The organism is Corynebacterium sp. zg-331 (assembly GCF_014267345.1).
Classification (GTDB): domain Bacteria; phylum Actinomycetota; class Actinomycetes; order Mycobacteriales; family Mycobacteriaceae; genus Corynebacterium.
On the sequence record NZ_JACMYD010000002.1, the window covers coordinates 169,781 to 227,451 of the forward strand.

Annotated in this window: 48 protein-coding genes and 1 pseudogene (2 of these 49 running past the window's edge); 14 read left to right on the forward strand and 35 right to left on the reverse strand. The window is 66.7% G+C overall.

The genetic code is table 11. The annotated features are described in order from the left end of the window. The 8 genes from H7347_RS04105 to H7347_RS04140 all read right to left on the reverse strand — a co-directional run. Nucleotides 1-669: the 5' portion of a hypothetical protein gene (locus tag H7347_RS04105; protein ID WP_152821594.1), read on the reverse strand. It extends 342 nt beyond the left edge of the window; the window shows 669 of its 1,011 coding nt (coding positions 1-669); its start codon is at nucleotides 667-669; its stop codon lies beyond the left edge, outside the window. A 41-nt stretch (nucleotides 670-710) separates the two neighbouring features. Continuing rightward, a complete protein-coding gene (locus H7347_RS04110) occupies nucleotides 711-1,880 on the reverse strand; it encodes a hypothetical protein (protein WP_152821596.1) in 1,170 nt (389 codons plus the stop codon). A gap of 90 nt (nucleotides 1,881-1,970) precedes the next feature. After that, entirely contained in the window at nucleotides 1,971-3,845 is a 1,875-nt protein-coding gene (locus H7347_RS04115; protein ID WP_152821598.1) for a fructose-specific PTS transporter subunit EIIC, read from the reverse strand. An 18-nt stretch (nucleotides 3,846-3,863) separates the two neighbouring features. Then, nucleotides 3,864-5,093, reverse strand: coding sequence for a formate-dependent phosphoribosylglycinamide formyltransferase (gene purT / locus H7347_RS04120; protein WP_152821600.1), 1,230 nt, complete (start codon nucleotides 5,091-5,093; stop codon nucleotides 3,864-3,866). A gap of 63 nt (nucleotides 5,094-5,156) precedes the next feature. Further along, on the reverse strand, nucleotides 5,157-6,026 hold the full coding sequence (locus H7347_RS04125; protein WP_152821602.1) for an SGNH/GDSL hydrolase family protein: 870 nt from the start codon (nucleotides 6,024-6,026) through the stop codon (nucleotides 5,157-5,159). A 222-nt stretch (nucleotides 6,027-6,248) separates the two neighbouring features. After that, the gene (locus tag H7347_RS04130; protein WP_152821604.1) at nucleotides 6,249-7,139 is read right to left on the reverse strand and encodes a GDSL-type esterase/lipase family protein; all 891 of its coding nucleotides are present in this window, start codon (nucleotides 7,137-7,139) and stop codon (nucleotides 6,249-6,251) included. Nucleotides 7,140-7,318: 179 nt separating this feature from the next. Further along, a complete protein-coding gene (locus H7347_RS04135; RefSeq protein WP_152821605.1) occupies nucleotides 7,319-8,875 on the reverse strand; it encodes an alpha/beta fold hydrolase in 1,557 nt (518 codons plus the stop codon). Between the two features lie 142 nt (nucleotides 8,876-9,017). Next, the gene (locus H7347_RS04140) at nucleotides 9,018-10,304 is read right to left on the reverse strand and encodes an adenylosuccinate synthase (RefSeq protein WP_152821607.1); all 1,287 of its coding nucleotides are present in this window, start codon (nucleotides 10,302-10,304) and stop codon (nucleotides 9,018-9,020) included. Between the two features lie 104 nt (nucleotides 10,305-10,408). Between H7347_RS04140 and H7347_RS04145 the strand changes: the two genes are divergently transcribed. Next, nucleotides 10,409-11,338, forward strand: coding sequence for a hypothetical protein (locus H7347_RS04145; RefSeq protein WP_370513907.1), 930 nt, complete (start codon nucleotides 10,409-10,411; stop codon nucleotides 11,336-11,338). 31 nt (nucleotides 11,339-11,369) lie between these two features. On the opposite strand, the gene H7347_RS04150 is transcribed toward H7347_RS04145, so the two are convergent. From H7347_RS04150 to fbaA, 3 genes are all read right to left on the reverse strand, one after another. Continuing rightward, entirely contained in the window at nucleotides 11,370-12,047 is a 678-nt protein-coding gene (locus H7347_RS04150) for a C39 family peptidase (RefSeq protein ID WP_152821612.1), read from the reverse strand. Nucleotides 12,048-12,216: 169 nt separating this feature from the next. Further along, nucleotides 12,217-13,398 (reverse strand): aromatic acid exporter family protein, encoded by a 1,182-nt coding sequence (locus H7347_RS04155; RefSeq protein ID WP_152821614.1) that lies wholly within the window; start codon nucleotides 13,396-13,398, stop codon nucleotides 12,217-12,219. A 66-nt stretch (nucleotides 13,399-13,464) separates the two neighbouring features. Continuing rightward, entirely contained in the window at nucleotides 13,465-14,499 is a 1,035-nt protein-coding gene (gene fbaA, locus H7347_RS04160; protein ID WP_152821616.1) for a class II fructose-bisphosphate aldolase, read from the reverse strand. A 204-nt stretch (nucleotides 14,500-14,703) separates the two neighbouring features. On the opposite strand from fbaA, the gene H7347_RS04165 reads away from it, so the two are divergent. After that, a complete protein-coding gene (locus H7347_RS04165; RefSeq protein ID WP_152821618.1) occupies nucleotides 14,704-15,381 on the forward strand; it encodes a VTT domain-containing protein in 678 nt (225 codons plus the stop codon). On the opposite strand, the gene H7347_RS04170 is transcribed toward H7347_RS04165, so the two are convergent. The 8 genes from H7347_RS04170 to H7347_RS04205 form a co-directional block, all read right to left on the reverse strand. Then, nucleotides 15,378-16,568 (reverse strand): glycoside hydrolase family 76 protein, encoded by a 1,191-nt coding sequence (locus H7347_RS04170; protein WP_186337220.1) that lies wholly within the window; start codon nucleotides 16,566-16,568, stop codon nucleotides 15,378-15,380. The two genes, H7347_RS04165 and H7347_RS04170, sit on opposite strands and share 4 nt — an antisense overlap. Nucleotides 16,569-16,629: 61 nt before the next feature. Next, nucleotides 16,630-17,280 (reverse strand): RNA methyltransferase, encoded by a 651-nt coding sequence (locus tag H7347_RS04175; protein WP_152821620.1) that lies wholly within the window; start codon nucleotides 17,278-17,280, stop codon nucleotides 16,630-16,632. Then, the gene (pyrE, locus tag H7347_RS04180; RefSeq protein ID WP_152821622.1) at nucleotides 17,273-17,812 is read right to left on the reverse strand and encodes an orotate phosphoribosyltransferase; all 540 of its coding nucleotides are present in this window, start codon (nucleotides 17,810-17,812) and stop codon (nucleotides 17,273-17,275) included. Before pyrE ends, H7347_RS04175 begins: the two co-directional genes overlap by 8 nt. Before the next feature lie 5 nt (nucleotides 17,813-17,817). Continuing rightward, complete coding sequence (locus H7347_RS04185) at nucleotides 17,818-18,933, reverse strand: hypothetical protein (RefSeq protein ID WP_152821624.1); 1,116 nt, start codon at nucleotides 18,931-18,933, stop codon at nucleotides 17,818-17,820. A gap of 136 nt (nucleotides 18,934-19,069) precedes the next feature. After that, on the reverse strand, nucleotides 19,070-19,405 hold the full coding sequence (locus H7347_RS04190) for a hypothetical protein (protein WP_152821626.1): 336 nt from the start codon (nucleotides 19,403-19,405) through the stop codon (nucleotides 19,070-19,072). A gap of 119 nt (nucleotides 19,406-19,524) precedes the next feature. After that, the gene (gene clpB, locus H7347_RS04195) at nucleotides 19,525-22,098 is read right to left on the reverse strand and encodes an ATP-dependent chaperone ClpB (protein WP_152821770.1); all 2,574 of its coding nucleotides are present in this window, start codon (nucleotides 22,096-22,098) and stop codon (nucleotides 19,525-19,527) included. A gap of 312 nt (nucleotides 22,099-22,410) precedes the next feature. Further along, nucleotides 22,411-24,147 carry an ATP-binding protein gene (locus tag H7347_RS04200; RefSeq protein WP_186337221.1) on the reverse strand — a complete coding sequence of 579 codons (1,737 nt, stop codon included), beginning with the start codon at nucleotides 24,145-24,147 and terminating at the stop codon, nucleotides 22,411-22,413. Nucleotides 24,148-24,355: 208 nt separating this feature from the next. Then, nucleotides 24,356-25,693: a sodium:glutamate symporter gene (locus H7347_RS04205; RefSeq protein ID WP_186337222.1), complete on the reverse strand. Its 1,338-nt coding sequence runs from the start codon at nucleotides 25,691-25,693 to the stop codon at nucleotides 24,356-24,358. Between the two features lie 648 nt (nucleotides 25,694-26,341). Here H7347_RS04205 and H7347_RS04210 point away from each other — a divergent pair. Next, complete coding sequence (locus tag H7347_RS04210; RefSeq protein WP_152821631.1) at nucleotides 26,342-27,496, forward strand: hypothetical protein; 1,155 nt, start codon at nucleotides 26,342-26,344, stop codon at nucleotides 27,494-27,496. On the opposite strand, the gene H7347_RS04215 is transcribed toward H7347_RS04210, so the two are convergent. Then, nucleotides 27,493-28,287 carry a carbon-nitrogen hydrolase family protein gene (locus H7347_RS04215; protein ID WP_152821633.1) on the reverse strand — a complete coding sequence of 265 codons (795 nt, stop codon included), beginning with the start codon at nucleotides 28,285-28,287 and terminating at the stop codon, nucleotides 27,493-27,495. The genes H7347_RS04210 and H7347_RS04215 overlap by 4 nt on opposite strands. A gap of 91 nt (nucleotides 28,288-28,378) precedes the next feature. Here H7347_RS04215 and H7347_RS04220 point away from each other — a divergent pair, with 91 nt between their 5' ends. Then, nucleotides 28,379-28,642, forward strand: a complete 264-nt coding sequence (locus tag H7347_RS04220; protein ID WP_152821634.1) for a hypothetical protein — start codon at nucleotides 28,379-28,381, stop codon at nucleotides 28,640-28,642. Next, nucleotides 28,639-29,856, forward strand: a complete 1,218-nt coding sequence (locus H7347_RS04225) for an alpha/beta hydrolase (RefSeq protein WP_186337223.1) — start codon at nucleotides 28,639-28,641, stop codon at nucleotides 29,854-29,856. Before H7347_RS04220 ends, H7347_RS04225 begins: the two co-directional genes overlap by 4 nt. Here H7347_RS04225 and H7347_RS04230 read toward each other — a convergent pair. The 4 genes from H7347_RS04230 to dnaK form a co-directional block, all read right to left on the reverse strand. Next, nucleotides 29,807-30,238 carry a heat shock protein transcriptional repressor HspR gene (locus H7347_RS04230; RefSeq protein WP_152821638.1) on the reverse strand — a complete coding sequence of 144 codons (432 nt, stop codon included), beginning with the start codon at nucleotides 30,236-30,238 and terminating at the stop codon, nucleotides 29,807-29,809. The two genes, H7347_RS04225 and H7347_RS04230, sit on opposite strands and share 50 nt — an antisense overlap. 1 nt (nucleotide 30,239) lies before the next feature. Beyond that, the gene (dnaJ, locus tag H7347_RS04235) at nucleotides 30,240-31,394 is read right to left on the reverse strand and encodes a molecular chaperone DnaJ (protein ID WP_186337224.1); all 1,155 of its coding nucleotides are present in this window, start codon (nucleotides 31,392-31,394) and stop codon (nucleotides 30,240-30,242) included. Between the two features lie 101 nt (nucleotides 31,395-31,495). Beyond that, entirely contained in the window at nucleotides 31,496-32,032 is a 537-nt protein-coding gene (gene grpE / locus H7347_RS04240; protein ID WP_186337225.1) for a nucleotide exchange factor GrpE, read from the reverse strand. After that, nucleotides 32,029-33,858 (reverse strand): molecular chaperone DnaK, encoded by a 1,830-nt coding sequence (gene dnaK, locus H7347_RS04245; RefSeq protein ID WP_152821640.1) that lies wholly within the window; start codon nucleotides 33,856-33,858, stop codon nucleotides 32,029-32,031. The genes grpE and dnaK overlap by 4 nt, the downstream gene beginning before the upstream one ends. 363 nt (nucleotides 33,859-34,221) lie before the next feature. Between dnaK and H7347_RS10880 the strand changes: the two genes are divergently transcribed. The 4 genes and pseudogenes from H7347_RS10880 to H7347_RS10705 all read left to right on the forward strand — a co-directional run bounded on the left by H7347_RS10880 (nucleotide 34,222) and on the right by H7347_RS10705 (nucleotide 37,653). Beyond that, nucleotides 34,222-34,788 (forward strand): PepSY domain-containing protein, encoded by a 567-nt coding sequence (locus H7347_RS10880; protein WP_186337226.1) that lies wholly within the window; start codon nucleotides 34,222-34,224, stop codon nucleotides 34,786-34,788. A gap of 814 nt (nucleotides 34,789-35,602) precedes the next feature. After that, a complete protein-coding gene (locus H7347_RS04255) occupies nucleotides 35,603-36,931 on the forward strand; it encodes an AI-2E family transporter (protein WP_152821643.1) in 1,329 nt (442 codons plus the stop codon). 200 nt (nucleotides 36,932-37,131) lie between these two features. Then, a pseudogene (locus tag H7347_RS10700) lies at nucleotides 37,132-37,260 on the forward strand (DUF1707 domain-containing protein); the annotation flags it as partial. Further along, nucleotides 37,246-37,653 carry a LiaF domain-containing protein gene (locus tag H7347_RS10705; protein WP_370513910.1) on the forward strand — a complete coding sequence of 136 codons (408 nt, stop codon included), beginning with the start codon at nucleotides 37,246-37,248 and terminating at the stop codon, nucleotides 37,651-37,653. The pseudogene H7347_RS10700 and the gene H7347_RS10705, both read left to right, overlap by 15 nt. Nucleotides 37,654-37,658: 5 nt before the next feature. Here the strand turns inward: H7347_RS10705 and H7347_RS04265 are convergent, their stop codons facing one another. Genes H7347_RS04265 through H7347_RS04295 form a run of 7 tightly spaced genes read right to left on the reverse strand, consistent with a single transcriptional unit; the run spans nucleotide 37,659 to nucleotide 44,189 of the window. Beyond that, nucleotides 37,659-38,567: a sulfite exporter TauE/SafE family protein gene (locus H7347_RS04265; protein ID WP_152821773.1), complete on the reverse strand. Its 909-nt coding sequence runs from the start codon at nucleotides 38,565-38,567 to the stop codon at nucleotides 37,659-37,661. Continuing rightward, nucleotides 38,567-39,292, reverse strand: a complete 726-nt coding sequence (locus H7347_RS04270; protein ID WP_152821646.1) for a sirohydrochlorin chelatase — start codon at nucleotides 39,290-39,292, stop codon at nucleotides 38,567-38,569. Before H7347_RS04270 ends, H7347_RS04265 begins: the two co-directional genes overlap by 1 nt. Beyond that, nucleotides 39,289-40,581, reverse strand: coding sequence for a sulfate adenylyltransferase subunit 1 (locus tag H7347_RS04275; protein WP_152821648.1), 1,293 nt, complete (start codon nucleotides 40,579-40,581; stop codon nucleotides 39,289-39,291). Before H7347_RS04275 ends, H7347_RS04270 begins: the two co-directional genes overlap by 4 nt. After that, on the reverse strand, nucleotides 40,581-41,477 hold the full coding sequence (gene cysD, locus H7347_RS04280) for a sulfate adenylyltransferase subunit CysD (RefSeq protein ID WP_227658998.1): 897 nt from the start codon (nucleotides 41,475-41,477) through the stop codon (nucleotides 40,581-40,583). Before cysD ends, H7347_RS04275 begins: the two co-directional genes overlap by 1 nt. Next, nucleotides 41,474-42,268: a phosphoadenylyl-sulfate reductase gene (locus tag H7347_RS04285; protein WP_186337227.1), complete on the reverse strand. Its 795-nt coding sequence runs from the start codon at nucleotides 42,266-42,268 to the stop codon at nucleotides 41,474-41,476. The genes cysD and H7347_RS04285 overlap by 4 nt, the downstream gene beginning before the upstream one ends. Continuing rightward, on the reverse strand, nucleotides 42,265-42,504 hold the full coding sequence (locus H7347_RS04290) for a hypothetical protein (protein ID WP_152821651.1): 240 nt from the start codon (nucleotides 42,502-42,504) through the stop codon (nucleotides 42,265-42,267). Before H7347_RS04290 ends, H7347_RS04285 begins: the two co-directional genes overlap by 4 nt. Beyond that, on the reverse strand, nucleotides 42,501-44,189 hold the full coding sequence (locus H7347_RS04295; RefSeq protein ID WP_152821653.1) for a nitrite/sulfite reductase: 1,689 nt from the start codon (nucleotides 44,187-44,189) through the stop codon (nucleotides 42,501-42,503). The genes H7347_RS04290 and H7347_RS04295 overlap by 4 nt, the downstream gene beginning before the upstream one ends. Nucleotides 44,190-44,569: 380 nt before the next feature. Between H7347_RS04295 and H7347_RS04300 the strand changes: the two genes are divergently transcribed. From H7347_RS04300 to H7347_RS04310, 3 genes are all read left to right on the forward strand, one after another. Beyond that, complete coding sequence (locus tag H7347_RS04300) at nucleotides 44,570-46,300, forward strand: alkaline phosphatase (RefSeq protein ID WP_152821655.1); 1,731 nt, start codon at nucleotides 44,570-44,572, stop codon at nucleotides 46,298-46,300. A gap of 184 nt (nucleotides 46,301-46,484) precedes the next feature. After that, nucleotides 46,485-49,157: a (Fe-S)-binding protein gene (locus H7347_RS04305; RefSeq protein WP_152821657.1), complete on the forward strand. Its 2,673-nt coding sequence runs from the start codon at nucleotides 46,485-46,487 to the stop codon at nucleotides 49,155-49,157. Nucleotides 49,158-49,198: 41 nt separating this feature from the next. Then, nucleotides 49,199-49,756: a DUF1707 domain-containing protein gene (locus tag H7347_RS04310; protein WP_152821659.1), complete on the forward strand. Its 558-nt coding sequence runs from the start codon at nucleotides 49,199-49,201 to the stop codon at nucleotides 49,754-49,756. A gap of 207 nt (nucleotides 49,757-49,963) precedes the next feature. On the opposite strand, the gene H7347_RS04315 is transcribed toward H7347_RS04310, so the two are convergent. Both H7347_RS04315 and H7347_RS04320 read right to left on the reverse strand, forming a co-directional pair. Then, nucleotides 49,964-50,470, reverse strand: a complete 507-nt coding sequence (locus H7347_RS04315) for a hypothetical protein (protein WP_152821661.1) — start codon at nucleotides 50,468-50,470, stop codon at nucleotides 49,964-49,966. A 120-nt stretch (nucleotides 50,471-50,590) separates the two neighbouring features. Beyond that, entirely contained in the window at nucleotides 50,591-51,427 is an 837-nt protein-coding gene (locus tag H7347_RS04320; RefSeq protein WP_370513911.1) for a helix-turn-helix domain-containing protein, read from the reverse strand. A gap of 278 nt (nucleotides 51,428-51,705) precedes the next feature. Between H7347_RS04320 and H7347_RS04325 the strand changes: the two genes are divergently transcribed. Further along, nucleotides 51,706-52,968: a pyridoxal phosphate-dependent aminotransferase gene (locus H7347_RS04325; RefSeq protein WP_152821665.1), complete on the forward strand. Its 1,263-nt coding sequence runs from the start codon at nucleotides 51,706-51,708 to the stop codon at nucleotides 52,966-52,968. A gap of 256 nt (nucleotides 52,969-53,224) precedes the next feature. After that, nucleotides 53,225-54,448, forward strand: a complete 1,224-nt coding sequence (locus H7347_RS04330; protein WP_152821667.1) for a YibE/F family protein — start codon at nucleotides 53,225-53,227, stop codon at nucleotides 54,446-54,448. A 52-nt stretch (nucleotides 54,449-54,500) separates the two neighbouring features. Here the strand turns inward: H7347_RS04330 and H7347_RS04335 are convergent, their stop codons facing one another. Together H7347_RS04335 and H7347_RS04340 are read right to left on the reverse strand one after the other, a co-directional pair. Beyond that, nucleotides 54,501-56,186, reverse strand: a complete 1,686-nt coding sequence (locus H7347_RS04335) for an AMP-binding protein (RefSeq protein WP_152821669.1) — start codon at nucleotides 56,184-56,186, stop codon at nucleotides 54,501-54,503. A 58-nt stretch (nucleotides 56,187-56,244) separates the two neighbouring features. Next, a protein-coding gene (locus H7347_RS04340; protein WP_152821670.1) for a bifunctional cytochrome P450/NADPH--P450 reductase crosses the window boundary here: on the reverse strand, nucleotides 56,245-57,671 show its final stretch. It continues 1,804 nt past the right edge of the window; the window shows 1,427 of its 3,231 coding nt (coding positions 1,805-3,231); its start codon lies off the right edge, out of view; it ends in the stop codon at nucleotides 56,245-56,247.

Consider the following 57,671-nt stretch of genomic DNA (forward strand, 5'->3'; position numbering starts at 1 on the left):
GTTCAGGCCCGCGCTCCACAGGCCATTTTGGGTGCGGAAGAGCTGCACGCCGCAGGAGCGCCCACTGGTGTTGCCATCCTTGCAGATCGGCTGGCCAAAGTTATCGGCGGAGATCTCCCAGAAGCCCAAGTCGGGGTAGTCGCGTACTCCCGTCAGCACCACCGGATCCCCGTGGGAATGGCCCTGCGCATCCACGGAATCCACCACGCGGGTGGCGCTGACCCCGGGCTCCAGCTCCACGGTGCCCCAGTCCGGGGAGTTGAACGCCTGGTTGAAGCTCGCCAGCGGGGTCGCGCCCTCCTCCTCGGCCACCAGGGGGCCGCCGGCATCGGCGTAGCCGATCACCTTGTCGCCCTCGGGAGTGGGCAGGTACACCGCGTCGCCCGCCTCGCTGATGCCCTGGATGCCGTACACGCAGTGCGCGGCGCTCACCAAGATGTCCTTCTGAGTGCCGTCGGCCAGGGTCACGGTGCCGGGCACCCCCTGGGAGCAGGTGGAGCGCTTGTACTCGTCGGGCATCGACTCCGGCAGGGAAGCCGCGATCTCGCTGTATTCGTCCATGCGCATCGGGGAACCGGGGGCCACCTCGGCGGCTCCGGCAGTGGGGGCCAGCGCGGGGGCGGCGAGGGCCGCGGCGCACAGCGCCACGGCGGAAGTACGAATCCTCATGATATTCACGTTATCCTTGGTCTTTTTGTTCTCATTACATATCACTGGCGTTCCCGGAGCGCGGCGCCAAGCCCCGCCCCCACCACGGCACCCACCGTGTCTTCGGCCAATGCCGCCAGCCTATCAGCAGTGTCGGCAGCATCGTCGGCAATTGCGCTCAGGTTGGTGGGATCCTCGCGCACCTGCGCGACGGAGGACTCCGCCAGGGCGCCGATCTCTCCCGCGGCGACCCCGACGTTGGCCTGCACGATCTCCCGCGCCTCCTGCTCGGTGGGCAGCTCCTCGGCCACGACGTCCTGGGCCCATTCCTGCACGACAGCCTGATCCTCGTCGTAGGAGCGCATGGGGGCGTGCTCCTCGGTGGAGTCCGGCAGGGCAAAGCGCTCGCTGACCTGTCCGTCCGGGATGCCGTAGGCCTTTTCTATCGCCACATCGAGGGGCTGAGCTCGGTTGATCAGCCCGTAAACACTCATGGAGTTCACGCCCAGGGCCTCCCCGGTGAGGGGGTCGAAGGACACCCCGCCGGAATCTCCCGGCAGCATGAATCCCACGGACCACAGCCCGTTGCTCGACCTGAGCACCTGCACCCCGCAGGTGCGCCCGGTGGTCTGCCCCTCCGAACAGATGGGCCGTCCGGCGTTATCGAAGGAGATCTCCCAGGGGTCCAGGTCGGGGTAGTCGCGCACCCCCGTCAGCGCCACCGGCTCCCCCAGCGGCATCAGGTCGAAACCCAGGGAGGATTCGGAGGCCGCGAGGCGGGTCATGCCGACGCCCTCGACGATGTCCGCGGTGGCCCAATCGTCGCCGTCGTACATGAGGCGGAGTTCCTCGGGATCAGTCTCATCCAGGGCCGGGTGCACCGGTCGGCCCTGATCGCGCACCGCGATGAGGCGATTGCCCTCGCGCAATGGGGCGTAGACCTCCGGCGCCATCTCCCCCATGCCGGATCCCTCGAGCCCCCACAGGCAGTGCCCCGCGGTGACCATGACGTCCTTGCGGGAACCGTCCGGCAGCGTCACCGTTCCCGGCACCCCCTGGGAACAACCCTGGGCGAACGCCTCCAGCGGAATCTCGTCCAGCGGCACGCCGTCTAGCGGCGGGAAGGTCTGCATGGCGGCCCCCGGAGCCACCTCCGCGGCCTGAGCAACCACCACGGCGGGCACGCAGACCAGGGAGGCCGCCAGGGCCCATGCTGTACGCCTTATTCTCATATGTGCGCTCTTTTCGCCTCTTCATCTTTCGGGTCACCGCTCACACTAAGTCCGCGCACCATTCTCCACAAGGGTCCTGGCACCGCTCCCCTATTCCGGGGGCAATGCCGCCGTCACCCGCTGCACCACCTCGCGCTCGCTGCCCGCCTCCAGCAGGTGCTCCCGGAAACCCGGGGTGGTCAGCGCCCGCGCGATCCTCGCCAGGATCGCCAGGTGCTGTTTGCCGGCATTCTCCGGCACCGCGATGAAAAAGACCAGACGCACCGGCTGCTCGTCCGGCCCCGTCCACCGCACGCCCTCGCGCAGCCGCGCCACCGCCAACACCGGCGCGCGCACCCCGGCGCAGCGCGCGTGCGGGATCGCCACCGCCTCGCCCACCGCCGTGGTGCCCTTCTCCTCTCGTTCCAGCGCCGCGCGCAGCACCTCCTCGGGCCGGGCTATGCGGGGCCCGGCGGCATGAATCAGTGACCGCAGCAGGTCGTCGCGATCGCGGGCCCGAACGTCCAACAGCACCGCGCGCTCGGACAGCAGGCCCGCGCGCCCCGACCGACCGAGCCCCACCGCGCACACGATGACAGTCGCGGTCACCGCCACCCCCGCCGCCAGGGCCAGGAAAAACCACCCCACGCCTTCGATGGCCCCCAGGGCGGCCACGATCGGCCCACCGTGCATCACGTGATCGGCCACGGCCCACCATCCCGCCAGCGCCCCGGCCACCGCGCCGCCCGCCACGTTGGCGGGAATCACCTGGAGCGGTCGGGCCGCCGCCAGCGGAATGGCCCCCTCGCTGATGCCAAAGAGACCCATGAGCATGGCGGCCGCGCCCGCCTCGCACTCCGCCGGGCTAAACCACCGGCGGCGCAGCATGGTGGCCACCCCCACCGCCAGCGGAGGCACGGAGATCGCCGCGGCCACCATGCCCATCGGATAGGGATTGCCCGCCGCGATCAGGCCCCCGCCAAAGAGAAACGCCGTCTTATTCAACGGCCCGCCCATGTCGAAGGCGATCATGGCACCGAGCACCGCCCCCAGGAGAACCACGGAACCACCGTCGAGGCCCTGGAGTACCCCCATGAGGCCCTCGAAGAGCGCCGCGATGGGATGCCCAATCACGTAGATGAAAAACAGGCTCACCGCGAGCGTGGTGAAAAGGGGAATAACGATGATAGGCCACAGAGGCGCCACAAATTTATTCACCGGAATACGCCTGATTCCCAGAGCCACGTACCCGGAAAGAATGCCGGTGATAATGCCGCCGATAAAGCCCGCCCCGGCCTCCGAGCCATAGAGCGACCCCGTGACCGCCACCAGACCCGTGACGAAGCCCGGCGCGAGCCCCGGCCGTTGAGCGATCCCAGCGGCAATGTAGGCGGAGAGTACCGGCACCATCAGGCTCAGGGCCAGGGAGCCGAGCTGCTCGATGGTGGCCCAGACAGATCCCTCCGGGATCGCCAAGCCCGCCGCCGTGGGCTGCCCACCCACCGAGAGCGCCACGGACAGCAGCAGCCCTCCGGTGACCACGAACGGGATCATGTGCGATACGCCGTTCATCAGCGCCTGATACAACGCGCGCAGGTGCCCCCGCACCCCCGTCGACGGACCCGCCGCGGGCGGCTCCTCCCCCGCCGGGACGCTTCCGGGCAGGACGGGTGCCCCCTGGGCGGCGGTCAGAAGCTCCCGCGGGCGCCTGATCGCTTCTTCCACCCCCGTGGTGAGCACGCGCTTACCCGCAAAGCGCTCCGGGGAGACCGCGACATCAGCGGCGATGATCACCGCGGCGGCCGCGGCGATGTCGGCGGCGCTGAAGGTGCCTTCCACGCCGATGGAGCCGTGCGTTTCCACCTTGAGGCGCACGCCGACCTCGGCGGCCGCGGCCTGCAGCTTTTCCGCGGCCATATATGTGTGCGCAATGCCGGTGGGGCAGGCGGTGATGGCCAGGAGGAGGGGAGGGCTCTGAGGATCCATGCCCCTGAGACTAGGCCACTAACGCTGCCCGCTCACGGTGATCTCCCCCGCGGCCCGGTGCACCGCGGCGCGCGCGGCCTCGGTATTCTCCCCGGTGGCCAGGGCCACGCCCACGATCTGTCCCGCCCGGGCGCGCTGCTTGCCGAAGAACTCCACGGTGGCCTCCGGTACCGCGCACGCCCGATCCAGGCCCGCGTACCGGGGCGAGTCCATTTCCTCCGGGCTCAGGATCATGGCGGCCGCGCCGGGGGAAACAAGGGTGACGTCGATGGGCAGGCCCAGCACCGCGCGGGCGTGCAGATCGAACTGAGAGAAGCGCTGGGAGCACAGGGTGACTAGACCCGTGCAGTGGGGCCGCGGCAGCACCTCCGAGAAATACACGTCCTCGCCGGAGACGAACATCTTCACGCTGAACACGCCGCGCCCGCCCAGCGCGTTCGATACGCGCGCGGCCACGGAGCGGGCGTTGTCCAGCGCGGCGGGCTCCATGTGAACCGGCTGCCAGGCCTCGGTGTATTCGCCGCTGTGGTAGGTGCAGCCGATGGGTTCGCAAAACCAGGTGGCCAGCTTGCCCGTGGCGGGGTCGATGGAGCGCACGGCCACGAGGGTGACCTCGTAGTCGAAGTCGATCACGCGCTCGACCACGATGCGCCGCCCCTCCGGAGGCGCCCCGGCGGGGAAATCGGACGTCAGGTAGCGCCAGGCGGGTTCTACCTCCTGCTCGCCGCGGATCATGCGGTGATCCTTGGCGCCGGGGCCGCCGTGATCCGGCTTGGCTACGCAGGGATACCCGAGGGACCCCACCGCCACCTCAAACTCCGTGTATTCGGAGACGAACTGGTAGTTCGTGGTGGGCAGGCCCAGCTCCTCGGCCGCCAGCTTGCGTATCCCCTCGCGGTTGAGGGCCAGCTCCGCGGCCTTGGCGTTGGGCACCACGGCGGCCCGCTCGGTGGCCTCCACGGCGGTGAGCACGTTGGCCGCGATCCGCTCCACCTCGGGCACGATAAAGTCCGGGCGCACGCTCGCGATCAGGTCGGTCACCGCCCGGGCGTCGGTGACGTCCACGGCGTGCGCGACGTGGGCCACCTGCTGGGCAGGGGCGTTGCGCACGCGATCGACGGCGTGGACTTCTACCCCTAAACGCTGAAAGGCCATGGCGAGCTCGCGGCTAAGATAGCCCGACCCCAGCAGCATGACCTTGGTGGCGCAGGAGGTATGCGGGGTTCCGATTACTTCCGGATAAACCATGCGCTCCATGATAGGGCGCGCGCGGCGACGCCACGGAATCCCCACGCCCGGCCGGGCGTCCTCCTATCCGTACAGCCCGGCGGAGATAATATCGGCCATCGCGCGCTGCCCCTGGTCGGAGGGGTGCATGGGCATGGTGTGGTTGGCGTCATCCACGAAACCCACCGTCCAGCGCTGTGCCGGATCCGGGTTGCACATGCCGTGTCCCAGGGAGGCCTGGTAGACGTCGATGAAGTTCGCACCGATGCCGCGCGCGGTATCCCGGATCTCATCCCGCATGGTGTCCTGCAGCACCTTACCCCCGGGGATCAGCATGGGGAGCTGCGCGGAACCCTGGTTGGCCGGGCAGAAGAAGTCTCCGCTAAGCAGCTCGGGATAGCTGGCCAGGGTCACCCGGGCGTGCGGGGCCACGGTGCGGATCCGCTCCTTGATAGCGCGCAGCTCCAGGCGGTACGGGGTGAAGTCCAGGCCGTGGGGGGTCACCGCCTCCACGGGAACGTCCGCCCACAGCAGGGGGGTCATCCCGCCGTACATGATGACCACGTCCTGCGTGGCCGGACCGAGATCCCCCTTGGCGATGGCCGATTCCAGGTAGGAGGCCATGTCCGCCACCGGCACCCGGCCGGTGCCGTTGCACGACCAGTCCGCCAGGCTGCGGCCGGTGCGCTCGGCGATCAGCTTGGGCCAATTCTGCTTATCGGTGGAGCAGAAAGGGATGTACGGGGCGCGGGCGGGTTCGAGATAGCGCCCACCGAGCTTGCCCGCGTGGGCGGTAAAGGAGTCTCCGAAGGCGACCAGCTGCGCTCCCTGGGGCTGACCGGAGGACAGGGGCGCCCCGGGCAGCGCACCGGCCACGGGGGCCGCCACGGACAAGGCAAGTGCCGACGCCGCCGTCACCGCCGCGGCCTTGATGATCGAGGAGATTTTCTTCATGGCGTGTACTTTCCATCCTGACAATGCGCTTATTGTCACCCGTATCTTCCGGGCGTATCGCTCACATCCCGGTACACGTTACCGTAACCAGTGAGATTTTTGTTACTTATGCGTCAGATATGAAAACGATGCGGCCGGGCCGCAGCAAAGCAGAGGGCGCGTGCCGCCATCGTGCGAACGCGCGCCCTGCCCCTCGGAACCGAGGCGCAATGTCGAGGGACGCTAACCGCGCAGCCCCTCCGCGATGATCCCGCCCATCGCGCGCTGCCCCGCGTTCGAGGGGTGGGAGGGCATGGTGTGCTCGGTGCTGTCAAGGAAGCCCACCGTCCACCGCTGCTCGGGGTCGGGGTTGCAGGTGCCGTGTCCCACGGACGGGGTATAGACGTCGATGAAGTTCGCGCCGAGGCCGGCGGCCGTCTCCCGGATCGTGTCGCGCATGGCCGTCTGCACCGCCGTGGCCCCCGGCGCCGGAATCGGGGTGACCACCGGGCCGAAGTTCACCGGGCAGTAGGTGTCCCCCGAGATGTACTCCGGGTAGCTCGCCAGCGTCAGGCGGGCCTTCGGGGCCACCTCGCGCACGCGATCCTGCACGCGCAGGAGGAATTGGCGGAACACGGAGGCATTGGTCACCGCGCCCGGATTCACCAACTGCACCGCGCCGTCCACCCAGTAGAAGGGATCGAGACCACCGTACATGATGACGACCTCTTCGGTATCCGGCCCCAGATCCCCGTACTGAATGGCCATCTCCAGGTACAGCGCCATGTCCACGCTCATCCCGTTGCAGGACCAATCCCCCACGGTCTTGCCCAGGGCGTTGCCGGCTATCTTGGGCCAGTTCTCCCGATCCGTGGCGCACTTGGCGGCCCAGGGCGTCTGCGCCATTTCCACGCCGCGCGGCCCACCCTTGCCAGCATGCGCGGTAAAGGAATCACCAAAAGTCACGATCTGCTTGCCATTCGGGGTGGTCTGCGGGGCGGTTCCGGGCAGCTCCGGCAGCGCGGGCAGCGGAACGATCGGGTCCGCGGTGGCGGGAACAGCGGCCAGACCCATGCCCAGCGCGGCCACGGCACCAACGACGGCCGCGCGCAGGGCGGCGATATTCTTCTTCATGTCTTGCGTCCAATCTGTACACATCCGTGTGCCGGATCTCCGCGAACCAAGGGCGGCCTCGGTACCGAATAGCGGAGTCCATCCACGCTCTCTATCTACTTTTGGCGACGATGCGTTACAGCCTAGCTGACGATCGGCTGTGGACTCTAAAGGCAAGAGCCACGCCGCCCGTGCCCGGGCTAGGAGAAGTACGCCGTCACCTGTTGAGCCACGGCATCGGGGTCATTAAGCAACACCCCGTGGCTGTACCCGGGCAGGACGTGAAGCTCGCCGCCCATCGCCCGCTGCATGGCATGGTTCCCGGCGGCCGTGGTGGCGGTGTCGTGGTCGTAGCCAACCAACAGCGGCTTGGTCTCTAAGGCCTCGCCGGCGGCCCGCAGCAGCGGGTCGGGTTCCGGCCAACCGAGGCAGTGCTGGCCGGAGGCGATCAGATCCTCGTTGGCCTGCCACTGATCCCCCGCCAGCGACTCCACCATCATGGGCACGGCGCGGGAGGGATCGGCGGGCGTGCGGTTCTCGTTGCACAACACCGCCCGATCCACGAACCCCATTCCCAGATCCACCTGCACGCGCTCGCGGGCAAAATCCTCCCGCTGCTGCGGCGAGAAACCCTCGATGCGCTTGTTCAGGTTCTCCGTCAGCGGATCGGGGACGATGACGTTGGCCGCCAGGGATTCCGCCACCCGCGGCCACGCGTTCTGGCTGTAGAGGGCCTGCGCGGTCACCATGAGCAGCCAGGTGTCGGCATCGGCACGCCGCTCGCCCTCGGCCTCCTCCGCGAAGAGACGGGCCAGCTCGGGCAGCGCCATGAGCCGCTTCAGCCGCCACTGTCCTCTTGCCACCAGGTTCGCCCCGGTCAGCGCCAGCTCGCCCACGGAGCTTCCGGCGGGAATATCGCCCTCGGTGGCCGGCGGCGGGGTGATGGGGGCCGCCGAGAAGCCTACGTGCTCGTTCACCCGCCGCGTCCAGGCCTGATACACCTTCAGCGGCGTATCGCCCAGGCCGTACCACTCGTTGCGCTCCGCGATCCAGGCAAACATGGCATTGAGCGCCTCGGCGCGCACCTGCCTGCGGCTAGCCCCCAGCTGGAACCAGACGTCGTCGGGATTCATCGAGGAGTCCAGCAGCACCTTCCCGGTGCGCTGCGGAAACAGCGTGGCGTAGGTGGACATGAGCACCGTGCCATAGGAGACGCCATACAAGTTCAACCGCTCTTGACCCAGCGCCTTGCGGGCCTCCTCCAGGTCGCGCGCGGTGTTCTCGGTGGTCACGGTGCGGGTATAGCCCGGCTTGGTGGACTCGCAGGCGGCAAAGACGCCGCCCGCAGACGCCTCCGGCGGGCAATCCAGCGGCTCCGCCCACGGCAGACCGCGCGGCTGCACCGCCACCAGATCGTAGTGCTCGCGCACGGCGGCCGGGAGCTTGATCGTGCCCGGCAGATCATCGCCGCCGCGAAACATGCCCAGGGCGGATCCGCCGGGGCCGCCGGGGTTACCGGCGATAACCCCCTTGGGCGCACCCGTGGCCGGGAGCTTGCTCATGGTGAGGGTGATCTTCTCTCCCTCGGGGTGGGCGTAGTCCTTGGGCACCTCGAAGGTGGCACACACGGCGGCGGAGTCCGCCAGCGCGCCCACGGGGCAGGCTCCCCAGGCGAGCGGTTGGGCCTGGGCGGTGGCGACGGTGAGCGGGAGAACGCCGAGCGCGGCGATGGTGGCAGCGATTCTGCGGAGGATCATGGCGGGGCCTCTCGTGACGGCAGTGTGCTTTCCGCCCCGGAATCTACCAAAAAATTCGGTATTTTCACCCTAATTTACAGATTTTTACCCCCGCCACACCCGCCACACTGGCCGCACCGACGCCGAGTACGGCCCGGTGCCGCTACGCCAGGACGTCGTGCACCGTGATCGTCTGATCCCGGCCCGGCCCCACCCCAATGTAGGAGATCCGCGCCCCGGAGAGCTCCTCGAGGCGGCGCACATAATCCTGGGCGCGCTGCGGCAGATCCGCAAAGGTCCGGCACCCGGAGATGTCCTCGTCCCAGGCGGGCATCGTCTCGAAAATCGGCTCGGCGTGGTGGAACTCGGACTGGGTCAGCGGCATCTCATCACAGCGCTGACCGTCCACGTCGTAAGCCACGCAGACAGGGATCTCCCCGATGCCCGTGAGCACGTCCAGCTTGGTAAGGAAGAGGTCGGTAAAGCCATTGACGCGGGAGGCGTAGCGGGCGATCACGGAATCGTACCAGCCGCAGCGGCGCTTGCGGCCCGTGTTCACGCCCACCTCGCCGCCGGTGGTTTGCAGGTACTCGCCCCACTTATCAAACAGCTCCGTGGGGAAGGGTCCCGCGCCCACGCGGGTGGTGTAAGCCTTGATGATGCCCAGGCTGGAGGTGATCCGCGTTGGCCCGATGCCCGCACCCACACAGGCCCCACCGGCCGTGGGGTTCGAGGAGGTGACAAAGGGATAGGTGCCGTGGTCCACGTCCAGCATGGTGGCCTGCCCGCCCTCCATGAGCACGTGCTTGCCCTCGTCCAGCGCCTTATTCAGCTCGTACTCGGCCTCGATCACCATCGGGCGCAGGCGCTCGGCGTAGGACAGGAAGTACTGCACCACCTCCTCGGCGTCGATCGCGCGGCGGTTGTACATCTTCACCAGGATCTGGTTCTTGACCGCCAGGGCGGATTCGATCTTCTGGCGCAGGATGGACTCGTCGAACACGTCCTGCACGCGGATGCCCACGCGGGAGACTTTGTCCGCATAGGTCGGTCCGATGCCACGGCCGGTCGTGCCGATGGCGCGCTTGCCTAAGAAGCGCTCCTGCACCCGATCGAGCACCTGGTGATACGGGGCCACCAGGTGCGCATTGGAGGAAATACGCAGGCGGGAGGCGTCCGCGCCTCGGGCCTCCAGGCCCTCGATCTCCTCGAACAGGGCTTCGAGGTTAATCACCACGCCGTTGCCCAGCACCGGCACAGCGTTCTCCGAAAGCAAACCGGCGGGAAGGAGCTTGAGCTCGTACTTCTCACCGCCCACCACCACGGTGTGCCCGGCATTGTTACCGCCGTTGGGCTTGACCACGTAATCCACGCGGCCGCCCAGAATATCGGTGGCCTTGCCCTTGCCTTCATCGCCCCACTGGGCCCCGACGATCACAATCGCAGCCATACTGGCATCACACTTCCGCTACAGGTAGATTTCCGCCCCATCGGGACGCACAGAACAGCCCCAGATTGTACCCACCGGGGTCGGTCATTCCTAAGATGAGACCCATGCGGACGATTCTCCTGCACTGCGGCGCCACCGGCCTCCCCCTAGACCCGGACTCGCACCGGCTCTCCGAGGTACCCACCCGCCAGGAGCTCAAGCTCCTCGACACCGCCGCCACCCAGGCCCTGCCGCACGACCCCACCCCCTCCCTCGACGAGATCGCCGCCCAGCCCGACGTCGCCCACCTGGGCGAGCCGCAACCCGCGCCCCAGCGCCCCGAGGAACGGCTGCGGGTGATCGTCATTGGTTCCGACGCCGCCCTCTCCGCCGTGCTCACCCGCGCCATGCGCGCCGACTACCTGTGGGTGGAGTTCGGCTACGTCCCCACCGGGGAATCCTCCGCCGCCACCAACTGGGGCCTGCCGCGCGGGCGCTCCACGCTTACTGACGCCCTTGCGCTTGCCGCGGAGGCCCCGGTGCGCCCCGCGCCCCTGATCCGCACCGACTCCGGGCTGGCGGTGGCGGGCAGCGCCGCCCTGACGCATTGGGATAATACGGAATACACCGGGGAGATCATCGTGGACGATCACCGCCTGCTCCTCCACGGGGAGGACACGCGCCCCCTCTTTGGGCACTACGGCGCGCGGCTGGTGCCCATGACCACGGCCCCCGGCATCGCCGCCATGGAGCTGCGCACGCCACTGGCGATGGATGCGACACGAAAAGGCTCCGGGCTGGGCTCCCTGGTGGCCCGCCGCATGGGGCCGCGCGGGGTGGAGCGGCTGTGGAACTCCCCCGGCACCCGCTGGCTGGTGCGCGGCGCGGAGCAACCCGTGGGCGTGGTGGACCCCGCCACGCTGGCCACCGGGCGCGCGGTGCAGTCCGGGGGCGAAAACATCCGGGTCACCGTGGACAGCGTGAGCGCCAAGCGGCCGGTGAAGCGCGTGACGTTCTACCGGCACCTGCGAGATCTCCAGATCGCGCGGCCGTAATTTTTGTCCGTGGCCGCGCGGGCGCAGGCCCTTAGATCACATACACCCACTCGCTATTGCCCTTGGCCGGGCTGGTGAGGATCGTGCGCATCTTATCCTCGGTTACCTGGTAAGGTTGCTGATCCATATCCTGCGGATCATTCACCGTAAACGTATTGGAGCCAGAATCATAACCGGAAACATACACGAAGTGGCCAAAAGCACCATCCGCTTCCCGGCCGCGCATTAAGTTGGATCGGGTCAGCACTACGGCCTTTTTACCCTCCTTCAGCTTATCAATGGCCTTGATCGCCTCGCCCCGGTCCAGAACCGTCCCCGACACGCCGCGATTCTCCAGAATGCTGACGATATCGAAGTCATGGAGCCCCCCGGACGTACCACTCGGGGCCTCGCCGCGCAGCTCGGTCATGGCGGCGGCCTGATTCCTCTCCTTATAGCTGTCAGGAATCTGCCCTCCGTTATCCAGCAGGGCCATGAGGATGCTCGCGGGGCCACAATCCACTCGTCGCGTCTTCTGCCCCTGATTCTGCCTGATGTACTTGAACTGGTACTGTCCGGCCAGGTAATCATCGGTGGCGGACGTCGTCACCTGCACCTCATCGATCGCGGACGCGCTCGGCTGGGCCTGCGCCACCCCGGCGAACAACCCCGCGGCCATCGTGGCGACGAGCGTGCTGGCGGTAAGGGCGTGCTTAAAGTAGGGGATCATGTTCCTCGCTTAAGTGATAGGTTCTCAACATTCAAAACCCTATTATAGGAAAATCAAATGCGTGGGTCAAGGGAAATGCAGGACCATCATTCTCCTGTGCCTAGAACACCCCCCCTATAAGGTACTAATAATCCCCCATTAAAGGAACCTTTTGTTAACCATCACGCCGCTACTCCTCCCATACCTCCGGAAGATACGCCGGGGTAGCGGAGGTAGGCACCAACACCGCCAACGCAGATTCCCGCGACATCCCGCAGATCTGCAGAAAATCCACGATGAGCGAGCGCGACTGCGCCAGCACCACGTGCGCGGAAAGCACCCGATTTTCCACCACCGCCATCGAGACACCCCCACCCAAGCGACGCAGCTGGTTCACCAACACGGGAATCTCCCTCGCCTCATCAAGTTCCGCACCACGCTCATACATCTCAGAAAGCTGAAGGGCAACATCAGAAAGCTCATCGATGATGCGCACCTGCGCGGGAGAGACCACATCACCATCCTCGATAAGCACCTGGGCACGACGGGCGAGCACCCGAACGTTACGGATCGAGTTATCCACGGGGATCAACAAGCGCTCCAACGTACGAATCCGCCGCCAGTTACGCCACATCAGCGGGGAGAGGGTCGTGGACTCACGCCCGGTCTTGGCGGCGGCGAGCATGGCGTTGATTGTGCCCTGGGTGCCCCGCACGGCCGCCAGGGTGTCCTCCATGAGTTCGAGGTCACCCGTGCACAGGGCCTGGGAGACGTCCTGGAGCACCGAGGAGGCGATGCCCAAGACGTTCGAGATCTCCTGTCGCCCCGCGTTGAGCGGGTCGCTGGGGATGAAGGCCACCACGAGGATGCCCACGGCGGAGCCGATCATCGCGTCCACCACTCGGCCGGTGCTGCCGGTGCCGGTCAGGACCGAGACGGTGCCCGGCGGCATGATCGTGGCGATCAGGATGGAACCGATGGCGGCCTGGTTGTTCACCAGGGGAGAAGAAGAGATGAACGAGGCCAGCAACAGGGAGATCGCCACGGCCACCGATATCTGCCACGCGCCCGGGCCGAGGTAATAAAAAAGCAGGTCGCCCAGCGCCACGCCGACGACACAGCCGATGGACATCTCCACCGCTCGCTTCAGGCGATCCCCGCCCTCCAGGCCGAGGATGATCACCGCGGCGATGGGGGCGAAGAAGGGAACCGGGTGGCCGAAAAGGCGGTGCGCCACCCAGAAGGCGAGGCCCGCGGCGATCGCGGACTGCACGATGGGCCAGGCTCGCTTGCGCACCCGGATCGTCCGGCTGTGCAGGGATTGATCCACCGTGCGCAGCCGGGCGAGGGTACTCATCTTCTGCTTGGCCATGCCCTCCACCATAAGGCACCCCGCCGGGTGGGCGCAGGGCCATCAGCCCCCCCGGACGGCCTCCCGCTACTTGCCGAGGGTGGTGCCCACGGAGTGCAGATCCTGGCAGGCCTCCACCACACGCTCGGACATGGACTGCTCTGCCTTCTTCATGTAGGAGCGGGGGTCGTAGGTCTTCTTGTTCCCCACCTCGCCATCGACCTTGAGCACGCCGTCGTAGTGGGAGAACATGTGACCGGCCACGGGACGGGTGAAGGCGTACTGGGTGTCCGTGTCCACGTTCATCTTGATCACGCCGTGGCGCAGGGCCTCCTCAATCTTCTCCTTCTCGGAGCCGGAGCCGCCGTGGAACACGAAGTCAAAGGCCAGGGCGTCATCCGCCAGGCCGAGCTTCTTGCGGGCCACCTGCTGGCCCTCCAGGAGCACCTCGGGACGCAGCTTCACGTTGCCGGGCTTGTACACGCCGTGGACGTTGCCGAAGGTGGCGGCCAGCAGATAGCGGCCATTCTCGCCGGTGCCCAGGGCGTCGATGGTCTTTTCAAAGTCCTCCGGGGTGGTGTAGAGGTTGGCCCCGGCCTTGGCCTGCACGCCGTCCTCCTCGCCGCCGACGACGCCGATCTCCACCTCCAGGATGATGTTGGCGGCCTTGGCCTTGGCCAGTAGCTCCTGGGCAATCTCCAGGTTCTCGTCGATCGGAATGGCGGAGCCGTCCCACATGTGGGACTGGAAGAGGGGAAGCTCGCCGCGATCCACTCGCTCCTGGGAAATGGCGATGAGCGGGCGCACGTACTCGTCGAGCACTTCCTTTTGGCAGTGGTCGGTGTGCAGGGCCACGTTGATGTCGTAGTGCTTGGCGGCCTCGTGGGCGAAGGCGGCCAGGGCGCAGGCGCCCGCCACCTTGTTCTTCACCGCCAGTCCGGAGCCGAACTCCGCGCCGCCGGTGGAGAACTGAATGATGCCATCGGACTCCGCCTCGGCGAAACCCTTGAGCGCAGCGTTGATCGTTTCCGACGAGGTGCAGTTGATCGCGGGGTAGGCAAAGCCGCCCTTCTTGGCGCGATCGAGCATGTCGTTATAGACCTCGGGGGTGGCGATGGGCATGATGACTCCTCAAATATCGTGATCGTCGCACACGCCTCGGCGGCGTGACCTCCCCACCGATTATGCCAACTTTCAGGCCTCCCCGCCGACGCCCCGCACACCCGCCAAAAACAACGCAAACCCACATAAGCAAATATCATCGGGCGTCTTCGCCGACCTGCAACGGCTTTCCTCCCCGCCGCCATCGCGCCTACTCTATGGAACATGATCGACACGGTAGACGCGATGAACGCGGTGAATACCCTGGCACTCGGGCCGGACTGGATGGATCCGATGTATCTCCTCAGCGGCTCCGGCCCCTTCGGCTCCCTCATCCTCCCCGGCGTGGCCTTCATCGTCTTCATCGAATCCGGCCTCCTCTTCCCCCTCCTGCCCGGCGATTCCCTGCTTTTTACCGCCGGCATGCTCTCGGTGCAGCCCGATCCCTTCGCGCCGCTGTGGCTGGTGATCCTGGTGTGCGTCATCGCCGCCATCCTGGGCGACCAGGTGGGCTACCTTCTCGGATCCCGCTTCGGCCACGCCCTGCACAAGCGTCCCAACGGCCGCTTTTTCAAGCAAGAATACCTCGCCCAATCCCACGAGTTCTTCGAAAAACACGGCCCCATCACGGTCATCATCTGCCGCTTCGTCCCCATCGTGCGCACCTACGCCCCCCTGGTGGCCGGCATGTCCGGCATGCGCTACCGCGTGTTCATCACCTACAACATCGTGGGCGGCCTTCTCTGGGGCGGCGGGGTGACGCTGCTCGGAGCCTGGCTCGGCCAGTACACCTTCATCCGGGACAACATCGAGGCCATCTTCCTCCTCATCGTCTTCGTCTCCATCCTCCCCGGCATCGTCGGCGCGGCCAGGCAATTCCTCGCCTCCCGAAAGGGCTCCTAGCCCTCCTCCAGGTACTGCTGCACCCGCGCCGCCGCCTCGATGAGCATCCACCCGGACAGCTGCACGGATAGATCCCGCTCCGCGATGCGGATCACCCCGGCGCTCTCGGCCAGGCTCTTCGGGCCCAGGCCAAAGTTGTGCGGCAGCCGTGCGTCGTCGGTCCAATCGGTGGCAAAAATGGGCAGGCCATCCACCTCCAGGCGATGGTTCCACACGCTCTGCGCGGAGGCCAGCACCAGGCGGCCCGCGACCTTCTTGGTGGCCCGATTGGTGGGCGAATCGGCCGGCAAGCGCACCGCGACGTCCGCCAGGTAGCGCACCAGGATCCCCTTGAACAGGCCGCCGTCGCCCTCCCCGGTATCCCAGTCGATCACCCCCTGCGGGGTGGCCATCTCTCTGGCCACCGCCTGCACGATGGAGCGCAGGGCGGTGATGTACCTCATCGAGTCATCCACCTGCTCCGCGTCGGCGTATCCCACCACTTCCTCCTCGGCGAAGCCCGCGCGCTCGCGCAGCCGCAGCGCGATCTCCAGGCAGGCTCCGATGGTCACACCCTGGCAATAGGGGTGAATATCGCGCACCAGCTCCGGGCCGTGCATCCTCATGCGCAGGCCGTCCATGATGAGGCCGTCGTCGTTGATGAGCGTGTCCAGGATCCAGTCCGTGATGCTCATGGCATGCTCCAGCCTCCCGGTGCGCGCCATCATGATCGCGGCCGGGCCGTTGGAGGGAACGTTATAGAAGGTCTCCCCGGTGCGCCACGGCAGCACGCCGGTCAGCCTGTCGATGCCGCTGAGGATATTAAATTCCAGGGCCTCTAATTGCTTAGGCTTTTTCATTTTCTTGAGCCCCGCCGCGCGCCCCAGGGCCAGGGCCAACCAGGCCTTATCATCGTAATAGCGGTTATGCGCCAATTTATTGCGATTGCGCCAGCGGATTCCCCGCATGGTCTCATGAATCTGCGCGCGGCGCGCGTTGGTGCTGCGGCGGGCATAAGCATCCAGGAGGCAATCCAGGTAATGCGCCTGCCACCAGTAGTGCCACCGGACAAAGAGCTTGTCCTTCGACGTCGGCGGCCAGGCGACCACCGCGAGGTTGGTTCGCGGCAATCCCCAGAGGCGGCTGGCATGTCGATCATTAATGGCGGCCTCCGCCAAATCCGCCCGGTGTGCCCATTTTTCCCGCACTGCTATGCCTCACCTATTGAGTATTCATCGTGGTGTTCTTCCCCACGATCCTAACCAAGATTCACCACGCGCGGCCAAGATCGGCGTGCTGGCGTACCCAGGCGTGCATGGCGATCCCCGCCGCCACCCCGGCGTTGAGGGAACGGGTGGAACCGAACTGCGCGATCGAGCACGTCATCACCGCCGCCTCGCGGGCCTGCGGCGTCACCCCCGGACCCTCCTGGCCGAAGAGCAGGACGCAGCGGCGCGGCAACGCGGCGGTCTCCAGCGGCACGCTGCCAGGGGTGTTATCGATGGCCACCACCGCTATCCCCTCCGCGCGCGCCCACTCCATCAGGTCGGCCACCGTGGCGTGGTGGCGCAGGTGCTGGTAGCGGTCGGTCACCATCGCCCCGCGCCGATTCCACCGCCGTCGGCCCACGATGTGCACGGTATCGGCGGCGAAGGCGTTGGCGGTGCGCACCACGGTGCCGATGTTGGCGTCATTCTCGAAGTTCTCGATGGCCACGTGCAGGGGGTGGCGGCGGGTGTCGATGTCGGCCACGATGGCCTCGCGCCGCCAATACCGGTAGGCATCCACCACGTTGCGGCGATCCCCCTCCGCCAGCAGGTCGGGATCGAGGCGGGGATCGTCGGGAAGCGGCCCCTCCCAGGGCCCTACCCCATGGCGGCCCTCCCCCCATTCCGTGGGGCCGGGACCCTGCTCAGGCAAGCCCCAAATCCTCCAGGCCCAGCAGGTAGCGGTATTCGAGGCCGGCGTCGGCCAGCACCTCGTCGGCACCGGTGGCGCGATCGACCACCGTGGCCACACCCACCACCTGGGCCCCCGCCTCGCGCAGCGCCTCCACGGCGGTCAGGGGAGAGTTGCCCGTGGTAGTGGTGTCCTCGACCACCAGCACCTTCATGCCCGCCACCTCGGGACCCTCGATCCGGCGCTGCATGCCGTGCTTCTTGGTCTCCTTGCGCACCACGAAGGCATCGATGGCGCGCCCCTCGGCATGCATGACGGCGGTGGCCACGGGATCGGCACCCAGGGTCAGCCCGCCCACGGCCGCATAGTCCCAATCCGCGGTGAGTTCGCGCAGAAGGGAACCGATGAGCCGGGAGGCCCGATGATGCAGCGTGGCACGACGCAGGTCCACGTAGTAATCGGCCTCCCGGCCGGAGGAAAGCGTGACCCTGCCGTGGACCACGGCTAATTCCTTGACCAGTTCCGCCAGCTCGGCGCGTTCTTGCTGCGACATCTGCGCTAGTTCTCCTTCTTCTTGGGGGCCTGAAGCCCGCGCATGTGTTCTAAGGGATCGCGGCCCAACTGCTCGGCCAGGTCATCGAAGATGGAGGGGCCGGCATCCTGCGAGCGCAGCACTCGGGTGCCCTGATAGTCCGAGGGCTCCTCGGCGCGCTCCCCGATGCCCGGCACCTCGTCGCCGCCCAGGGAGCGCGGCGCCACCACGCCACGGGACTGCTTGTTGACCCGGGTGGGCAATTCGACAGGCTCCTCCGGGCGGATCACCGCGGGGGTTTCCGTCTCCCGCCCCTCCGGTTCCTGCTCGCTCGATCGCTCCTCCTCGGGTACCGGGGCCGGCATCAACCGGGACGGCAGGGCATCCTCTATTTTCAGCGGCGCGGCCGCGCGCGGGGGCAGGGCGTGGGCGGCGTCGGCGAGCCAACTCATCGGGGCCATGATCGCCTCCCAATCGTGGCCGTGGGTGCCTCGGTCGAGTTGGGCAAGCACCCAGTCGGACTCACACCACACCGCGCGCACGAAGTCCGGCATGGCCTCCAGGGCGGCGCTCACGCGCTCGTCGCTCAGGCGCTCCGCGGCGCCGGGATCGGTGCTAAACCGCACGAAACCCTCCAGCTCCCCGCATTCCCGCAGGTCCGAGGAGTGCGCCTCCCCGGAGAAATCGGGGCGGCGGAAATCCACCACCACGTCGGAGGCGGCACCGCGACGTACCGCCACGATGGTGGTGGAATCCAGATCCGCAAGCGCAAACTCGTGCCCCTCGCTGACCCCGGTAACCACATCGTGAGCGGTGGCCCCGGAGGCGGCCGCGCCGCGGCGCCACTCCTCGGCCAAGGAATCATCCGTGCGGGTGAAGCTAAAACCAGCCTCCTGCGCCCAGGAACGACGCTCGCGGCGCCCCTGCCCCGGCATGGCAAGACGTCCCGGGGCGCGGCGCTCCTCCTGTTCCGAGCGCTCGGGTTGCCCGGTTTCCCCCTCCGACGCGCCCGCCTCCCGTCGCGCGGGGGCATCCTCCGCGGCCTCGGGGCGCGAGGCGCGACCCCGGGCATCGAGCCGCCACAATACGGCGGCGATGACGAGGGCAACGGCGGCGAACGCAAAAATGAGTGTTACGGACACGCCCATTACTCTAATGGCTGCAGCGGCACCGCGCCCCCGTCCCCCTCCCCCGGACTCTCCGCAGACAAGAAAAAGGGGTGCGCCAAGCCGGTCAGCTACCGGCCCGCACCCCTGGAATCCTGCGGCGTCGGGAAACCTAGCCGAGGATCCCCATGATGAGCTTAACCAGCGTGCCCACTAGGCCCAGGGCATCCGAAGCGGAGGAACCCTCGGACTTGCCCGCCTCGCTCTTGCCCTCGGAAGAGGAGGACAGCTCGGAGAGCAGCGTTGAAGCCGCGGAGCCCTCGGCCTTCTCGGTCTCCGCCCCCTCCTGGGTGGTGGCCTCGGAATCGGCCTTCGGGTTATCCTGATCGACGGTGGCCACGCTGTAGTCCGGGTCCACGGGCTCGGCGGCGAAAGCGGGGGTCGCCACCACGCCGGTGGCGATGACGGCAGAGGCTGCCACGGCAGCAAGGTTCTTACGAGACAACATCGCGTTTTCCTTTCTCTACTCAAATGCGATGGACAATGCCGAGTGTAAGAGGCCGTCAAGCGTCATTCAATAGTAATCCACTTTCGTACCGTAAAGAGTGACTGAAGGGAGATTATAACTTATTCATTCCCCAGGGAATGCGCACTCAATTCCAAGCGGGCTCCGCCTTCCGCCACATCCACGTTCACGCTATCGCCGTCCACAATCGCCCCAGACAGCAATTCCTTGGCCAGCTGATCCCCGATGGCCTGTTGGATGAGGCGACGCAGCGGACGCGCCCCATAGGCGGGGTCGTAGCCGCGCTCACCCAGCCAATGCCGGGCGGCCTCGGAGACGTGAAGGCGCAGGCGGCGCTGCTCCAGCCGGCGCGCGAGCTGCGCAACCTGAATGTCCACGATGTGCGTGAGCTGCTCGTGGCTGAGGGCATCAAAGACCACCACGTCATCCAGGCGATTGATGAACTCCGGCTTGAAGGCGTGCTTGACAGCCTCCATCACCTGCTCACGGTTTCCGCCGGCGCCCAGGTTGGAGGTGAGGATCACGATGGCGTTGCGGAAGTCCACGGTGCGCCCCTGGCCGTCGGTCAGGCGGCCGTCGTCGAGCACCTGGAGCAGCACGTCGAACACGTCCGGGTGCGCCTTTTCCACCTCGTCGAAGAGCACCACCGCGTACGGGCGACGCCGCACCGCCTCGGTGAGCTGTCCACCCGCGTCGTAACCCACATATCCGGGGGGCGCCCCCACCAGGCGGGCCACAGCGTGCTTCTCGCCGTACTCGGACATGTCGATGCGCACCATCGCGCGCTCGTCGTCGAAGAGGAACTCCGCGAGCGCCTTGGCCAGCTCCGTCTTGCCCACGCCCGTGGGCCCCAGGAAGAGGAAGGAACCCGTGGGGCGGTGCGGATCGGCCACCCCCGCCCGCGAGCGACGCACCGCATCCGAGACCGCGGTGACGGCCTCGCGCTGGCCCACCACGCGCTTGCCCAGCTCCGCCTCCATGGCGAGCAGCTTCTCCGTCTCGCCCTGCATCATCTTGCCCGCCGGAATGCCCGTCCATGCGGACACGACCTCCGCGATGGTATCCGGGCTGACCTCCTCAGTGAGCATGGAATTATTCTCCCCCTTGCCTACCTCGGCCTCGGCGGCCGCCACCGCCGCCTCAGCCTCGGGGATCTTGCCGTAGCGCAGCTCGGACACGCGCTCGTAATCGCCCTCGCGCTCGGCGATCTCGGACTCGCCGCGCAGCTTCTCTAGTTTCTCCTTGGCCGCGCGCACCTCGTCGATCGCGCCCTTCTCGTTGTTCCACCGCGCGGTCAGCTCGCCGAGCTTCTCGCGCTCGTCGGCAAGCTCCCCGCGCAGCTTCTCCAGGCGTTCCTTCGAAGCGGCATCCTTTTCCTTTTGCAGCGCCAGCTCCTCGATCTCCAGGCGGCGCACGATGCGCTGGGCCTCGTCGATCTCCTGAGGGGAGGAATCGATTTCCATGCGCAGCCGGGACGCGGCCTCGTCCACCAGGTCGATGGCCTTGTCCGGCAGGAAGCGGTTGGTGATATAGCGATCGGAGAGCGTGGCCGCCGCCACCAGGGCGGAGTCCTGAATGCGCACGCCGTGGTGCACCTCGTAGCGCTCCTTCAGGCCGCGCAGGATGCCCACGGCGTCCTCCACCGAGGGCTCGCCCACGTACACCTGCTGGAAGCGCCGCTCCAGCGCGGCGTCCTTCTCGATGTACTTGCGGTACTCGTCCAGGGTGGTGGCGCCCACCAGGCGCAGCTCGCCGCGCGCCAGCAGGGGCTTAATCATATTGCCTGCGTCCATCGCGGACTCTCCGCTGGCCCCGGCGCCCACGATCGTGTGCAGCTCATCGATGAAGGTGATCACCTGCCCCTCGGACTGCTTGATCTCATCGAGCACCGCCTTGAGCCGCTCCTCGAACTCGCCGCGGTATTTCGCCCCCGCCACCAGGGAGCCCAGGTCAAGGGACAGCAGCGTCTTGTCCTGGAGAGACTCTGGGACGTCCCCGGCCACGATGCGGCGCGCCAGCCCCTCCACGATCGCGGTCTTGCCCACGCCGGGCTCGCCGATGAGCACGGGATTGTTCTTGGTGCGGCGGCTGAGCACCTGCACCACGCGGCGAATCTCCGAATCGCGCCCGATCACCGGGTCGATCTTGCCTTCGAGCGCCCGCGCCGTGAGGTCCGTGGCGTATTTCTCTAGGGCCTGGAACTGCCCCTCCGGGTCCTGCGAGGTCACCTTGGTATGCCCGCGCACCGAGGGAAACGCCGCCACGATCGCCTCGTGGGTGGCCCCCTTACCCTTAAGCAGCTCGGCGGCGTCCGACGAGCCCCCGGCGATCCCCGCCAGCAGCACCTCCGTGGACACGTACTCATCGCCCAGCTCCCCGGCCAGCTCCTGGGCGGCCGTAAGAGCATTGAGGGCGTCGCGGTTAAAGTTCGGATTGGCCATGTTGGAGCCCTGGACCCTGGGGTAGCCCTCCACCAGGCGGGTGGCCTCCCTGACTACCGACGCCGTATCCACGCCCACGGCCTGCAGCACCGGGGCGGCGATACCCTCGCTCTGCTCAAGGATGGCTACCAGCAGGTGCGCCGGGCGGATATCGGGGTTGCCCAGGGACGAGGCCCGCTGCAGGGCCGCCTGCAGGGCCTCGCTGGTCTTGGTGGTGGGGTTAAAAGAGTTCATTGCCATTACGCCTTTCTTCATCTCGCCCGTGGTGGCCGCCGGGGCGGGCCACGGCCCGGGACGCTCCCCGGGCGGGGCGGTTTTGTGTTCCATCCAGTCCAACGCGCGCAGGGTTGAGTTTGTTCCACTCAAGGGCAAAAAGTTGCGCGGGGTCGGCTCAGGTACGGTTCGAGGCGCGGCGGCCCGGCCGCGCGGGGCCGGAGTTGTTTCAACAACTCCAAAACAACTCCGCAACAACTTCCGCCGCGGACGCGCACATAAAAGCAGCTCAGGGCGCAAAAATAGTTGTGGGAGAGTTGTTGGAAAGTTGTTTCAGGACGCCGTCCAGCGCGTGCCGGGCCCCCGTTGCGGGCCGTTCGGATCGATCTGCACGAGCCCCTGGCTCCTCAGATAACGCAACAAATCCGTCACCTCCGCGCGCGTTGCCCCGGTGCCACTCACGATGTCCCGGTTTGTCAGCGCCCTTCCATCCCGGAGGTGAGCCTCCACCCATTGTTGCAGGCTCAACCCCACAAAAACGGGTGCCTCATCTTCCATCAAGGCCCCTCGGGCACGCTCACCCAGCGTCCATTCCTGTCCTTGCGGGCGCACCACCTCAACAATTCCCTGCTCCTTGAGCCATTGCATTGTTTCACGCGCCTCCGTCTCCGGCACCTGCAACAACTCCTCGGCTTTCTGAAGCGTCAGTACCGGGTTCCGGGACAAATGACGCAGCACGATCAGCACCCGTACGGAGCGCGCCACCTTCCCTCCCCACTCCTGGGCGATCTTTTTCATTCCTCGAATAAACCCGGCGTCCGGATCCCCCGCCGCCAAGGTCACGCGCACATCGCTGAGCGTGTCCACCACCTCCGGAGCCTCCCTTCCCGAGGCCAGCATGGACGCCCACATCCGATCGAATCCACGCGAGGATTCCTCCGCCAGGCCTAGCATTCTCATGGCACGAATGAGGGTAGGATTACGTGGTATGGACCTCGTGGACAAAAGCCGCGAGGTCTCAACCCCCACGGGCAAGGACCCCGGGGAAGAAACCAAAAGCGTCCTCGGCCCCTGCTCAATCACCACGGGGCTACTAAGAAGCCAATCCCTGTGCACCAGGGCGTTAGCAACGACCTCATCGATAGCCCTGGCGGGAAAAGCCGGAATGGAAACCTCCTGCCCATCCTCAAAATCCACACGCATGATGTCGCTTGGAGCGGCCTGCTCGATCAGACGTTTCACCTCAGCAAAAGCAAGAATCAGCGGCCGGGATATGTTGGTCACGCGCGGTTCCTCGCCGGGCACGGTACTCAGGTGATGCTGCACGCTCACCCGGCCAGGCTTGAGGGGAGCAAAAAGAATCTCGGCGGCCATGTTGAGTTGCCCATCGTCATGCAACAAGCCCAACGCCCGGAGCAGTTCTCCATCGGTCTGCGGCGCATGATCCTCCGCACCGCTTACCGCTACGCGGTGCGTATAAAGGCTCCTCGCATAATCCAGAGCCGCCCGATCCAGATCCTCTAGGCATAGCGAGGACCGACGCTCCGTATAGTCGGGATTCTCGCGTCGGAACCGGATCTCTTTGCGCTTTTCATCCGTGAGGGGCTCACACTTCTTCCTATTCCGCCACGTCCCCTGCCCCTGTGTGCGGGTGTACAGGGTGAACGGCCGAGGAATACGAATGCACAGCAATCGCCTTTTCCTCCATGCTATGGCGGTCACCTCCACCCGCAATCCCGGTCGCGTACCCCCAAGAACCTTTCGGATAACCCATTCCTCATCGCAATCCGTGCCGGTAAAGGCCTCCGGCCCCGGCACCTTGTCCGCAACCCCAAGGACGATATAGGAATCCCCCTCAGCCCCGTTGGCCATGCATACGCACTCATTGATAAGAACCTCGGCAAGCTTCGCCTCCGGATTCCTTTCCCCATGCACGGCAGGGTCCTCCTTGAACTCCAGGAGCTGCCCCTCCTGAGAATCAGCCGTAACACCACCCCCGATCGCCTCAAGCGCCTGTCGCACCACATCGGGCACCTCATGCCCTTCCGCGTTGTTTCCGGTATCACCCATAGCACCACGGTAATCAGCCGGAGTTGTTTCAACAACTCCGAAACAACTCCGCAACAACTTTCTCCGGGCCACACGCATAAACGCAGATCAGGACGCAAAAATAGTTGTTGCAGAGTTGTTGGAAAGTTGTTCCCCAACCCCCGATCCCCCGAGAGCCCCGCCGCGGGGGCGTCGATACGCACCCCTCAGCCCCCGGCCCCGCTATCCCCTAGTTCTTCACCTCTACGCCGCGCCCCGGCACCCATCTCAGGACGATGGCCACGCCAAGCACCACCACGGCCAGCAGCGTGGCGATCCACCCCAGCCCCATCGTCCACCCGGTAATGACGGCGATGGGCGCGATTACCGTCATGCCGATCTCAAAGGGGGCAAAGCCCACGTAGGCCACGCCGTATTCATTGAGGGTGCCGGACTTGAGCTTGGGGTCCACCATCTTGAGCAGCGCGATGCCCGTGGCCACCGCGGCGGTGGCCCAGCCCCAGCCGAAGATCGCCCGTTCCAGCCACGTGCGGCCGAAGAAGGTGGGCGCCACCACGAAGAAGAACACCAGGCAGTACACCGTGCCGAGCACAAACATCACCACCAGCGGCACCCAGTAATCGGCCACCACGGAAGGCACGATGGCCGCGATACCGAAGGCGATGAGGTAATCCGTGGCCGCGCCGGACAAAGAATTAATGGTGTCCCGATCCACGTAGTTGGGCTGGCCGAGCAGGCTAAGAATCAGCTTGCCCGCGATGCCCACGATGAAGGACATGATGAACAGCGGGATGGAAACCTCGGGGAATATCCCCTTAACCGCCTGATTAATCAGGTAGGCGAACATGACGGTGAGTGTGAGCACGCCCACGTGGAGGGCCACCGGCTCGATGGCCGAGGGGTTCGTCGTGGCCTTGCCGATGGAGGGGCGGGAAGCCTCCTCGTCGATGTAGCCCGAGCGCATGTCCCAGGGGAGCTTCTTGGGCATCTCCGAGGTGCGCCCGGTGCGAATACCCCAGTTGGCAAAGATCACCCCGCCTACGATGGCCGCCAGGGTGCCCACCGTGGCGGAGGTAAAGCCCAGGGTGCTCGCGGCTGTCGCCCCGGTGGCCTCCAGGGAGGAACCCACGGCCGCCGCGGTGCCGAAGCCACCCACGAAGCCCACGGGCAGCATCATGCCGAACCAATCCTCCGTGCCCCACACCGGCTCGAAGAGGAACATCCCGAGCAGGATGAATAGACCCCATTGGCCCATGAACATGCCCGTGGAATACGACCACATGGTGCGCGCCCCAGAGCGCACGGAGCGATCGAATTGCATAGAGTACGGCATGGAGGCAAAGACCACCGCGATGAGCAGCGTGGTATATGCACCCAGCTGATCCGAAAAGCCGATCCAGCCAAGCCCACCCGGCCCCAGCAGCAGACCCAACAACCCGGCGGTGATGGGGGCGGGAAGCAGCAACGCCTGAAAGACGGATACCTTGCGGCGCAGGACGTTACCTACCACCATCAAAACGGAAATCCAGCCGACATCAACAAGCAGGGAAAAAGGGGTGTATTCCACAGAGGCTCCTTCATGCGATACACGTGACCGGCTCATCTTAACCGCTCGGGTGGGTTTCTCCACCCCTGCGCGGAAGAATGGGGGCGGGGAGCGCACCCCTGCATGCCCTGATCATCGGTGCAGGCCAGAACGACCTGGCCTGCACGTACGAGTCCTACGCCGGGGGCTGATGCCCGGACGCGATTCGCGGTTCTCGACGCCCATACCGAACCGGCGGTGCGTGGCGGCATCGCCCATCTCGCCGGCCTCGCGAGTCATCGGCGGCGGTTTGCCCGCCGTGTAGTCCCCGTCGCCCGCCGAATTTTTACGGATCGGCCCTGCGACCGAGCGTGGGACTGGGGCGTGGAACACGCCGTGCGTACCCGCACCCGCGCGGGCCGGAGGGAATCCCGGCTTTCCGGCGGGGTATGCCCCCTCGGCATCCGCCGTGGGAGCTGCCTGGGCAGGCCGATTGGCGGGACGCAAGGTCGCGGAATACCAATAAAATATGGCGCGGCACTACCCCCGTCGCGGCGCCCCGAAAATAGTCCGTTTTGCCTGTTTTCCTCCGCCTTTGCCACCCCCTTAGACGAAGGTACACACCCGTGCGGCGACCTTTGGTATGGGTTGACCTCAACAAACCGCCTCTCGGGCTTTAGTATGGGTGTCATGCCCGCCGCCACGCTCGCAGAGATTGCAGATCTGATCCGGGATCATCCCGGCACTTTCCGCGATGCCACACACGGTCGTTTCTATGTGGATCATCTGGAAGCACGCTCGGTCTTTCCGCTCAAGATGAGCAAGTCTCACCTTGATCTAGCCACGTCGGTGGCCTGGGTTTTGGAACACAGCACCCCCACGGCGCTTTCCCCCAAGGCGCTGCTGCGCGTCCAGCAGATCGGCCTCGATCACCGCCGCCACGGTTTCCCCGCTATTGCCTATGCTTCTTTTGCCCAGGCTCTCAAATTTGGTCTACGCGAGGTACTGCGCGTGTCCAACGAACAGTACACGGTGGCGGCTCAGCAGGCGGAGCACCTCTTGGAGGGCCTGTGCGTGGAGATGGCGGCCGCAGCCATGGAGGCGGACGAACGGGGCGTGCCCCCGGCATACTCCGGGGAAGTCATCGACGTCCAGCGCATGAGCCGACGCATCAGCGTCGTCACCCTGGACACCGGGCTATCCATCCCCTTTTCCCCGGGCCAGCACGTGCTTACCTCGTCCACCATGCTGCCGGGCATGTGGCTTCCCATGTCCCCCGCCACCCCGCCCTCGGAGTTCGGGCAAGTGGAATTCCACATCCTGGGCGAGGACGACGCCCCCGCCCAGCGCCTCGCCAAGTCCAAGGTGGGCGATCACTGGACCTTCGGCCAGCCGAGCGGGTCGCTGTCCATCAGCGGCGAGCGCGACGTCCTCCTCCTCGCCCACTCCACCGGCTGGGCACCGCTGCGTTCCCTCCTCTTCGACCTTCTCACCTGGGAAGATCGACCGCGGGTCACCCTCTTCCTCAGCGCGGATTACCCCGGGGAACTCTACGAGCTCCCCCGGCTCTGGGCGCTGGCTCAGGCCAGTTCCTGGCTGACGGTGATCCCCTGCGCCACCACCCACGAGGACGCCTGGTGGGTCAATTCCAAGGTCACCCTGCCGGATCTCTACATCGCGGTGGCCGATTCCCCCGGCTCCCTCGCCGCCAGTCGCGGCAACTGGAATAACCACGACATCCTCATCGCAGGTCCGGAGGCTAACGCCCAGCACAGCGCCGCCGCGCTCCAGGGCGCGGGCGCGCAGCACATCCAGATCGAGGCCTGGCCGCAGGCAGCAGCCTAGAGAATAGGCAGGTCGCGGCGCGCCTGGGCCACCAGTCCCGGATCGAGATCCGCCACCACGAGTTCCTCCCCGTACCCCGCCTCCGCCAACCTCTGCCCCCAGGGGTTCACCAGCGTGGAATGCCCGATGCCGGTGGGTCCCGAGGCGCGACCCGCCGCGCCCGCACCACCCGGGCGCGCCATCCCCGCCCCCGCGATGAAGGCCCCGGTATCCAGGGCACGCGCCGCGGTGAGCGTGCGCCACTGCCGGAGCTTGCCCGGCCCATCCGCCCAGGAAGTCGGCACCACGATAAGCTGCGCCCCCCGGCGCGCAAGTTCCTGGAAGAGGCTGGGGAAACGCAGGTCAAAGCAGATGGCCACGCCCACGCTCACGCCATCGACGGCAAAGAGCACAGGCGCGGTGCCCGGCTGCACGGTTCGCGATTCCTTGGTGTCAAAGGCGTCGTAGGTATGGATTTTGTCGTAGCCGCGCGGTGGGCCGCCGTCGGCGATGAGCGCGGTATTCCACACCCGCCGGGTACCGTCATCCAGGCGATCGGCGGGGCGGAACATCCCGGCCACGATCGCCAAGCCCAGCTCCCGCGCCAGCTCACGAATCCCGGCGGCGAAAGCACCGTGGTAGTCCTGCGCCCGAGTGTCCAGCCGGCCCGTGCCAAAGGCCTGGGAGGTGGCCTCGGGGAACACCACCATGCGCGCGCCCCGATCCGCGGCCCGGCGCGAATAGGCCTCGACCGTGCGGAGATTCTCCTCCGGATTACCCGTAGCGTGTATCTGGGCCAGTGCAATGCGCATGGGGCCATGCTATGTGGATAACCACCGTTTATCCACAAGCCAACCGACCGCTTCTTTCCCTCATCGCCACCGCCAAGCTGTACTCGAAGTCATGCATCAGCTGCTCCTCACCGACTCCTTCTCCCAGCGCCTCCGCGCCGCCAGCACCCATGTTCCCCCGCCGCCACCGCGCATGGCGGGTTCCTCCCTCACCGCCGCCGCCCTGCACGCCGCCGCGGCCACCTGGGGAAACAACCTGGAGCGCGCCGCGCGCGATCGTGCCGCGTTGCTCGCGGATCTCTCGCTCCTGGACGGGCGATGCCGCGACCTCGACCGCCACACCGCCCACCGGCTCGGCGGGGGTATCGCCCCATGACGATCTCCCCCCTGCACTCATCCGAGCTCCGCCGCGCCGCCCAGGCCACCGCGGGCCTCGCCCGGCATGCCCACGCGGCCGCCGAGCAGGAGCAGGCCGATAACGTCGCGCTGCGCGAGTCTGGTATCGACGGTGCCGCCCTCCTCGGGGTCGAGCGCCTGGAGGCAGCCACCGCCCCCTGGCACGCCGAGGCGGCCCGGATGGACAAGGTAGCCGCGATCCTGAGGCGCGCCGGAACCATACACGAGGAATTGGAGCACATGGTCGAGCGCCTGCGCGGCCTCGGCAACAATTCCTTCCTCCTCACCCAGCTCGGTCGCTCCGTGGCCGCCCTGGGTTCCGCCCTCGATTGGCACTGCGCCCGGGAAATCACGCGCCTGTGTACTCCCCTGGCCGCCCCGCCGCTGCACCGCCTCGGGGCCATGGTGGACCTCCCCCTCGACGCGATTCACGAGGCCACCCTCCTCGCGGCCCCGCAGTGGCAGGACCTCGCCCGGCAATACCCGGAGGCCCGCTTCCTGGAGGCCGGCCCGGACACCGTGGCGGTGGCCTTTGGGGATCTCGATTCCGCCGCCAGCGTGACCACCTTCGTCGCCGGGGTCGGCTCCTCCGATACCGCCTCCTGGCCAACCCAGCTCGACCGCGGCCGCCGCATAGCCGAGGCCACCGGGGGCGCGGCGATCGCCTGGCTTGGTTATCGGGCCCCGGAGGGTCTGCCGGAGGCCATCGCCACCTCCCCGGCGCGCGCCGGGGCACAGGCGCTGCAGCGTTTTCAGCGCGACCTCGCCGCGCGGAACCCCGGCCAGCGGCGCGTCGTGCTGGGATACAGCTACGGTTCCGTAGTGGTAGGCCACGCCGCCGCCACCGGCCTGTTGGCCGATGCCACGGTGCTCATGGGTTCCCCGGGCGTCCCCCTGCGTCACGCCACAGAGTTCCGGTTGCGCGGCTCCGGGCCGGGCAGCGTCCACGCATTGACCGCCACCGGCGACCTCATCGAACTGGCAGCCACCGGTCACGGCGGTATACACGGCGTTGATCCCACGGCACCGGCCTTTGGCGCACGGGTCTGGCCCACTCAGCCAGGGGATCATTCCTCGTATTGGGACGATCCCCTGGTTCTTCGGGCGCTGCGGGATATCGCGGCGGGGGAGGAAGGGCAGCGGCCTAGTGCCGCGCCCGCCGGGCATCCGGGGTCCACATCACCACCGCCGTAGAGCGGGGCACGTGCACCAGCTCCCCGCCTCGGGCGACGGCGTGCCTGCGTATGCGTTCGTTGTCCGCCCGCAGCCGCGCCACCTCATCCTTGAGGTCCTGGTTCTGCCGCGTCAGCTCGATGATGGCCTTGATCCCGGCGAGATTCACGCCGTCCTCCTGGCTGAGCTTTTGTATCCGGCGCAGCATCGCCACGTCCGCACGGGAGTAGCGACGACCGCCGCCGCTGGTGCGAGCAGGTGTCACCAGTCCCAGGCGATCATAGGTGCGTAGTGTCTGGGCGTGCATTCCCGATAGCTCCGCCGCCACGGAGATCACAAAGACCTCCTCGGTGGGCTGCCCCTGGGCGATGGGCGCCGAGGGCTCCTGCTGCGCACGAGTCATGCTATTTCACCCCTTCCCATCCCTTGCGCGGGTTGAAGCCGGATTCCCGTTCCGCCTGTGCGTAGGAACGCAGGGCGCTGGTGGCCGCGGCATCGAGGTTGGTAGGCACGGTGACCTGCACCGTGACCAGGAGATCGCCCTTTTTAATGCCGCGCCCGCGCACCCGCAGGGTGCGGTTGCTGCGCGTACCCGCAGGCACCTTCACCCGCACTGGGGAATCTAGGGTGGGCACGGTGATGGTATCCCCCAGCGCGAGCTCCGCGAAGGACACCGGCACCGTAACCTCGAGGTCGTCGCCGGAGCGGGTAAATACCGGATCGGGGCGCACGTGAGCAGTCACAAAGAGGTCGCCGGAGGGCTTGCCGTTGGGGCCGGCCTCTCCCTGGCCCGCCAGGCGCACCTTTTGCCCATCCACCACGCCGGCCGGGATGCGCACCGTGATGGAACGGGTGCGGTGCACGGTACCGCGCCCATCGCAGGTAGCGCAGGGATCCTCGATGGTCTCCCCGACTCCCCCACAGGCAACGCAAGGGGCCGAGAATCCAAAGGCACCACGATTTTCCGAAGTAAAACCGGAGCCCTTGCACCGCTCGCAGGTGCTGGTGTGCCCGGACTGGGAGCCCGAACCGTGGCAGGTGCTGCAGGGGGCATCGCCGCTTATCTGAAGGGGAAGGGTGGTCCCTTTCGCCGCCTCCCGGAATTCCAGCGTGATGTCCGTTTCCACGTCCGCTCCCCTGGTTGGCCGAGCTGACTGGCGAGAATTCCCGCCGCGACCAAAGAAGCTACCGAAGATGTCACCAAGACCGCCCTCTGGAGAATAACCTCCGCCTTGTCCAAAGAAGTCGGAGTCATGGAAGCTCCCCGTCGCCCCGGACGAGCGAAACCCGCCGGGAAAACCGGTACCTCCAATCCCGCCGCTTTTCAGCATGGTACGGAAGTCGTCGTATTCCTTGCGTTTATGCTCGTCGCCCAGGATGTCGTAGGCCTCGGCGGCCTTTTTAAAGCGCTCTTCGGCCGCCTTGTCCCCCGGCTTTTTATCCGGGTGGTTCTCGCGGGCAATCTTGCGATACGCCTTTTTAATGTCCTCCTGACTCGCGGATGAGGCGACCCCCAGATCCGCGTAATAGTCCTTTTCTGCCCATTCGCGTTCCGCCACTGGGCATCCCTCCTTCCTGAAAATTATTTATCGTCTGTTCTACGCAAAAGGCACCGCTGATCTCTCTGAAGCGACCAGCGGTGCCACGGGGTATCCGCGCGTTATTCCTCGGCGGATTCGGGATCAGCCACCATCACCATGGCGTTGCGGATCGTCTTCTCGCCCAGGCGGTATCCCTGACGCAGCACGGTGCCCAGCACCTTCTCGTCGCCGGAGGACCCATCCTGCACGGCCTCGTGAACCTCGGGGTCGAAGGCCTCGCCCGCCTCGCCAAAGGCGGTCACGCCCAGGGAGTCGAGGGTGGAGTGGAGCTTCTCCGCGAAGGCCTTGAGCGGGCCTTCCTCTAGATCGCCGTGCTGCTTGGCCAGGACCAGATCGTCCACGATGGGCAGCAGACTCGCGACCACGGAGACGCGGGCTGCATCCACGGCTGCCTGGCGCTCCCGCGTGGAGCGGCGGCGATAGTTCGCGTACTCCGCGGTCACTCGCTTGAGGTCATCGGTCAGCTCGGCTACCTGATCCTCGCCCGTCGATTCCTCGACGGCCTCCGCCGCCTCCACGGGCTCGGTGTCCTCGGTTGCCTCGGCATCCACCGAGGCGGCCTCGACCTTCTCCTCTTGTTCCTCGGGCTGCGTCACTTCTTGTCACCCTCTTCGTCTACGACCTCGGCGTCCACCACGTCGTCGTTACCGCCCTCGTCCTCGGCGCCCTGCTTGGCCGCCTCGGCTTCGTAGATGGCCTTGCCCATCTCCTGGGAGTCGGTGGAGAGCTTTTCCACGGCGGCCTTAATGGCCTCCAGGTCATCGCCCTTGAGGGCCTCCTCCACCTCGGTGGCAGCGGCCTCGACCTTAGTCTTGACGTCCTCGGAGACCTTGTCGGCGTTGTCCTCCAGGAACTTGCGGGTCTGGTAGGCGGTGGACTCCGCAGCGTTGCGGGTCTCCTGCTCCTCGCGGCGCTTCTTGTCCTCCTCCGCGTGGGCCTCGGCGTCCTTGACCATGCGGTCGATCTCTTCCTGGGACAACCCGGAGCCGTCCTGGATGGTGATCGTGTTCTCCTTGCCCGTGCCCTTGTCCTTGGCGGTCACGTGCACGATGCCATTGGCGTCGATGTCAAAGGTGACCTCGATCTGCGGCACGCCGCGCGGGGCCGGGGCGATGCCGCCCAGCTCGAAGGAGCCCAGCAGCTTGTTCGCCGCGGCCATCTCGCGCTCGCCCTGGAACACCTGGATCTGCACGGAGGGCTGGTTGTCCTCGGCGGTGGTGAAGGTCTCGGAGCGCTTGGTGGGGATGGTGGTGTTGCGCTCAATGAGCTTGGTCATCACGCCGCCCTTGGTCTCGATGCCCAGGGAGAGCGGGGTGACGTCAAGCAGCAGCACGTCCTTGACCTCACCGCGCAGCACGCCGGCCTGCAGGGCCGCGCCCACGGCCACCACCTCGTCCGGGTTCACGCCCTTGTTCGGCTCCTTGCCGCCGGTAAGCTCCTTGACCAGCTCGGTGACAGCGGGCATGCGGGTCGAACCACCCACGAGCACCACCTGGTCGATGTCCGATACCTTCATGTCGGCGTCCTTGAGCACCTGGTTGAAGGGCTTCTTGGTGCGATCCAGCAGGTCCTGGGTGATGCGCTGGAACTCCGCGCGGGAAAGCGTCTCGTCCAGGAACAGCGGGTTCTTCTCCGCGTCCACGGTGATGTACGGCAGGTTGATGGTGGCCTGCTGGGAGGAGGACAGCTCGATCTTGGCCTTCTCCGCGGCCTCGCGCAGGCGCTGGAGGGCCATCTTGTCCTTGGTCAGGTCGATACCGTTGCTGCTCTTGAACTTCTCGACCAGCCAGTCCACGATGCGCTGATCCCAGTCGTCACCGCCGAGCTGGTTATCGCCCGCCGTGGCGCGCACCTCCACCACGCCGTCGCCGATCTCCAGCAGGGAGACGTCGAAGGTACCGCCGCCGAGGTCGAAGACCAGGATGGTCTGCTCCTCGTCGTTCTTCTCCAGGCCGTAGGCCAGGGCGGCCGCGGTGGGCTCATTGACGATGCGCAGCACGTTAAGGCCCGCGATCTGGCCGGCCTCCTTGGTGGCCTGACGCTGCGCGTCCTCGAAGTAGGCGGGCACGGTAATCACAGCGTCCGTGACGTCCTCGCCCAGGTAGGCCTCCGCGTCCCTCTTGAGCTTCTGCAGGGTGCGGGCGGAGATCTCCTGCGGGGTGTACTTCTTATCGTCAATGGCCACGGTCCAGCCGTTCTCACCGATATGCCGCTTGACGGAGCGAATGGTGCGATCGACGTTGGTCACCGCCTGGTTCTTGGCGGACTGCCCCACCAGCACCTCGCCGTTCTTGGCGAAGGCCACCACCGACGGGGTGGTACGAGCGCCCTCCGAGTTAGCGATAACGGTGGACTCGCCGCCCTCCAGCACGGACACCACCGAGTTCGTGGTACCGAGGTCGATTCCCACTGCACGTCCCATTGTTCTTCCTCCTGTTTTATCCTGTTGCGTCTTATGTTCGAGCCCGAGCCCGCCCGCCTTCATGGCGGGCTGCTCAACTCCAGGCCCACACTAACAGACCTCATTGAGCCGAACACGCTCAAGCCTACATCCCCCTCAACGCACCCCCAAGCAAAGTTGTTCCCACACGACTCAATTTTTTTGTTTTTGCAGGTCACGGGGACACGTCACCGGCGATAGCGCAAAGCCGACACGGCCGCATCCCGTCTATCCGGACAGGCAGTCTCGACGACCATGCCGCTTCGACACTCCCGCCTCGGTCTGCAGTATCCGGCATTAAGGTATACTGGAGAATCCTTAACCCCACATCGATAGGAGTTTTCTATGAACCGTCGCCTGGCGATCATTCCCGCAGCCGCACTGGCCCTCGGCCTGACCGCGTGCAGCAGCGATACGAACGATAACCCGGTGACCACGGAGATCGTCACCGTCACCGAGGAAGCCCCCCAGGCCTCCTCCACCGCTACCGATGCCCCCAGCACGGAAACCAAGGATGAGGCGGCCACGGCCACCACCGACGCCGCCCTGGCCGCCGCTCAGGACGCGCTCAAGGCCCACTCCGACGGCATCATCACCGAGATCGATCGCAAGGGCGACGCCTACGAGATCGACATGATCGTCGGCGACGAGCACCTGGAGCTCATGGTGGATGCCAAGGGACAGGTGATGGAAACGAAGCGCGAGCGCGAGACCGACCTCGACGACCTCAACGAGGCCCGCAACGCCACGGTGAGCGCCGAGGAAGCGATCCGTGAGGCGCTCAACCAGCACCCGGACGGCGTCCTCGACGGCATTTCCCTCGACGAGAAGGACGGCTCCCTGCGCTGGGAGATCGACCTCGACGACGCCCAGGGGCACGATCTGGCGGAGTTCAAGATTCCTGCCGCCTAGACATCTCGGCATGACCACGCGCCCCTCGCCGGCTTTTCTACCAGCGAGGGGCATGACTGTATCTGACAACGAGGTGGACCTGCTCAATGCCGTGAAAGCTGGCGCAACCAGCGAGACGCCCCCCTGTCAACAGCAGTGTCGAGCACTAAGATCCCGACAACGCGAAGATCACCACCATCGAGAACAATCAGGGCGAGACCTCCAACTTCGTCACCGTGCCCTACTTTAACGAGGAAGGAGACAACTACCTCAGTAACGTCCCCCTCGGAGACAATTCTTCTGACAATGACGCGTACGATGAGATCGTCGAGGTTTTGCCCGCACCTCGATAAGCTGCATTCTCGACGCCGATAGGCATCGGTCATAGTGTCCTAGGGTTCACCCCCTTCTCTTTCCCCCGGAACAGCAGCGGGATTTCAAGGCGGTGCGCATCGGCCAACCGAACCCAGGTCCACGGTCACAGGGCAGGCACTGCGCACCGAGCAGATGTATCCCCTTGCCACTAGCGTTATCGCACTCATCCTCCACTACAGCGCCCGCTGCGGCGCGTGTTGGCGGAAGCCGCGGTGAGCGATTTCTCCATGCTCTGGCTGCTGCTGCCCAGGCTGGCCCCCTGGATTCTCGCTCTCACGGTGGGGGCAGTAACGGGGCGCTCGCCACCCAGGACACGTCCTTCCTCCACGACCCCGGCAGAATCTTCTCCCTGAGCTTGTGGTGGACGGTACCCGTGGCGGTGGCAGCCCTGGGCTCCCTCGCGGCCTGCGTGGCTACGCTCCTATCGAAAAACGATTAATTGCCGTAGCCTCGTGAAACTATGAGTGAAAGTAACAACAACGGCGCACAGGCCACCCCCGCCGAGGGCACCCTCGACGACTTGACCGCCGCCGCCGAGGCGCCGACCGGCCTCGACCCCACCGACCGCTCCGTCATCCTGGGCCGCGACGGCCGCTGGCTCGCCGGCTGGGCGCTGCGCTTTATCATCCTGGTGGCCGCCGGGGCGATCCTATGGCGGGGGCTGGGCCTGATCTGGGTGGGCCTGCTCCCGGTCATCCTCGCGCTCATCGTCTGCACGGTGCTGTGGCCCCCGGTGGCCTTCCTGCGCAAGCGCCGCGTCCCCGCCGCCCTGGCCGTCTTGGTCACCATCGTGGGGTTTTTCGCGGTGGTCATCGGGATCTTGAGCGCCATCGCGCCGTCGGTAGCCAAACAGATACCGGAGCTGATCGACCGCGCCTCGGCCGGTATCAGCCACGTACAGGACTGGATCCAGGGCCCGCCGCTCAACCTCGACCTCGGGGAGTTTGACGGCATCCTCCAGGAGCTCACCTCCATGATCCAGTCCCAGGGATCCCACATCGCCTCGGGCGTGTTCTCCGGGCTCTCCTCCGCCTCCTCCGCGGTGGTCACGCTGGTGCTGACCCTGGTGCTCAGCTTCTTCTTCCTCAAGGACGGCCCCCGCTTCCTACCCTGGCTGCGCAAGCACATCGGCCCCAACGTCGGCTGGCACCTCACCGAGGTTCTCTCCCGCTCCTGGAACACCCTGGCCGGATTCGTGCGCGCCCAGGCCCTCGTGTCCTTCGTGGACGCCTTCTTCATCGGCCTGGGGCTGGTGCTGCTCAAGGTGCCGCTGGCCCTGGCCCTGGCCATCATCACGTTCTTCGCCGGTTTCATCCCCATCATCGGCGCCATCACCGCCGGGGCCCTGGCCGTCATCATCGCGCTGGTCTCCAACGGCCTGACCAACGCCCTGCTGGTGCTGGCGATCATCGTGGCCGTGCAGCAGCTCGAGAGCCACATCCTCCAGCCCATCATCCAATCCAAGGCCATGAACCTGCACGCCGCCGTGGTACTGCTCTCCGTGACGGTGGGCTCCGCGCTCTTCGGCATCGTCGGAGCCTTCCTCGCGGTGCCCGTGGCGGCCGTCTTTGCGGTGTGGTTCCGCTACCACTCGGAGATCGTCGCACTGCGCGCCGGGGAGATCACCATCAACGATATCCACATCGCAACCGCTCAGGGCGAGGCGCTCACCGCCAGCGAGGGGGTCAGCGCGGTGCGCCAGCGGCTCAGCCGCCTCACCCGACGCGGCGAGGCTGCGGCCGAGGAGGAGCAGGCCTCCTCCCCGAGCCCGGAGAAAGACGAGGAATGAGCGCCTGATGCTCACCCGATCGACGAAACGACCGGGGCCACGCCATCTCCGCCGGGAATCCATAGCGCGTAAGACCCCCTCTTTCCTACGGCAATCGGGTTACACCGATGAAATTACCCTCCCCGCATCCCCCTTTTTCTTTTCCTCATACACTATTCTTGCCTTATGCCTACGAGTAACGCCTCTGTGTCTCGGATAGCGGACGCATGGCCGCCTGCACGGCCCTCTCCGAGGCCCTGGGTAGGGGTCAGCTCTCCGTGAGCGAATTCGATGCCCGCAGCGCACAGGCCTACCGGGCGACGTATCGCGACGAGCTGGCCGCATTAACCCACGATCTCCCCGCCCCTGCCACGGCCCCACCGCCCGCGTTCCCCACCGCGGAGAAGGAGAAAACGTGGGTATTGCTCAGTTCCTCGCGCACATCCCTCGTGGCGCTCCCGGAGAGACACACCGTGGTCACCGTTCTTGGCAATCTCAAGCTCGACCTGCGCAACACGCACTTCTCCTCCCGAAATACCACCATTCATGCCCAGGCACACCTGGGCCATATCACGATTATCGTGCCGCCGGAGGTTCGCGTCCAGATGGACGGAACCAGCATTCTCGGCCTTTTCTCTCACAAGCGGAAAATCCCGGAGGGGCCCTCGAGCAATGGCCCGGTTCTGCGCATCACCGGCCTGGCGCTGCTGGGCGGAGTGAAGGTAGTCACCAAGCCGGTGTAGAGGCGCTACTCCACCGCCACCGGTTCTTCCTCCACCACCTTCCGAGTGGCCTCCTTTGGGGCGGTCACCGATGTCCGCCAGGCGCGCAGCGCCAGCACCGCGCCCGCCACCAGCACCGCGGCGCGCAGCGCCAGCACCGCCGGGTCGGGCAAGCCCACCAGGGAGCACGCGGCGGGCAGGTTGAGCACGAGCAGCAGGCTTCCCACCACCGACCCCAGCGCGGCCGGGTTCATGCGGGTAACCAGCCAGGCCGCGATCGGGGCGGCGATTACCCCACCGATAAGCAGGGCGGCCACCAGGACGAGGTTGGCCACCAGGTCCTCCCACAGGCTGACCAGGAAGCCGAGCACGGCGGCGAGGGTGACCAGGAACTCCGCGGTATTGACCGTCCCCACCACGCGACGCGGCTCGGCGCGGCCGAGGCTGAGCAGGGTGGAGGTGGTCACCGGCCCCCAGCCACCGCCGCCGGTGGCGTCGATGAAACCGCCAAAGAGGCCCAGGCCGCCGAGGAAGCCGGGGTGGTGGGGTTTCTCGGTGCGCGGGGCCCGCGCCCGGGAGAACCGCCACAGGAGGTTCAGCCCAATGAGGCAGAGGATCACGGCGGTGATGGGCCGGGCCGCCTCGGTGGAGATATTGGCCAGCACCGTGGCCCCCGCGAAGGCGCCGATCGCCCCCGGAACGGCGAGGAAGCCCACGGCCTTCCAATCGACGTTGCCGAAGCGCCAGTGCGCCACGCCCGAAGCCAGGGTGGTGCCCAGCTCGGCGGTATGTACCACGGCGGAGGCCTGCGCGGGCCCCAGGCCCGCTAAGGCCAGCAGGAGGGTGGTGGAGGTGACGCCGAAGCCCATGCCCAGGCCGCCGTCTACCAGTTGTGCGGCCAACCCACCGAGGCATACGAGGAGGAGGGTACGCATCATGCCGCCCTCCCGTCACGCTCCGGACAGGACTCTGCCACGGCCGCGCGGTAGCGCGCCGCCACCAGAGGCGCGAGGCGCGCACCCAGGGGGGCCGAGGCCGAGATGCGCGCCCCGGTGTTATCCCGGATGCCGGGCAGCGCCGCCATCGCGAGGTCGAGTAGGAGGCCGGGCGCCACGAAGAGCGGGAGTACGTGGAGGTGCTGGTGGCGGGCGGCCTCCCGGGCCAGCGCCGCCACGCCGCCCCGAGTCGCGTACACCACGCTCAGCGTGAGTCCAGTGGCGTGGGCTACTCGGCGGCCCAGGTTCTCCACCTCGCGGTTGGCCGCGGTGTCGGAGGAGCCGACGGCGTAGAGCACCAGGTGGGCGCGGGGGGCCGCCTCGGCGCGGGCGATTCCGGCGAGCAGGCGGGCCACGTCCTCCCCCAGGCCGAGGGGGGCGGCCAGCGTGAGGCTCAGGCCGCTGCCCGCGGCTCGCGCAGCAGCGGCGGGAACGTCGTTTTTTACGTGGTAAGCGCGGGTGAACAGCAGCGGCACAACCACCGCGCTGCGAGCACCGGCCCCCGCGGCGCGGGTCGCGGCAGAGGCGAGGTCGGGGCGTTGTAGCTCAAGGTAGGACGCCGCCGCCGGCACGCCGAGGCGGGCGCCGGCCGCCGCGGTCACGGCCTCCACGGCGGCCGGGCTCTCGGGATGGCGCGAGCCGTGGGCCAGGGTCAGCAGGGTCATTGCGCGCCTCCCGATCCCAGGCTCCTGCCGACGAGCCCAGCGGCCAGCGTGTCGCCGGAGGAGGCGTCCAGGAGCAGGAAGGCCCCCACCGCGCCGCGCGCGGCGTAGTCCTCCACCGGCAGCGGGCGGGCCACCTCCACGGTCACACGGGCGATGTCGTTGAGCCTCACCTGCTCCCCGACGGGCTGGGGCACCCCCGGCTGGGAGACGTCCACCCGGCTGGCGATGGCGCTCACCCGGGCCTTATCTACCGCCGTGCCGTAGCGCAGCTTGACCATCGCCCCCGGGCGCAGCGCGGTGTCGGAGAGGCCCACCACGATGGCGTCGAAGGAACGGCGGTCGGCCGGGCGGGCCTCGGCAGCGATGAGGTCGCCGCGCACGAGGTCAATCTCGTCGGAAAGGCGCAACACCACGGACTGCCCGGCGGCGGCCTCGGTCGCGGGGCCGTCGGCGGTGTCGATGTGGGCGACCTCGGTGATCCGCCCGCCGGGGGTGGAGACGCGATCGCCCACCACCACCCGCCCGGCCTCGACGCGCCCGGCGTAGCCCCGGTAGTCCTGGGTGTGCTCGCGGATCACGTACTGCACGGGGAAGCGCAGCGGGAGTTCCCGGGCCCGGCCCTGCTGCACCGGGATGGATTCCAGCACCTGGAGCACCGTGGGCCCCTGGTACCACCCCATGCGCCCGGAGGACTCCACCACGTTGTCTCCGTGGAGGGCGGAGATGGGCACCACCCGGGGGTCATCGACGCCCAGGTGCCGGGCGAAGGCCACGAACTCGGCCTCGATGCCGCGAAAGACCTCCTCGGAGAAGTCCACGAGGTCGATCTTGTTCACCGCCAGCACCACATGCCGGATGCCGAGCAGCGCGGCCACGGTCAGGTGGCGGCGGGTCTGCTCCACCACGCCGTGGCGGGCGTCCACCAACAGCACCACCGCCTGCGAGGTGGACATGCCGGTGACCGTGTTGCGGGTGTACTGCACGTGGCCCGGGGTGTCGGCGAGGATGAAGGTGCGGGCGGGGGTGGCAAAGTAGCGGTAGGCGACGTCGATGGTGATGCCCTGTTCGCGCTCGGCGCGCAGGCCATCGACCAGCAGCGAGAGATCGAGGCCGTCAAAGCCGCGATCGGCGGAGGTGCGTTCCACGGCGGCAAGCTGATCGGCCAAGATGGACTTGGTGTCGTGCAGCAGGCGGCCCACGAAGGTGGACTTGCCATCGTCCACGGAACCGGCGGTGCACAGGCGCAGCGTCTCGCGCTGGGACAGGGTCTCGGTAGCGGTGCTGGTCATCAGAAGTACCCTTCCTTCTTGCGGTCCTCCATGGCGGATTCGCTGAGGCGATCATCGGCGCGGGTGGCCCCGCGCTCGGTCAGGGCGGAGGTGGAGATCTCCTCTACCACCTCGGCCACCGTGCTGGCCGAGGACTCCACGGCCCCGGTGCAGGACATGTCCCCCACGGTGCGGTAGCGCACCCGACGACGCTCGATCGTCTCCCCCTCGCGCGGCCCGCCCCACTGCCCGGGGGTCAGCCACATGCCGTCGCGGAGGAACACCTCGCGCTCGTGGGCAAAGTAAATGTCGGGCAGCTCGATGCCACGCGCCCCGATGTACTCCCACACGTCCGTTTCCGTCCAGTTGGAGATGGGGAACACGCGGATGTTCTCCCCCGGCAGGTGCGCAGCGTTGTAGAGCGACCACAGCTCGGGGCGCTGGCGGCGCGGATCCCAGCCCCCGAAGGAATCGCGCACGGAGAACACCCGTTCCTTGGCGCGGGCGCGCTCCTCGTCGCGGCGGGCGCCGCCGAGCACCGCGTCGTAGCCCTGCTGGGCGATGGTCTCTACCAGCGGCACGGTCTGCAGGGGATTGCGGGTGCCGTCGGGGCGTTCGCGCAGCTCGCCCCGGTCGATCCAGTCCTGCACGTGGGCTACGCGCAGCCGCACGCCGGTGCGCTCCACCAGGGCGTCGCGGAAGGCCAACACCTCGGGGAAGTTATGGCCGGTGTCCACGTGCAGGAGTTCGAAGGGCACCACCGCGGGGGCAAAGGCGCGGCGGGCCAGCTCAAAGACCACCACGGAATCCTTGCCGCCGGAAAAAAGCAGGGCGATCTTATCGCACTGCCCTGCTACCTCGCGCAGGATGTGGATGGATTCGTTTTCAAGGTCGCGTAAGTGGGGGGAAAGGCTCATGAGTGAAGTCCGCATTCTGTCTTGGTGGAATTGGCCCAGCGCCCGGCGCGGGGGTCTTGCCCCTCCGCCACGGGCAGGGTGCAGGTGGCGCAGCCGATGGAGGGATAACCCTGATGGGTCAGCGGGTGCTCGACGAGGTCGTTGTCCTCGATGTAGCGCTGCGTGTCCTCCAGGCTCCAGGTGATAATCGGAGAAATCTTGAGCCTGCCGGTGCCGTCCAGGGAGAGCGCCGGGGCCTGGGCCCGGGTGGGGCCGTCGGCGCGGCGCAGGCCGGTGATCCACCCCGCATAGGGGGAGAGCGCCCGGGCCAGGGGCTCGACCTTGCGCATCCGGCAGCAGGCGGTGGGGTGTAAGCGGTAGAGGTCGCGCCCGTAGGCCTCGTCCTGCTGCTCGCGGCTGAGCAGGGGGCGCACGGTGACCAGGCGCTGCGGATAGCGCCGATCCACGGCGCGGGCCACCTCCAGGGTCTCGGGGAAGTGATAGCCGGTGTCTAAGAAGAGGAAGTCCGCCTCCGGGAGGTAGCGCGAGGCCAGCTCGGCCAGCACGGTGTTTTCCATGGAGAGCGTCACCGCCAGGGTGCCGGGGGCGTGCTCCCGCGCCCATTCGACGATGGTGCGGGCGCCGGCGTGATAAAGGTCGTCGGCGTAGCGCTCCACCAGCTCGGCATTGGTCGCGGCCACCTCTTTGGGCAGCGGGAGCGTGGTGCGCGGGCCCTCGGGGGAGGTCCCGGGGTCGCGGACGGGCCGGGCCGAGCCACCGAGCAGGTTCACGCGGGTGCTTCGGGTCGTCATGATGTCTCCTTGTGGCGCTGGAGGGATTGGCGCAGCGCCTCGGCGGTGGATAGTGCGGGGGCCGGGCGATGGGGTGGATCGTCCTGGCCGTGGTACTTCACCTCGAACACGCGGGTGCATTCCGCGCACAGCCAGGCGAAGCTCGTTTGTTCGTCGGGAAAGAGCTGCTCCCCGGCGCAATAGGGGCAGTACAGCGGATGATTGCGGTGGGGATTCGGGGCGCGGCGCAGGCTCATTGCAGCGACTCCTCGTCCGCGCGCACCACCCACTGGCGGAACTGCTCGCCCTCGTGGCGCTGCTCCTTGAACTTGGTAACCACCCGCACCACGTAGTCGCCCACCTCGTCGGCGATTACCTTGTGCCCCTTGAGTTTGCGGCCGAAGTTCGGGTCCAGGGACATCGAGCCGCCCAGGTGCACCTGGAAGCCCTCCACCCGGTTGCCCTCGGCATCGGTGACGGTCTGGCCCTTGAGGCCGATGTCGGAGACCTGGGTGCGGGCGCAGGAATTGGGGCAGCCGTTTAAGGAGATCTTCAGCGGCACGTCGAGGTCGCCCAGGCGCTCCTCCAGCTCGTCTACCAGGGCGATGGCGCGGGCCTTGGTGGTCACGTGCGCCAGTTTGCAAAACTCCAGGCCGGTGCAGGAGATGATGCCGCGGCGGAACTCGCTGGGGGAGGAATACAGCCCTACCTCGTCGAGGGCGGCGGCCAGCTCCCCGAGCTTGTCGCGGGGAACGTCCAGGAAGAGCAGCTCCTTATCCGCGGTGGTGCGGATGCGGGTGATGCCAAAGCGCTCGGCCACCTCGGCCACCTCGATGAGCTGTTCGCCGGTGGTGTGGCCCACCGTGGGCTTCACCCCCAGGTAAAACAGGCCGTCTTTTTGTGGGTGCGCACCGATGTGGTCGCGGTTGCCGGGGTTGGTGATCACCTCGGGGCCATCGATGAGCCGGTAGCCGAGGTATTCCTGCTCCAGCACCTCGCGGAACTTCTCCACGCCCCACTTGGCCACCAGGAACTTCAGGCGGGCGCGGTTGCGCAGCCGCCGGAAGCCGTAATCGCGGAAGATGCTGACCACCCCGGCCCACACTCGCGGCACCTCCTCCAGGGGAATCCACGCCCCCAGGGGCTGCGAGAGCATGGGGTTGGTGGACAGGCCACCGCCCACGAAGCACTCGAAGCCGGGCCCGTGTTCCGGGTGGACGGAGCCGATGAAGGCGACATCCTGAATCTCGTGGGTCACGTCCTGGCGGGCATGGCCGGAGATGGCCGTCTTAAACTTGCGGGGCAGGTTGGCAAACTCCTCCGTGCCCACGTAGCGCTCCCGGATCTCCTCGATGGCCGGGGTGGCGTCGATGATCTCCTCGGCGGCCACGCCCGCCACCGGGGAGCCCAGGATCACGCGAGGCACGTCCCCGCAGCCCATGAGCGTGGACAGGCCCACGGACTCGAGCTTTTCCCAGATCGCGGGCACGTCCTCGATCCTGATCCAGTGCAGCTGGATGTTCTGCCGGTCGGTGAAGTCCGCGGTGCCCCGGGCGTAATCGCGCGAGATTTCCCCCACCACCCGCAGGCGTTCGGGGCTGGCCTGGCCGCCGTCGAAACGCACGCGCATCATGAAGTACTTGTCCTGCAGCTCGGAGTTCTCCAGTTGCCCGGTGTGCTCGCCACCAAGATCCTGGCGGCGCTGGGTGTAGATGCCCAGCCACTTGAGCCGGGGGGCCATGTCCTCGGCGGCGATGGAATCAAAGCCCTGCTTGGAATAGACGTCGATCACGCGCTGGCGGACGGCAAAGGCATCCTCTTCCTGCTTGATGCGTTCGTCGTCGTTGAGGGGTTCGCGCCCGTCCACCTTCCACTGCCCCTCGGGCTTAGGGGCTCGCCGGGGCCGGGCCGGGCGGGTGCCGGTGGTCGTAGTCGGTGCCATGCTGGTGGCTCCTTCGGAGGGTCGTGCATCACGGGTTCACACAACACACAGTGTGATGAGTACCATCCACCCTACACATACCAATCTGTCTACAAACAATTTCCCGATCTGTCTGCCCCACCGCCCCCACAAAGCCCGGCCCCACCTCGCCAGACGCGCGAGCACCGGCCATGAAAATAAATAACCCCCACACCACACAGACCGAGCGGTTCAGAGGGGAACTGGGGTTCCCTCGACTTCGCGCGGGGATCCGCACACGAGGCCCAGCGCGCCACGACACGCCCCGCGCCTCGCCGCGCCCGCGGCGGCAAGCCCGGTTAGGCTGACCCACGGCTATAGCACCATCACCCCACCCCGGCACCGGCCGGTAGGAGAACCGCATGAGCACGCACCTTGGCCGCCGCTCCTTTCTTAAAAACGCCACCCTCGCCGGGGCCTGCGCCCTCGGCACCGCCACCGTGAGGCATCGCTTCCCCCGCGCCCGCGCTCAGGAACCCGGGGCGCCCTTCCAGCACTCCGTGGCCTCCGGCGATCCGCTGCCCCAGGCCGTCATCATCTGGACCCGCGTGACCCCCACCCCCGAGGCCCAGCCTGGCTCCGGCCTCGGCCCGGAAGTCCGCGTGGCCTGGGAGGTGGCCACCGACCCCGAGTTTTCCGCCCCGGTGCGCAGCGGCGAGCACCTGGCCACTGCGGAGTCCGACCACACCGTCAAGATCGACGTGCAGGGCCTGCGCCCCGACACCGCGTACTTCTATCGCTTCCGCCTCCTCGACGGCCCCGCCGCCGGGGCGCTCTCCCGCGTGGGCCGCACCCGCACCATGCCCGCCGACGACGCCCCCGTCCCCCACGCGCGCTTCGGCGTGGCCAGCTGCGCCAACTTCGAATCCGGCTACTTCCGCGGCTACCGGGACATGGCCGAGCGCGAGGACCTTCAGTTCGTGCTCCACCTCGGCGATTACACCTACGAGTACGAGACCGGCGGGTACAACGGCCTCTACGACACCCGGGTGCGCGCCGTGCAGCCGCCCACGCGCACCCGCACCCTCACCGACTATCGGATTCGTCAGGGCTTTTACCACCTCGATCCCGACCTGGCCGACCTGCATGCCGCCAAGCCCATGATCGCGATCTGGGACGACCACGAGTTCGGGGACAACGCCTGGCGCGAGGGCCTGGGCGGCAACTCCGCCGAAAGCGACGACGTCTTTGCCGCCATCAAGGCCGAGGCCAGCCAGGCCTACGACGAGTGGATGCCCGTGCGATCCCAGGGAAAGGACTCCGCCGGACTGCACCAGCGCCTCTACCGCACGCTGCGCTGCGGCAGCCTCTTCGAGCTCATCCTGCCGGACCTGCGCTCCTACCGCGACGCTCAGCTGCTCCAGTACGGCAAGGCCAACTGGTACAAGACCGACCCGGACTTCCTGCGCGCCGCCGCCGACCCCAACCGCACCATGATGGGCACCGAGCAGTTCCAGTGGTTCTCCGACTCCCTCACCGCCGCCCAGGCCAGGTGGCGGATCGTGGCCAACGACGTGATGTTTGCCCCCATGACCCTGCCCGACAGCATCGACCCCCGCGTGCACTCCTGGCTCGTGGACAAGCTCGGCGTCCCCGACCAGGGCTTCCCCCTCAACGTGGATCAGTGGGACGGATTCATGGCCGAGCGCCAGCGCATCATCGACCTCATCGCCGGCCACGACATGCGCAACGTGGTGTTCCTCACCGGAGACATCCACTCCTCCTGGGCCAGCGACATCCCCCGCGATATCTTCTCCTACCGCGCCCGCCACGGCGGCGAGGCGGCCGCCACCGAGTTCATCGCCCCCTCCATCAGCGCCCCCGGCTTCTTCGAGGCCGTGGCCACCAAGCCCGAGCTGGCCGAGCCGATGCGCGCCGTGATCGGCGGGGCCCAGGAGGCCCTCAAGCTCATGGATCCCTGGTACAAGATGATCGACTTCGAGCATCACGGCTACCTGAGCATCGACGTCACCCCCGAAGCCGTGCGCGCAGACTGGTTCTACACCGCCGACGTGCTGACCCCCGATAGCCCCTTTTTCCCCGGCCCGAGCTACCGGGCGCTGGCCGGGCGGCCGGGGGCGGTGCCGGCGTAGGGGCCCGAAACTGCTGCGCGGCGCCGCCCGCCCCATCACGACCGAACTCAAGGCGAGTGGCCTCCGCCTGTGCACAACCCTGGTTCTCCACAGTGGCCTGGTCGAATACTTGGAGACAGCACCCCGCCACCCTTTAAGGTAAGGGGAACACTGTATTTTCCGTTTCCCCACCCCCAAAGAAGGCATGACCCCTACCACCACGTTCCTCGGCACCATCGGCATACTGGCCTCCCTGCCCGCCTGGTTCCTCTTCGGCCGCGCCGCCTGGCGCATCGCCCGGCTCATCTCCTCGGGCACGGCCTCCCCGGGCAGGTTCCGCCACCCGCTGCGCCGCCTCGGCCGCGTGCTGGTGGAGGTCTTCGCCCACCCGCGCATGATGAAAAAGCCCTGGGTGGGCGCGGCCCACTGGGCGGTCATGGTGGGCTTCCTCCTCGGCTCGGTGGTCTGGTTCGAGGCCTACATCCAAACCTTCTCCCCCGCCGGGGGGTGGCCCTTCCTCCACGATTGGCCCCCGTATCACCTGGCGGAGGAGGCCCTTGCGGTGGGCACCCTGCTGGGCATCTCCCTGCTCATCGGCGTGCGGCTGCGCCTGGGGACCGCGGACAAGACCAGCCGATTCTATGGCTCCAACGCCACGGCGGCGCGTCTCATCGAAGCCGTGGTGGCCTTCGAGGCCCTAGGCATACTGCTGGTGAAGTCCGCCACGATCGCCACCTACGGCGGCGGCTCCCCGTGGATGGACTTCCTCAGCTTCCGCATCGCGGCACTGCTTCCCGCCTTTCCCACGCTGGTCAGCGCCTTCGCCCTCGCCAAGCTCCTCGGCGGCATGGTCTTTCTCATCGCGGTGGCCCTGCATCTGAATTGGGGCGTGGGCTGGCACCGCTTCCTCGCCTTTTTCACCATCTTCTTCCGCCGCGAGCGCCCTCTCGGCCCGCTCAAGCCCCTTCACGGGGCCGACGGCCGCCCGCTGACCCTCGACAACGTCGAGGACGAGGATCAGGTGGGCGTCGGCACGCTGCCCCAGGCCCCCTGGAAGATGCTGCTCGACGCCACCGCCTGCACCGAGTGCGGGCGCTGCCAAGAACTGTGCCCGGCCTGGAACACCGATAAACCGCTAAGCCCCAAGCTCCTCATGACCTCGCTGCGGGACGTGGCGATGGACAACGAGACGTACCTGCGCGACCCCTCACTCTACCAGGCCGATTCCTCCGAATCCGGGGTGGACGTGCTGAAACTCGTGGGGCAGAACCAGGCCATCGATCCCGACGTCCTGTGGAGCTGCACCAACTGCGGCGCCTGCGTGGAGCAATGCCCGGTGGACATCGAGCACATCGACCACATCGCGGATCTGCGCCGCTTCCAGGTGCTAGTCGATTCCGATTTCCCCTCAGAACTGGCCGGCATGTTTAAGAATCTAGAGGTCAAGGGCAACCCCTGGGGTCGCAACTCCGCCGAACGGGCCGGCTGGGTGGAAGAAGTACGCCGCGACGGCATCGAGGTGCCCGTGGTGGGCGAGGACATCACGGACTTCTCCGATACCGAATATCTCTTCTGGGTGGGCTGCGCCGGCGCCTTCGACGAGGAGGGCAAAAAGACCACCCGGGCCGTGGTGGAATTGCTGCACACCGCAGGCGTGAAGTTCGCCGTGCTCTCCACCGGGGAAAACTGCACCGGCGATCCGGCTCGACGCGCGGGCAACGAATTTCTCTTCCAGATGCTGGCCACCGATACCATCGCCACGCTCAACGACACCTTTGCCGGAGTTCCCCAGGGGCAGCGCAAAATCATCACCACCTGCCCGCACTGCTTTAATACCCTGCGCAACGAATACCCCGACTTCGACGGGCATTACGACGTCTTCCACCACACCCAATTGCTCAACCGCCTGGTCCGCGACAAGCGCCTGACCCCGGTGCCGCGCGGCCCGCACAATCGCAAGCCCATCACCTATCACGACCCCTGCTTCCTCGGCCGCCACAACAAGGTCTTCGACCCTCCCCGCGCGCTCCTCGGGGCCACCGGAATGGAGCTGCGCGAGATGGATCGCAACCGCAACGAGGCCTTCTGCTGCGGCGCCGGCGGCGCCCGCATGTTCATGGAGGAAAAGCTCGGCACCCGCATCAACGAGTTCCGCACCCGGCAGGCCCTCGACACCGGGGCCGAGGAGATCGCCGTGGGCTGCCCCTTCTGCAACACAATGATGTCCGGCGGGGTCAAGGCGCTTAGCCCTGAGAAAACCGAAGCACCGGTGGTGCGCGACGTCGCGCGGATGCTGCGCGACTCCATCCTGGTAGAGGGCCGCCTCCCGGCCCCGCGCAAGCGCGCCTTCCTCGACGATCCCCTCCGCACCCCCCTGCCGATTGCCTCGACCACGACGACGCCGGCCACACAGGCCACACCGCCCGCCGCTGCTCCCGCCACCCCGGCGACACCCACCCCGGGCACCACAGGGGTGCCCGCCCCCGGCGCGGCACACCCCATCAAGCCCCCGGCCCCCGGCGGCGGGATCCCCCGTCCCGCACCCACCCCATCGGTCACCCCACCGCCCCAGACGCCCAAGTCGGGCGGGGCCGTGCCAGTTCCCAGCGCCGCAGCGCCGAAGCCCCCTACCGTTCCCGCACCGGGGGCCACGCCACCGGGAGGCTCCACGCCGACGCCGCCTCGGCCCGGCAGCGCGGTACCCGCTCCCGGCGGGGTAACCCCAACACCAGGCAATGCGGCGCCCAAGTCCGGCGGTGTTCCGGCCCCGGGCGGCGCCCCGGCACGTCCCGGTGCCGCCGCGCCAGGTGCAGTGCCCCGCCCCGGCACGGCCGTGCCGAAACCGGGCGGGGCCGTGCCGCCCCCGCCGGGTGCCTAACGCTCCGCGACCGATACCCGCGCTGCGCTAGGATAAACGCCATGAGTGATCGTATTCGTCTCAGCGATGAGGAACGTACCCAGGCCATGTCCCACCTGGGTACCGCCTTTTCCCAGGGGCGCCTGAGCATAGACGAATACGACGCACGCTGCCAGGCCGCCGTCCGGGCTCAGTACCGCTACGAGCTCGATGCGCTCTTGAGCGATCTACCTGCGCCGCTTCCCCAACGCGCAGATCGGCCGGTGGAGGTCTACACCGCCGAGGAGATCGAGGCTGCCCGGCGGCAATCCCGTTATCCGCGCGCGGGCATTCTGGCGCTGACCTCGATCCTTGCCCTGTGCCTCTTCTCGATCGACGAGAACGCAGAGTTCTTCCTCCTCATCCCCCTGGTATTTGTGCTGCTCTACGTGCTCAAGATCGGCCCGGCGTCATGGCACGTTCCCAGCCAGCGAGCCCTGCATCGGCAGCGCCTCCAGGCGATCAAGGAGGCGGAGCGCCAGCGTTCCCTTGAGCGCAAGGCGCAACGCCTGGAGATCCGGCATGAGCTCAAGAGCAGCGCCTACGGCTTTGCCCGCAACGCCCTGCAACGGCGGCGCTAAGCGTTTCTCTCACACCCAAGGAACACGAAACACCCCGGGATCGTCGCGCCAAACCATACGGCTTGAACAGGCTTTTTACACTCGTAGTGACAATCTGACACTTACTGTCGCCATTTCTGGGCCCGCCACATCGCGGGTCTTGCGCCATCGGTCACCACCCGGCCAGCGTCTTTGAGCTGACGCAAACCGTACCGCACCTGCCGATCGCTAAGCCCGGTGGCCTCCACCAGCTCGGCGACGGTGAGCGCACCCCCAACCCCAGCGCATCCAGAATCCTGTCGGAATGAATCGTTGCCTCTGCCGCCTTTTCTCCCCTTGCTGCGCCAGGAAATACATCGTGCTTCTGCCCATTCCATCGATAGCCACCAGGCCTCGGGACACAAGGTCTTGCAGCATGGCCCGGGCCTCGACCGAGTCGAGGCCTAGCCGTCTGCGCGCATCGGAGTTCGACCATGATTCTCCGGCCCGCATCGCCAACAGCACAGATCTCTGCTCACGACTTAGCGGCGTCCCGTCGGCCATCTCCTCCAACCAATCCAGATCTTCCTCACGCACCAGGGAATCCTGGGAAATAATTGCGGCAAAAGAAACCCCCTTGTCGTGAAAAATCGGCGGGCGCAGTTCCGCCTGTGCCAGGGTGGTGCGAACCCATCGAATGCCGCCGCCTTCCCCCTCGATAAGACGAGAACCATCGGGGAAACGATACTTGCGCAAAACCGATACACGTGTTCATTGACCGGCCTGCGCGCGTCTTGCTGACCAAGTTGATCCGTGGTGATCCCACGCAGACCACCCGGATTCGTCACGATAAGCCTGCGATTATTCAATCGAATATTAGCGCTTTCCCCTAGTCAGCACAGAGAGATCCCGGTGTACCAAGGCATTGGCAATAATTTCTCGAACGGCCACGGCGGGCAGGCCGGGAACATCAACGGCGTGTCCGTTCCTCCGATAGGCGATGTCTGCCGAGATGTTCCGCGCGGCCCAGTCCATCAGATCCCTAAACATCTCCGGTACCGGCCCTCTGCAAAAACAGGTCTCGGTTGCGCACGCCCCCTCACCGTCCAGCTGCACTGCGGCCGAGGCTCCCCAGGACGGTGCGAAGCGCTGCGGATAAGAACCAAGGGCGTAGAGCCCGGCCACGGTCGCCTGCCCCTGGGCATCCAATGCTCCCAGATCATAGAGAACGGCCTCATCGCTGTGGCCCCGATAGCGGTACGTGCCGCGCCGAGTATTCTCGATGAGCGAGGCAACGATATCGCTATCGAAATCAGCACGGGAACTCCCCGTCACGGAAATAGCATCGGGGGCCAACCACCCCGGATCGTCGAGGGCACTGTGCCTTTTCCGATCAGCGATCATCTGCAATTCCACATCGGACATGCGGTAATCACCGTCGAATTGACGCAAATATGCCACCCCCTCGTACAGGCAGGGCTTGTCCGGCAGGGGCAACCCCGCGACTTCACACAACACGAGGTTGCGTCCCTCGTATTGCACTATCTCCACATCCACGGTGACGCTGGGGGATAGGGCATCCGAGCGCGCCTGGCTCACCACCCCCTGCGCGATTTTTCCCGGCTCATCAAGACCCACCACGGCAAAACCATCCGCCGCGTCAAGCCCAATAATGATCAACCCGCCATCGGGCATATTACCGAAGGCGCTCAGGGTCTCCCAGGGCGGGCACTCCCCCTGTGCCCCGCTTGACCTCCACGGACGTCATGTCTTCTCCCCCGCGCCGCATCTCAGAAATCACCGCAGTCAGTGCCGCCGAAGTCCAGTTCATGACCACCATACCACGATTGTCACTCCATCACACCATCAATATATGCGCTTTAAACAGGCTTTTTACAAAATTATTGACGCTTGATGACACTCGTAGTGACAATCTAACACCGCCTTTGTCTCCGCGATTGTCACTAACCCCACACCCGGGACGCTCTAGGATGGTTCTCATGAACGACACCCCTTCCCCCCAGCGTCCGCGCCGACGCCGCGAGTTCGATCAGTCGGAGAAGATGAAGAATGTTCTCTACGAGATCCGCGGACCCGTCGCCGCCGAGGCCGAGAGAATGGAGCTCGACGGCCACCGCATCCTCAAGCTCAACACCGGCAACCCGGCGATTTTCGGCTTCGACGCCCCGGACGTCATCATGCGCGACATGATCGCCGCCCTCCCCACCTCGCAGGGCTATTCCACCTCCAAGGGCATCATCTCGGCGCGGCGCGCCATCGTCACCCGCTACGAGCTCATCGACGGCTTCCCCTCCTTCGACGTCAACGACGTGTTCCTGGGCAACGGCGTCTCCGAGCTCATCACCATGACCACCCAGGCCCTGCTCAACGACGGCGACGAGGTGCTCATCCCCGCCCCGGATTACCCGCTGTGGACCGCCGCGACGTCGCTCGCCGGCGGCACCCCGGTGCACTACCTGTGCGACGAGGAGGATAACTGGAACCCCTCCCTGGAGGACATTCGCGCCAAGGTTACGGAAAAGACCAAGGCGATCGTGGTGATTAACCCCAATAATCCCACCGGCGCGGTGTACTCCCGCGAGATCCTCCAGGGGATCGTGGACATTGCCCGCGAGCACGGCCTGCTCATCCTGGCCGACGAGATCTACGACCGCATTCTTTACGACGACGCCCAGCACGTCTCGATCGCTGGGCTCGCCCCCGACCTGCTCACCATCACCTTCAACGGACTATCCAAGGCCTACCGTGTGGCGGGCTACCGCGCGGGGTGGATGGTCCTTACCGGGCCGAAGAACCACGCGCGCGGGTTCATCGAGGGCCTCGAACTACTCGCCGGCACCCGACTCTGCCCGAACGTGCCCGCCCAGCACGCCATCCAGGTGGCCTTGGGCGGGCGGCAATCCATCTACGACCTCACCGGGGCGCACGGCCGCCTGCTGCGCCAGCGCAACGCGGCCTACGAGAAGCTCAACGCCATCCCCGGCGTCAGCTGCGTCAAGCCCATGGGCGCGCTCTACGCCTTCCCCCGGCTCGACCCCAACGTGCACGAGATCCACGATGACGCCCAGCTCATGCTGGACCTGCTGCGTCGGGAAAAGATCCTCATGGTGCACGGCACCGGCTTCAACTGGCCCACCCCGGATCACTTCCGCGTGGTCACCCTCCCCTGGGCCTCGGAGCTGGAGGACGCCCTCGAGCGGCTGGGGAACTTCCTGAGCAGCTACAAGCAGTAGGCCCGCGCCCGGTGCCCAATGGACGTTGTTGCAAAGTTGTTGTCGAAACTTTGAAAGAACTTCTTCCCGGCCTCAACCCACGCGACAAGGCATCACCGCTGCTCAGCATCCCAAAAACCGGTAAAAACATGTTTCGACAAGTATCGACGCACTACCTCACGCCCCACCCGTAGGCTACTATTCCCCACTATCAGGAACAGCTTTCATTACCGGGCGCGTCTCCTTCCGTGCCCCGCAACCCCCCAAGGAGCACCCATTGAGTCGTCACCGCGCCACACACAGCGCGCTTTCCCTCCCCCGCCTGGCGCTTCTTCTGGGCATCGTCCTGACCGGGCTGACCTCCGCGATCGCCGTGGCCCTGAACTGGCCGGGGCCGAACGAGACCCACCTCTCCGAGAGTTTCGGTTCCTCCTCCTTCAACCGCACCCTGGTGGAGGGCACCGTCACGCTCGTCGATGGCAACGCGTGTAACTCGCCGTCGGTGGGCACCGTCTTTGACGGTGCCCCGATCACCCCCCTGGAAGCCTCCACCCAGGGCTGCCGCCGCGCACTCGTCGAGATCACCTCCGGCGAGTTCGCGGGCAAGCGCACCATGCTCGCCACCTACGGCACCCCGGGCGAACCCGAGTTCGCGGAGGGCGAGCGGATTCGCCTCGCCGAGACCCACGCCGAGGACGGGGGCGTGCGCATGGCCTTTGCCGACTATCAGCGCGACACCCCGCTGCTCGTCTGGGGCGTGCTCATCGTCCTCGCCCTCATCGCCTTCGCCGGGTGGCGGGGCCTGCGCGCCCTGATCGGTCTGGCCGTCACCCTCGCCATGATCGGCTTCTTCCTGCTCCCCGCGCTGGCCTCCGGGCGCGACTCCGCGCTGCTCGCAGTGGTGACCGGGGCGCTGGTACTCCTGGTGGTGGTGCCCCTGGTCCACGGGCTGAACTGGAAATCCGCCGCGGCGCTGGGCGGCACGCTGCTCGCCCTCCTCGCCGCGGCGGGACTGACCTCCATCGGGCTACGCACCACGGGAGTGCGCGGCCTCGGCTCGGAGGAAAACCTCACGATCCTGCTCTATCTCCCCGAGCTCTCCGTGCTGGGGCTGCTCGCCGCGGGCTTCATCATCGGCACCCTGGGGGTGCTCAACGACGTCACCATCGCCCAGGCCTCCACCATCAACGAGCTCTCCGCGCTCGACCCCACGGCCAGCCCCTGGCGGCTTTTCCTGGGCGCGATGAAGGTGGGCCAGGATCACATCGCCTCGGTGGTCTACACCCTGGTGCTCAGCTACACGGGCGCGGCCCTCCCCCTGCTCCTACTCATCTCCGTGGCGCAGCGCCCCCTGGGGGAGACCCTCAGCAGCGACGTGGTGGCAACCGAGCTGCTGCGCTCCGGGATCGGCGGGCTCGCCCTGATCCTCGCCGTGCCGCTGACCACCCTCATCGCGGCCTGGACGGTACCGGAACGGACCGCCGTTTCCTCGGCGGAATAGCAAAAACCGAGTGCCCCGTCTCCGGTGGCACTCGGTTTTTTGCAGTAGCGCGCTAGGCCGTGGAGTGATCCGGCAGCTCGGGGCGGATCACCTTGCCCATCGGGTTGCGCGGGAAGTCCTTCATGAAGAACACATCGCGGGGCGCGTGAGCGGCGGAAAGCTCATCCACGATAATCCGGCGCACCTCCTCCTCGGTCAGGTCCTCGGCGGACACGCCCTCGGCACGGATGATGTAGGCGCGCAGGGCCTGGCCGAACTCCGCGTCCTTCACGCCATGCACGTGAGCATCCTCCACTCGGGGATCGCGGATGAGCAGATCTTCCAGCTCGGAGGGGAAGATCTTTTCTCCAAACTGGGTAATCACCAGGTCATCCGCGCGGCCGAGCACGTAGAGACGATCGCCCTTCTTGTAGCCTCGGTCGCCCATGCGCAGCAGCTTGTTGACCACGCGCACCGGCACGTCCGGATCGGTGTAGCCCACGAACATGTCGTAGCAGCCCACGTAGATTTCGCCGATCTCGCCGTCGGGAACAAGATTGCCCTCGTCATCGCGGATCTCCACCACGGAGCCGGGATAGATGCGGCCAGTCAGGGAGTGATCGGCCGCCAGGAGATCCGGCGGGGAAAGCGCCAGGCCGGCCGTTTCCGTGGAGCCGTAGGTGTTACACAGGATCGGACCGAACATATCCACCACGCGGGTGACCTCGTAGTCCGTCAGCGGGCTTCCGGAGGAGCAGATGAACTCCAGGCCGTCCACGTGGGTGACGCCGCGGTCATCCAGTTCGGCAATGGTGGAGCGCAGCCGCGAGGCGGCCGAAATCCAGGCCGTGACCTTGTACTTGTCAAAGATCTTCAGCGTCTCATCCACGTTAAAGTGACGCTGCGTGATGATCGTGGAGCCGGTGAGGATGGCGATGAGCATATTCGCCCACCCGTAGAAGTGGAACAACACGCCGTGCAGCATGACCACCAGGTTCTGGCGCCACGGGATGGCGGCAAAGGCCGGGCCGATGCCCTGCGGAGACAGCAGCTGACGGCGGATCACGCCCTTGGGCATGCCCGTGGTGCCGGAGGTCATCACTACGTGCACGGACTTGGTGGGCTTTTGCGGGAGGCGATCCTCATTAACCAGCAGCTTCGTGTCGTCGATGATGCCCTTGAGGGTCGGCAGGCCATCTGGGGCGGTGTCATCCACGTGGCCGATGATGATGTTGAACTTTTCCTTGGTCTCCGGCAGGAGGCGGTCATAAAACTCCTGATCCACGATGAAGGCATCGATCTCGTGGAACTCCAGAACCTTGTGGATCTGAGTGCCGGAGCTATTCGCATTGACCATGAAGATGTGGTAGCCCAGCAGCTGGCGCGCACACAGCGGGAAGATGGCGGCGCGGCCGTTGAGCGCCATGACGGCCACGTTATCGCCGTCCTTCACTCCATAATCCATGAGGCCGTGGGCGAGTCGATACACGCGGTCGAAGAACTCCGCGTAAGTCAGCTCGCCCTCGTCATCCACCAGCCCCAAGCGCTCGGGGTGGTTCTGCGCGGTGATCGCTAGCGTGCCGCCTTCAAGGCTGCCCCAGCGCTTGCGCAGGCCGATCTGCTTGCCGAGCTCCGAGAGCTTCGGGGTTTCGAGGATCTTGCGATCCTTCATCGTCTTAAGGAAGAAGAAAAACTGCTTCAGCACCTCTTTTTGGGACACACCGTGCGTGCCCTCCGGGGTGAGCGTATACCGTGACATTTTCAGTACTCCATCTCTTTTTTCCATCCAAAACTATCCTAGGGTGTACAGAACTACCCTAGTCAAAAACATCGCTGACGTAGCTAAACTCCTCGTGTTCCATGCGCTGCACGTACTCCGCGGCCTCGTCCGCGGACAGGCGATGTGCCTCCGCGACCATGCGCGTGATCGTGCGGCGCACGGAGGGCGCTAGGCGTTCCGCGTCACCGCACACGTAGAACCGCGCGCCTTGTGCGGCCAAGTCCATGACCTCGTCGCGATCCTGCCAGAGACGATCCTGCACGTACTTGATCACGCCGTCCAGACCCTGCTCCGGGTGCCGGGAAAAGGCCGGGCGCACGTCCACCACGCCCTGACTCGACCACCGATCGAACTGCTCGGCGTAAAGATAATCGGAGTCCTTGCCGTGGCAGCCGTAGAACAGGAGGCTGCGCCCCGGCGCGACGCCCTGTTCCTCGGCGCGCAGGGATACGTCCTCCACAAAGGCGCGCAGCGGGGCCAGTCCCGTCCCCGCTCCGATGAGGATCATCGGTCGGGTCACATCGTCTTCTGCGCGGAAGTGCTCGGTTCCCGGGATCACGCTGACGGGCACGGAGGCACCCACCGGGAGCTCGGAGAGGTACGTGGAGGCGATGCCCGTGTGCCGTCCGCGACCCGACCACGCCGGTTCGTCGATCACGGTGAAAGTCAGCGTGGGGCGGTTGGCCTGCTCCGTGAGCGCGGAGGAAGAAATGGAGTAGCGGCGCGGAGCCAGGGGCTCCAGCATATTCACGAAGTCCTCGAAGCTGATCTGCACCGAGGGATACTCCTCCAGCAGGTCGAGGACGCTACGGCGCTTCTTTTGCACCTCAGCCTCGTAGGTTCCCGCCTCCAGCAGCCCCATCAGCCCGGCCTTTTCCGGCGGGCAGGGGCAAGCCTGCGCCAGAGCCTCCACGTGGCGACGCCCCGCCGGCAGCGCGAGCTCCACGTATCCGCCGAGCAATTCCGCGATGCTCAGCGGCTCGCCCAGCGGCAGGAAGCTCTCCCGGCCATCCAGGCGCACGCGGGTATCCGAGTTCAGCTGGAATCGGGCCAGCACGCGGTCCACCAGGGCCTGCGGGTTGCGCGGCAGGATCTCCAGGTAATCGCCCGTGCGGTACGTGACGTCCTCCGGCAGGCGGATTGCCACGTGGTGCTTTGCCCGGATCGGCCCCTCGTCCTCGGTGGGGCTCATGGCATAGCTTTCCTCCACCACACCGCGCACGAAGCCCTCGCTGTTCTCGGTGCGCAGGGTTTCGCCCCGGCCACCGTCCACAACCTCCAGGCCGATCTTCTCCGTGGCAACCGCGGAGTGCTCCACCTCCTCCAGTTCGGAGATCGCCGCCCACAGCCCCTCGGCCCATTCCTCAAAGGCCCCGACGTAGTCGCTGCGCACGTCGCCCACGCCCCGCTCCACGATGCGCTGGGCACCAAGGGCCGCGAGCTGGTCGTCGATCAACGTGGGAA

What these genes read in the sequence shown, in the direction of transcription:
- H7347_RS04110 (WP_152821596.1), bottom strand. Translation starts at nt 1,880, where the DNA reads ATGAGAATAAGGCGTACAGCATGGGCCCTGGCGGCCTCCCTGGTCTGC.
- H7347_RS04115 (WP_152821598.1), bottom strand. Translation starts at nt 3,845, where the DNA reads ATGGATCCTCAGAGCCCTCCCCTCCTCCTGGCCATCACCGCCTGCCCC.
- purT (WP_152821600.1), bottom strand. Translation starts at nt 5,093, where the DNA reads ATGGTTTATCCGGAAGTAATCGGAACCCCGCATACCTCCTGCGCCACC.
- H7347_RS04125 (WP_152821602.1), bottom strand. Translation starts at nt 6,026, where the DNA reads ATGAAGAAAATCTCCTCGATCATCAAGGCCGCGGCGGTGACGGCGGCG.
- H7347_RS04130 (WP_152821604.1), bottom strand. Translation starts at nt 7,139, where the DNA reads ATGAAGAAGAATATCGCCGCCCTGCGCGCGGCCGTCGTTGGTGCCGTG.
- H7347_RS04135 (WP_152821605.1), bottom strand. Translation starts at nt 8,875, where the DNA reads ATGATCCTCCGCAGAATCGCTGCCACCATCGCCGCGCTCGGCGTTCTC.
- H7347_RS04140 (WP_152821607.1), bottom strand. Translation starts at nt 10,304, where the DNA reads ATGGCTGCGATTGTGATCGTCGGGGCCCAGTGGGGCGATGAAGGCAAG.
- H7347_RS04145 (WP_370513907.1), top strand. Translation starts at nt 10,409, where the DNA reads ATGCGGACGATTCTCCTGCACTGCGGCGCCACCGGCCTCCCCCTAGAC.
- H7347_RS04150 (WP_152821612.1), bottom strand. Translation starts at nt 12,047, where the DNA reads ATGATCCCCTACTTTAAGCACGCCCTTACCGCCAGCACGCTCGTCGCC.
- H7347_RS04155 (WP_152821614.1), bottom strand. Translation starts at nt 13,398, where the DNA reads ATGGCCAAGCAGAAGATGAGTACCCTCGCCCGGCTGCGCACGGTGGAT.
- fbaA (WP_152821616.1), bottom strand. Translation starts at nt 14,499, where the DNA reads ATGCCCATCGCCACCCCCGAGGTCTATAACGACATGCTCGATCGCGCC.
- H7347_RS04165 (WP_152821618.1), top strand. Translation starts at nt 14,704, where the DNA reads ATGATCGACACGGTAGACGCGATGAACGCGGTGAATACCCTGGCACTC.
- pyrE (WP_152821622.1), bottom strand. Translation starts at nt 17,812, where the DNA reads ATGTCGCAGCAAGAACGCGCCGAGCTGGCGGAACTGGTCAAGGAATTA.
- H7347_RS04190 (WP_152821626.1), bottom strand. Translation starts at nt 19,405, where the DNA reads ATGTTGTCTCGTAAGAACCTTGCTGCCGTGGCAGCCTCTGCCGTCATC.
- clpB (WP_152821770.1), bottom strand. Translation starts at nt 22,098, where the DNA reads ATGAACTCTTTTAACCCCACCACCAAGACCAGCGAGGCCCTGCAGGCG.
- H7347_RS04200 (WP_186337221.1), bottom strand. Translation starts at nt 24,147, where the DNA reads ATGGGTGATACCGGAAACAACGCGGAAGGGCATGAGGTGCCCGATGTG.
- H7347_RS04210 (WP_152821631.1), top strand. Translation starts at nt 26,342, where the DNA reads ATGCCCGCCGCCACGCTCGCAGAGATTGCAGATCTGATCCGGGATCAT.
- H7347_RS04215 (WP_152821633.1), bottom strand. Translation starts at nt 28,287, where the DNA reads ATGCGCATTGCACTGGCCCAGATACACGCTACGGGTAATCCGGAGGAG.
- H7347_RS04220 (WP_152821634.1), top strand. Translation starts at nt 28,379, where the DNA reads ATGCATCAGCTGCTCCTCACCGACTCCTTCTCCCAGCGCCTCCGCGCC.
- H7347_RS04225 (WP_186337223.1), top strand. Translation starts at nt 28,639, where the DNA reads ATGACGATCTCCCCCCTGCACTCATCCGAGCTCCGCCGCGCCGCCCAG.
- H7347_RS04230 (WP_152821638.1), bottom strand. Translation starts at nt 30,238, where the DNA reads ATGACTCGTGCGCAGCAGGAGCCCTCGGCGCCCATCGCCCAGGGGCAG.
- dnaK (WP_152821640.1), bottom strand. Translation starts at nt 33,858, where the DNA reads ATGGGACGTGCAGTGGGAATCGACCTCGGTACCACGAACTCGGTGGTG.
- H7347_RS10880 (WP_186337226.1), top strand. Translation starts at nt 34,222, where the DNA reads ATGAACCGTCGCCTGGCGATCATTCCCGCAGCCGCACTGGCCCTCGGC.
- H7347_RS04255 (WP_152821643.1), top strand. Translation starts at nt 35,603, where the DNA reads ATGAGTGAAAGTAACAACAACGGCGCACAGGCCACCCCCGCCGAGGGC.
- H7347_RS04265 (WP_152821773.1), bottom strand. Translation starts at nt 38,567, where the DNA reads ATGCGTACCCTCCTCCTCGTATGCCTCGGTGGGTTGGCCGCACAACTG.
- H7347_RS04270 (WP_152821646.1), bottom strand. Translation starts at nt 39,292, where the DNA reads ATGACCCTGCTGACCCTGGCCCACGGCTCGCGCCATCCCGAGAGCCCG.
- H7347_RS04275 (WP_152821648.1), bottom strand. Translation starts at nt 40,581, where the DNA reads ATGACCAGCACCGCTACCGAGACCCTGTCCCAGCGCGAGACGCTGCGC.
- cysD (WP_227658998.1), bottom strand. Translation starts at nt 41,477, where the DNA reads ATGAGCCTTTCCCCCCACTTACGCGACCTTGAAAACGAATCCATCCAC.
- H7347_RS04285 (WP_186337227.1), bottom strand. Translation starts at nt 42,268, where the DNA reads ATGACGACCCGAAGCACCCGCGTGAACCTGCTCGGTGGCTCGGCCCGG.
- H7347_RS04290 (WP_152821651.1), bottom strand. Translation starts at nt 42,504, where the DNA reads ATGAGCCTGCGCCGCGCCCCGAATCCCCACCGCAATCATCCGCTGTAC.
- H7347_RS04295 (WP_152821653.1), bottom strand. Translation starts at nt 44,189, where the DNA reads ATGGCACCGACTACGACCACCGGCACCCGCCCGGCCCGGCCCCGGCGA.
- H7347_RS04300 (WP_152821655.1), top strand. Translation starts at nt 44,570, where the DNA reads ATGAGCACGCACCTTGGCCGCCGCTCCTTTCTTAAAAACGCCACCCTC.
- H7347_RS04305 (WP_152821657.1), top strand. Translation starts at nt 46,485, where the DNA reads ATGACCCCTACCACCACGTTCCTCGGCACCATCGGCATACTGGCCTCC.
- H7347_RS04310 (WP_152821659.1), top strand. Translation starts at nt 49,199, where the DNA reads ATGAGTGATCGTATTCGTCTCAGCGATGAGGAACGTACCCAGGCCATG.
- H7347_RS04325 (WP_152821665.1), top strand. Translation starts at nt 51,706, where the DNA reads ATGGTTCTCATGAACGACACCCCTTCCCCCCAGCGTCCGCGCCGACGC.
- H7347_RS04335 (WP_152821669.1), bottom strand. Translation starts at nt 56,186, where the DNA reads ATGTCACGGTATACGCTCACCCCGGAGGGCACGCACGGTGTGTCCCAA.